The sequence below is a fragment of the Ectopseudomonas oleovorans genome, from assembly GCF_029845265.1.
Lineage (GTDB): Bacteria > Pseudomonadota > Gammaproteobacteria > Pseudomonadales > Pseudomonadaceae > Aquipseudomonas > Aquipseudomonas oleovorans.
The window spans coordinates 55882-113552 of record NZ_JAOCLK010000006.1 but is presented as its reverse complement, the minus strand read 5'-3'; the positions used below and the strand labels follow the sequence as shown (position 1 = coordinate 113552).

Genomic DNA, 57671 nt, shown 5'->3' with positions numbered 1-57671 from the left:
AGGTCACCGGAAGCGCCGACCGAGCCTTTCAGCGGAATGTGCGGGTAGACCTCGGCGTTGACCAGGGCGATCAGCGCGTCGATCACCTGGCGGCGAATGCCGGAGAAGCCGCGCGCCAGGCTGTTGATCTTCAGCAGCATGATCAGGCGCACCATGGCGTCATCCAGCGGCTGACCGATGCCGGCGGCGTGGGACAGCACCAGCGAACGCTGCAGCTTTTCCAGGTCGTCGTTGGCGATGCGGGTCGAGGCCAGCAGGCCGAAACCGGTGTTGATGCCGTAGGCGGTGCGGCCCTCGGCGATGATCTGGTTGACGCAGGCGACGCTGGCGTCGATGGCCTTATGGGCGCTGGCGTCCAGAGTCAGTTGCACAGGCGCCTGGTAGGCAGCGCGCAGGTCGGCCAGGGTCAGTTGGCCGGGTTTCAGGTTCAGGGTGGTCATGAGGTGTTCTTCCAAAGAGCGTGTTCAAAGTCTCGCGAGCTAGAGCCAAACGGTGGCGCAAATGGCTGAGGACGCGGAGTTTACGAGCTGTAAATGAGCAGTCCGAAGTCGTTTGCAACGCCGTTTGGCCGACGCGCAGCAGACTTTGGATATGCTCTCAGCCGATCATCGGCAAATTCAGACCTTGCTCCTTGGCGCAATCGATGGCGATCTGGTAACCGGCATCGGCGTGACGCATCACCCCGGTGCCCGGGTCGTTGGTCAGCACGCGGGCGATACGCGCGGCGGCTTCGTCGGTGCCATCGCAGACGATGACCATACCCGAATGCTGGGAGAACCCCATGCCCACGCCACCGCCGTGGTGCAGCGACACCCAGGTGGCGCCGCTGGCGGTGTTGAGCAGAGCATTGAGCAGCGGCCAGTCGGACACGGCGTCGGAGCCGTCCTGCATCGCCTCGGTCTCGCGGTTGGGGCTGGACACCGAGCCGCTGTCCAGGTGGTCGCGGCCGATGACGATGGGCGCGCTCAGCTCACCCGAACGCACCATCTCGTTGAACGCCAGGCCGAGCTTGGCGCGCTGGCCCAGGCCGACCCAGCAGATACGCGCCGGCAGACCCTGGAAGGCGATGCGCTCGCGGGCCATGTCCAGCCAGCGGTGCAGGTGGGCGTCGTCCGGGATCAGTTCCTTGACCTTGGCGTCGGTCTTGTAGATGTCCTCGGGGTTGCCGGACAGCGCCGCCCAGCGGAACGGGCCGATGCCGCGGCAGAACAATGGGCGGATGTAGGCCGGGACGAAACCGGGGAAGTCGAAGGCATTGCTCACGCCCTCATCAAAGGCCATCTGGCGGATGTTGTTGCCGTAGTCGAAGGTCGGCACGCCCATCTTCTGGAAGTCGAGCATGGCCTGCACATGCAAGGCCATGGACTGCTTGGCAGCCTTGACCACGCCAGCCGGGTCGGTGGCTGCACGATCCTTGTACTCGGCCCAGCTCCAGCCGATCGGCAGGTAGCCATTGAGCGGGTCGTGGGCGCTGGTCTGGTCGGTGACCATGTCCGGGCGCACGCCACGGCGCACCAACTCCGGCAGGATCTCGGCAGCGTTGCCCAGCAGGGCGACGGAGATAGCCTTGCCTTCGGCGGTGTACTTGGCGATGCGCGCCAGGGCGTCGTCCAGATCAGTGGCCTGCTCGTCGACGTAACGGCTGCGCAGGCGGAAATCGATGCTGGTCTGCTGGCATTCGATGTTCAGCGAGCAGGCGCCAGCCAGGGTGGCGGCCAGCGGCTGGGCACCGCCCATGCCACCCAGGCCGGCGGTCAGCACCCAGCGGCCCTTGAGGTTGCCGGCGTAGTGCTGGCGACCGGCTTCAACGAAGGTTTCATAGGTTCCCTGAACGATGCCCTGGCTGCCGATGTAGATCCAGCTGCCGGCGGTCATCTGGCCGTACATGGCCAAGCCCTTGGCGTCCAGCTCGTTGAAGTGCTCCCAGCTCGCCCAATGCGGCACCAGGTTGGAGTTGGCGATCAGCACGCGCGGGGCATTGGCGTGGGTCTTGAACACGCCGACCGGCTTGCCGGATTGCACCAGCAGGGTCTCGTCATCATTCAGGTTGGTCAGGCTCTCGACGATCTTGTCATAGCACTCCCAGTTGCGCGCGGCACGGCCGATGCCGCCGTACACCACCAGCTCCTTGGGGTTCTCGGCCACGTCCGGGTCGAGGTTGTTCATCAGCATGCGCAGCGGCGCTTCGGTCAGCCAGCTCTTGGCGGTGAGCGTGGTGCCGCGCGGGGCGCGGATTTCGGTGTCGCGGAACTTGGTCATGTTGCGGGCTCCTGTGGGAACGGGTCAGTGGTGGGTGGTCAGAGCCAACCCAGAAATTGGGCGAGGTAGGCCAAGGGGATGGCCAACAGCAGGCTGAGCAGGGTGCGCTGCAGCCAGATCAGCAGCAGGTGGCCCAGGCTCAGCGGAATTCGCGTGGCCAGCACGCAGGGAATCGAGGCGGAGAGAAACAGCACGCTGCTGACCGAGACGATGGCGGTGACGAACTTCACCAGCACGTCGGCGTCCTTGAGCAGCATCGCCGGAAGGAACATCTCTGCCAGGCCGGCGGACATGGCGCGCGCCACCTGCATGGGTTCTTCCAGGCCGAACAGCCAGGTCAGCGGGTAGAGCAGCACGCCAAGGGCGTCGAACAGCGGCGTGTACTTGGCAGCGAGCAAGCCAAGCAGGCCGACGGCGAGAATGCTTGGCAGGATGGCGGCGGTCATGCGCAGGCCATCGACGAAGGTTTCGCGCAGCGCCGAGCCCAGCGACGGCGCGTTGCTGGCTTGCTGCATACCGGCGCGCCAGGCGCTGCCCAGGCGGCTTTCACCGGGTTGCAGCTGCGCCTCGGGCGTGGACTCGGACGGCAGGCGCGACAGCGGGTAGATGCGCGCGCTGATCGCGGTGACGGCGAAGGTCACCGCCATGGCGCTCCAGAAATACAGGTTCCACTGGCCCATCAGGCCCAGGGTCTTGGCGATGATCACCATGAACGGCGCCGACACGGTGGAGAACCCGGTGGCGATGATCGCCGCTTCACGCACGCTGTAATGGCCTTGCTGGTACATGCGGTCGGTGATCAACAGGCCCACCGAGTAGCTGCCGACGAAGGACGCCACGGCATCGATGGCCGACTTGCCCGGCGTGCGCCAGATCGGCCGCATCACCGGCTGCATCAGCACGCCGATCAGCTCCAGCAGGCCGAAGCCGATCAGGAACACCAGGGCCAGCGAACCCAGCGGCACGATCAGCGCCAGACTGAGCACCAGCTTCTCGAACAGGAACGGCAGCATGTCCGGCTGGTACAGCGCCTGCGGGCCGAGCTGCAGCAGGTAAGCGGCGCCGATCAGCAGGCCAAACACCTTGAGCACGCTGAATACCGTGTGGGTCAGGCTGCGCCGCCAACTGCCGTCGAGCCAGGGCGCCAGCGCGCCGTAGAGCATGAACAGCAGCGCCACGCCGATCACCAATGGTCGCGCATGCAGTTGCAGGGCGCTGGCAGCGTGGTCGAGGAGGATGGTCGAGCGCCCGGCGATCTCGAACGGCACGAAGAACAGCAGCAGGCCGATCAGGCTGTAACCCAGCAGGCGCGCCAGGGCGCGCGGGCGCGATACGCCGCCGCTCAAGGACAGGGACTCAGACATGACGCGGCTCCTGGCCACGGCGGGCGGTGATGAACATCGGTGTTTCCTCGTAATTGTTGTTGTGCGGGAAGGCGTCGGGCTCAGAGGCTGAGCAGATGAATAAGCCGCGCAGCCACCTTGGCGGTGCGGTTGTCGATGTCGTATTCGGGGTTGAGCTCGGCCAGGTCGGCCAGGCGCAGCTTGCCGCTGGCCTTGAGCCGTTCGAGCAGCGGCTCCAGCAGCTCCAGGCGCACGCCACGGGCGGCTGGCGCGCTGACGCCTGGCGCTTCGCAGGCCGGCAGCACGTCGATGTCGATGGTCAGGTAGAGCGCGTCGCACTCGGCGACGAAGGCGTCCAGCTCAGCACCGATGGCATCGAGTGTCGACTCGCGAATCTGGTGATCCTCACGCACCAGCACGTTCAGCTCGGCGGCGCGGGCGAACAGCGCGCGGGTGTTGCTGGCGCGGCTGACGCCGAGGCAGGCGTAGCGGAACGGCCAGCCGCGTGCGGCACACTGCTCGGCGATCTGCGCGAAGGGCGTGCCGGAGGAATGCACATGGGCCGGGTCGCGCAGGTCGAAATGGGCGTCGAAATTGATGATGCCGATCTTCGGGGCGGCCTGGCCACTGAGATGCTCGGCCAGCCCGGACCAGCTGCCGAAGGCCACTTCATGACCGCCGCCGATCACCAGCGGCAGATGCCCGGCGTCCAGCAGCGCACAGACGTTATGACCGAGGCGGGCCTGCGCCGCTTCCAGATCGCCATCCTCGCAGGTGACGTCACCCGCATCGTAGGCCGGCGCCTGTCGGTGCCAGGCCAGATTGGCCAGGGCCTTGCGCACGCTTTGTGGCGCAGCGGCGGCACCGACGCGACCCTGGTTGCGGCGCACACCTTCGTCGCAGGCAAAACCCAGCAAAGCCAGGCCCGGCTGGCTGTCTTCGGTAAGCGAGCGAATGCGCTGGTGCCAGCGTGCGCTATCGGCTTCCGGGTCGGTTCGACCGCTCCAGGCGGCCATCGAGTGACGATCAGCGGGCATAGGTCACGACTCCATTGAACACGCGCTGGCGCAAACGTCCGGCCTGCACCGCGTAGGCCAGTTCGGCCGGTTGCCGGATATCCCACAGGCACAGATCCGCCGGCGCGCCGACGGCGATGCGGCCGAGGTCGTGCAGGCCGAGGGCGCGGGCGCCGTGGGCGGTCATGCCGGCCAGGGCTTCGCGTGGGGTGAGACGAAACAGGGTGCAGGCCAGGTTGGCCATCAGCGTGGGCATGCAGATCGGCGAGGTGCCGGGGTTGGCATCGCTGGCCACCGCCATCGGTACGCCGTACTGGCGCAATAGCGCGATGGGCGGCAACTGGGTTTCGCGCAGCACGTGGAAGGCACCGGGCAGCAGCACGGCAACGGTGCCGGCCTCGGCCATGGCGCGCACGCCAGCCTCGTCGAGGTATTCGATATGGTCGGCGGACAGCGCACCGTAACGTGCGGCCAGGGCACTGCCGCCGAGGTTGGACAGTTGCTCGGCATGCGCCTTGATCGCCAGGCCATGGGCGCGGGCTGCCTGGAACACGCGTTCGCACTGCGCCGGGGAAAAGCCGATGCCCTCGCAGAATACGTCCACCGCATCGGCCAACCGCTCACGGGCAGCGGCCGGGATCATCTCGTCGCAGACCAGGCTCACGTAGTCGTCAGCGCGGCCGGCGTATTCCGGCGGCAAGGCATGGGCACCGAGCAGCGTGGTCAGCACCCGTACCGGACGCAGTTCGCCGAGACGGCGGGCCACGCGCAGCATCTTCAACTCACTTTCGACGGTCAGACCGTAACCGGACTTGATCTCCAGCGTGGTCACACCATCGGCCAGCAGCGCATCGAGACGCGGCAGGCTGGCGGCGATCAGTTCGTCCTCGCTCGCTGTACGAGTGGCGCGCACGCTGCTGAGAATGCCGCCACCGTTGCGGGCGATGGTTTCGTAGCTGACACCTTCCAGGCGCTGCTCGAACTCTCCAGCGCGGTTGCCGGCATAGACCAGATGGGTGTGGCAGTCGACCAGGCCTGGGGTCATCACGCCGCCGCTCCCCACCTCGACTGCACCTTGAGCCAGCGCCTCGTCGAAGGTGCGCGACGGCCACAGACCGGCAATGCGACCGTCCTCGACCAGCACGTTCATCGCCTCGTCCAGCTGCGCCAGGCCATCGAAGACCTGCACATCGCGCCAGAGCTGTTTCGAGGTGGAATGCATCGGCATGGGATTCTCCCGGCTTGTTTTGTATATACAATATGAGTGGATCGAATCGGCGTCAAGCCGGGAGCAACAGCCTGACCTTATGATCACAAGACCAGACAAGGCATGTGCAGTACGGCTTGATACCCTGAATAGAGCGTTACCGGCCTCTGTCTGGAGACATCTTCGCCGACCTTGCGATCGGAACCGTTTGTCGCCCAGCCACTATGTATATACATTTGGAGAGATCATGCCCTGCACCCTGCTCGACCCCGCAACTGCCCGCGCAATGCCCTGGAAGAACGGTGGCGGCTCCACCGTGGAATTGGCCATCTCGCCAGTGGGTGCCGGCCTGGAGGATTTCGCCTGGCGCATCAGCACTGCGCAGGTGGCGGTGGATGGTGCCTTTTCCAGCTTCCCGGACATCGACCGCAGCCTGGCCGTGCTCGCCGGTAACGGCGTGTGCCTGCACCGCGCCGACGGGCAGCGCGAAATGCTGCTCAGCGGTGGCGCCATAGCGGTGTTCGGCGGCGAAGAGGCGATCAGCGCCCATCTGCTGGACGGCCCGATCACCGACCTCAATCTGATGACCCGACGAGGCCACTGGACGCATCAGGTGCAGTTGCTGAAATGGCAGGGAACCCGAAGGCTGGAGAACGATGCGGCGGTGATGCTGCTGCTGTGGAATGGGGGCCAGACCGCAGTCGACGTGAATGCTGGCGGCGCGATGCACCCGCTAACGGCGGGCAATGGCCTGCTGATCGAGAACGAACCCGGCCAATTACACCTGCACGCACACCGCCCCGCCCTTCTCTACGTGGCCTGGCTGAACCCGTGCGCACACTGAAATAAAAAGCCCCGGCGCGCGGGCCGGGGCTCATTTGTGCGCGGTAGCGTGATCAGAACTGCGCAGCATCCAGCAGATACAGCGATTCGCTACCGGCCTTGACCGACGCACTCAGCGAGTGAATGCGCGGCAGCAAGCGGGCGAAGTAGAAGCGCGCGGTACCCAGCTTGCTGGCGTAGAAATCGTCCTGATCTTCCTTGCCCAACGCTGCCCGAGCCATCAACGCCCACATATAGGCATAGGCGGTGTAGCCGAACACGTGCAGGTACTCCACCGAGGCCGCACCGATTTCGTTGGGGTTGCCCTTGGCACGGTCCAGTACCCAGGCGGTCAGCTCGTCGAGGTTGTGCACGGCAGCTGCCAGCGGCTTGGTGAACTCGGCGAGGTTGGCGTCAGCCGAAGCGACGAAGGCCTTGATCTCGTCGGCCAGGTGCTTGTAGAAGCTGCCGCCGCTGCCAACGATCTTGCGCCCCATCAGGTCCAGCGACTGGATGCCGTTGGTGCCTTCGTAGATCTGGGTGATGCGGCAATCCCGAACAAGCTGCTCCTGGCCCCACTCGCGGATGAAGCCGTGGCCGCCGAAGATCTGCTGGCCATGCACGGTGGTTTCCAGCGCCATGTCGGTGAGGAAGGCCTTGGCCACCGGGGTCAGCAGCGCCACCAGCTCGTCGGCACGCTTGGCGGTGTCCTTGTCCTCGCTGTACTTGGCAGTGTCGAGCTGCATGGCGACGTAGCTGGAGAAGGCGCGACCACCCTCGTTCAGCGCTTTCATGGTCAGCAGCATACGGCGCACGTCCGGGTGCACGATGATCGGGTCGGCGGCTTTGTCCTTGGCCACCGGGCCGGTCGGCGCGCGGCTCTGGATACGCTCGCGGGCGTACTCGATGGCGCTCTGGTAGCTGCGCTCGCCCAGGGCCAGGCCCTGGATGCCAACGCCCAGGCGCTCGTAGTTCATCATGGTGAACATGGCGTTGAGGCCCTTGTTCACTTCGCCAACCAGATAGCCGATGGCGCCGTCGAAGTTCATCACGCAGGTGGCCGAAGCCTTGATGCCCATCTTGTGCTCGATGGAGCCGCAGCCCAGAGCATTGTTCTCGCCCAGCGAGCCGTCGGCATTGACCATGACCTTGGGTACGATGAACAGCGAGATACCTTTCGGGCCAGCCGGCGCGTCGGGCAGCTTGGCCAGCACCAGGTGGATGATGTTCTCGGTCAGGTCGTGCTCGCCACCGGTGATGAAGATCTTGGTGCCGCTGATCTTGTAACTGCCATCGGCCTGGGGTTCGGCCTTGGTGCGGATGATGCCCAGATCGGTGCCGGCATGCGGTTCGGTCAGGCACATGGAGCCGGCCCAGACGCCGGCGTACATGTTCGGCAGGTACTGCGCCTTCAGCTCTTCGCTGGCGTGGTTGAGGATCGACAGGCAGGCGCCGGCGGTCAGCATCGGGTACAGGCCGAAGGACAGGTTGGCCGAGTTGACCATTTCCTCGACCTGGGCGCCGATCACCTTGGGCATGCCCATACCGCCGAACTCCGGCGAACCACCAACACCGACCCAGCCACCCTCGGCGTAGGTCTGGTAGGCCTCGGGGAAGCCGGCCGGGGTTTTCACCGCGCCGTTGTCCCAGGAGCAGCCTTCTTCGTCACCGCTGCGGTTCAGCGGGGCGATGCTGCCCGCCGTGACTTTGCCAGCTTCTTCCAGGATGGCACTGGCGGTCTCGGCATCGACCACCTCGGCCAGGGCCGGCAGCTCGGCCCAGAGCTTGGAGACTTCGAATACTTCATTGAGCACGAAGCGCATGTCGCGCAGGGGGGCTTTGTAATCGGCCATGACACATCCTCGAAAACGGACTTACGTGAGAGGGCCGAGTTTACTTGAACAACTTTATAGACACATAGGGTCTTGTTGTGACCAGCAGTTCACAGGCGGTCACTAACTATCTGATTGACTGAGGGCAAGGAAAACCCCTGCTGACCGCTCGTCTGCCAGCGCAGCTATTCGCGCCCGGCGGTCAGTTTCACAGCTCCGCGACGCTGGCCAGCGCTACGGATGCAATTGCGCCCGGCGGCCTTGGCGCTGTACAGCGCCTTGTCCGCCTCCTTGATGACCTCCTGCAGCGTGCGTTGCTCGACCTGACGCTCGGCGACGCCCATGCTCACGGCCACCGACACCTCGCTGGCGGCCTTGCCGGCCCGGCACTACTTGCCTTCGCGGTCATTACGCGGGCGGCGTTGCGGATCACGCAGTTGCATGCGGTACTGCTCGATGGCCAGATGCACTGCCTCGATGTGCGGCAGGGATTGCTCCACGCTCTTGCCGGGAAACAGCAAGGTGAACTCCTCACCGCCATAACGGTAAGCCTTGCCGCCACCGCACTATGCTGATCATCACCTGCAACGCGTTGGCCAGGATGAACACCAGCGGCAACATCCACAGCAGACCGCACAGCCCCACTAATTGCGCCGCGTGCAGTGGCCTGGGCTTGCAGATAGACCAATTGCGCCAGGTTCATTCAGGCACCATGCAGCGACGGCCAGTGAATCTGTGCCAGCCAGTCGGGGATACCCTGTAGATAACGCCGCGCCAGACCAAAGGCCAGCGCGCTGACTGCCAGCAGCACCAAGGCGCGGGCGAACATGTCCTGCGCCAGGTGCGTGCGCTCCTCCCAGCAGCCGTAGAGGGCATAGAACAGTGGTAGCAACAGATAGATCAGGTGAAAGACCAGCGCCGCATCACCGCGTCTCTGGCCATTGCCTGGGAAGTGATCGACCTGGATATCCAGCAGAAAGTAGCCGACATACAGCGCCAGCAGCAGAAACACCTCGCGCTGATGCCATAGGCCAGACAGAAGGAGCCGCCAAGCAGCAACAGCAGCGTCGGCAATACATTAAACAGGGAGAGGAAGAACTCGCTCAGCACTGGCAGCAGAGCAGCCACTATCCCACCAGCCAGCAAAGGCTGCGACGTGAAGAAGTGACTGAGGCGCAGATTGGCCGGACGGTTCACGCTGGCATCCCGGGCGGAAGACGCAGTCATTCTGCCTGCTTCGATTCCTGAAAACAGCGACAGAATGCGACATTCGCTGCAATGCGAAGTGCGAAAACGACAACGCCGCCCCAAAGGGCGGCGCTGTCGTGCTACCGATGAAGGACTCAGAAGCCCAGAGCGAAATGCTCTTCATCCATCTCCATCAGGTTGCTGGCGCCCGACAGCATGGCTTCGACGTGCGCGCGGGTACGCGGCAGGATGCGCGCGTAGTAGAAGCGGGCAGTCTGCAACTTGGCCTTGTAGAAAGCCTCGTCATCAGTACCGGCAGCCAGCTTCTCGGCAGCCAGGCGCGCCATGTCGGCCCAGAAGTAGGCCAGGCAGGCGTAGCCGGAGTACATCAGGTAGTCCACGGAGGCGGCACCAACTTCCTCGCGATCTTTCATCGCGGCCATGCCGATCTTCATGGTGATGTCGCCCCACTCCTTGTTCAGCTTGGCCAGCGGCTCGACGAATTCCTTGACGGAGTCGTTGCCCTCGTTGGCCTGGCAGAACTTGTGGACGATCTTGGTGAAGTTTTTCAGCGCGCCGCCCTGAGTCATCAGCACCTTGCGGCCCAGCAGGTCGAGCGCCTGAACGCCGGTGGTGCCTTCGTACATCATGGAGATGCGGCAGTCACGCAGGTTCTGCTCCATGCCCCACTCGCTGATGAAGCCGTGGCCACCATAGATCTGCATGCCGTGAGAAGCGGACTCGAAGCCCACTTCGGTCATGAAGGCCTTGGCGATCGGGGTCAGGAAAGCCAGCAGTTCGTCGGCAGCTTTCTTCTCTTCTTCGTCCTGGCTGTGCTGAACGATGTCCACCTGCTTGGCGGTGAAGTAGACCATGGCGCGGTTGCCTTCGGCGAACGCCTTCATGGTCAGCAGCATGCGGCGTACGTCCGGGTGCACGATGATCGGGTCAGCGGCTTTTTCCGGCGCTTTCGGGCCAGTCAGCGAACGCATCTGCAGACGCTCGCGAGCGTACTTGATGCCACCCTGGAAGCCGACTTCGGCGTGGGCCAGGCCTTGCAGCGCGGTACCCAGGCGAGCGGTGTTCATGAAGGTGAACATGCAGTTCAGGCCCTTGTTGGCCGGGCCAATCAGGTAGCCAGTGGCGCCGTCGAAGTTCATCACGCAGGTGGCGTTACCGTGGATGCCCATCTTGTGCTCGATGGAGCCACAGGAAACGGCGTTGCGCTCGCCTACGCCGCCTTCGGCGTTCGGCAGGAACTTCGGCACGATGAACAGCGAGATACCCTTGGTACCGGCCGGCGCATCGGGCAGACGGGCCAGAACGATATGGACGATGTTCTCGGCCATGTCGTGCTCACCCGCGGAGATGAAGATCTTGGTACCGGAGACTTTGTAGCTGCCGTCGGCCTGCGGTTCGGCCTTGGTGCGCAGCATGCCCAGGTCGGTACCGCAATGCGGCTCGGTCAGGCACATGGTGCCGGTCCACTCGCCGGAAACCAGTTTGGTCAGGTAGGTGTGCTTCTGCTCGTCGGTGCCGTGAGCGCTCAGGGTGTTCATCGCGCCGTGGGAGAGGCCCGGGTACATACCCCAGGACCAGTTGGCCGAACCGACCATCTCGCTGACAGCCAGACCGAGCGACTCAGGCAGACCTTGGCCGCCATGCTCGACGTCATGGGCCAGGCTCGGCCAGCCGCCTTCAACGAACTGCTGATAGGCCTCTTTGAAGCCAGTCGGGGTTTTCACACCGGATTCGCTCCAGGTGCAGCCCTCGATGTCACCCACACGGTTCAGCGGAGCCAGAACCTGCTCGCAGAACTTGGCGCCTTCTTCGAGGATGGCGTCGACCATGTCCGGCGTGGCGTCCTGGCAGCCTGGCAGGCTCTGGTAGTGAGCTTCATAGCCCAGCAGCTCGTCACGAACGAAACGAATGTCACGCAAGGGGGCCTTGTAGTCAGGCATAACGGTAAACCTCTGCGGTGGATTCCTAGTAGTTGGGGTGACCGGCTTTGGCGGTCGCTTTCGGGATCACTCCCGGCTGCCTGGCCACGGGGCTGCGGCCGAAGCAATCAAACAGGCGTTTGAAACATACGTTTACGCCACCCCCTTGTCAAGCGCTGCCAATCGTCCGGCTACGCGACCAGATCGATGCGCGATTCAGGCGCTGGCAGTTCGCCCATGCGCCGATACAGATCAAGACCAGGCGCTGGCGGCAATGCCTGCTGCGACTGCTCGGCGGGCTGGTCTTCAGCCTCACGCGCCTCGTCGCGGGCTTTACGCTCCTCGACGACGGTGGTGGCGGCTTCTCGCCGCTGCTCGGCCAGTTCGACCCGCGCCTGCGCCGCCTGCGCCTGGGCCAGGGCGGCGACGCGCAGATCCTGCGGGGAAGGCTCAACGGGGGCGAGCGCCGCGCGCAGGACGATCTCCATCTTGCGCAACGTGGCGGCGGGATCATTGGGAACGAGAGCCGTGTCGATGCTGACTTCGCCGGAAACGGCATAGCGCTGCCCGTCCGGGCCGCGTTTGAAACTGTATGTCGGCGCACCGGCGTACTGGCCACCTACGGCAGCGTGCGCCTGTTCGTGAGTACGCACTTCGCGGTCACGCTGCGCCAGCTCGGTGATTTCCAGTTGCTGCTGGCGCTGCTCCCGAGGGCTGGGTTCGGATTTGTCAGCGCCTGTTGCTGCGCTATCGCGATCAGCCTCTTCGCGTCCGGAGGCTGGTGAGTCGGCCTGCTGTTCCTGCTGCGCCGCTAAGGGTGCCTGGTCGGCACGGGCAATGTCAGGAGAAACTTCGGGCGACAGTGGCCTGGCCGAACTGACGGACGGCGCGAGGAGGAAAGGTGGCAGGCTGCTGCCAATCTGCATGAGCGCCCTCCTGCCCCCTTGCCGGCAGCGAGGGCGGCCGGGGTAGAACTGCTTACGCGCGGGTATCGATCAGCGTACCCAACACCTCATCGGCGGTGTCAACGACGCGCGCATTGGCACGCACTTCGTTTTCAGCGGCACGCAATGTCACCAGGCTTTCGGTCAGGTCGGGACGGCTACGCTCGGCAACCTGCGAGCTGGGGTTGACCTGATTTTGTGGCGGGGTCTGCGTCGCCTGCTGCGCCGGATTGACGGTATTGCTGGCAATATCGGCAGCAGCCTGATCGGCACGGCGTTGGCCGGACTGGATACCGTTCAGACCCGACCGGAATGCGTTGGCAGAGATTTCCATCGGCAACCCCCTGAGGGCTGTAGAACCTAGACAATCCTATTGAAGCAGAAACCGGCTAAAAAACGTACAGGCAAAAGGCTATGGTCCGTTTACTGTTTATTACCAGTCTGCCAGTAACTCGAGATTCAGGTGCGCCGCCACGGCGGCTGCGTTCGCCTGGGCCAGGTGCGGCACACGCCCCAGGCAGGGCGCCGGCAGGCGCTCGCAGAGCGTGGCGAGATTCTCTTCCAGGCGGGCGGTTTTCGGCTCGACGATATTGGCCACCCAGCCGGCCAGTGGCAACCCGTCACGCGCGATGGTTTCAGCACTCAGCAGCGCGTGATTGATACACCCCAGGCGTACGCCCACCACCAGAATCACCGGCAGGCCGAGGGCAATGGCCAGATCCGAGAGGTTTTCCTCACCGGCCAGGGGCACGCGCCAGCCACCGGCGCCTTCCACCAGCGAGAAGTCCGCCCCCTTGGCCAGAATCGTCTGCACCGCCGGCAAGAGGCTGGCGACATCCAGCCTGACACCCGCCTCACGGGCCGCCAGATGTGGCGCAATGGCCGGCGCGAAGGCAAATGGGTTGACCTCTTCATAGCGCAGCGGCAACGAACACTGGGCGAGCAAAGCCAGCGCGTCGTCGTTGCGCAAACCGTCGGCGGTGCGTCTGCAACCGGAAGCGACCGGCTTGGCCGCGGCGGTGCTCAGACCCTGCTGGCGCGCCGCATGGAGTAGGCCAGCGGCAATAGTGGTCTTGCCGATTTCGGTATCCGTTCCGGTGACGAAGTAGGCTTGGGTCATCTGATATTCCCGTAGGAGCGAGCTCTGCTCGCGAAGCGTGTTGGCGAGCGAGGCTGTTTCTATGAAGGTTTCTGCAGCACGCCGTACACCACCTGATAGGTCGCCGGCAGCCCTTGTGCCTGACGAAAACACTCGTAAGCCTCGATCAGCGCACGAATGCGTGAGCGCCCGGTCAATCCGCCCGGTCGCCCCGGGTTGAGGTTGTGTGCGCCGAGTTCCTTCAGCGACGTGGTCAGGCTGCGTAGATCGGGAAAATGCAGCACCTCAGCCTCGCGCTGCAGCGTCAATACCTGCAAGCCACTGGCCGCGCACAGCTGCTGGTAATCCTCGAAGCGGCGAAAACGATTGACGTGGACGAAACCATCGACCGCCAGCCAACTGTCACGCAGCTCCTGCAGGGTTCCGACGCAGAGACTGGTGAACGCCAGCACCCCGCCGGGACGCAATACCCGCTGCGCTTCACTCAGCACCCGCGGGAAATCGCCGCACCATTGCAGCGCCAAACTGGAGAACAACAGGTCGACGCTGGCGTCGTGCAACGGCAGGGCTTCGGCATCGCCGGCGATAAAGTGCGCAGCGCCGCCCTGCGGCCTGGCATGGCGCAGCATACCCTCGGCGATATCCAGCGCCAGCCCTTCGCCCTGCGCATAACGCCCGGCCAGGACACGGGTGAAGTGGCCCGTGCCGCAGCCCAGGTCCAGCCAGCGCTGCACCGGCAATTCGGCCGGCACGCGCGCCAGCAACTGCGTACCAACACTGCGCTGCAGCTCGGCCACCGCGTCATAGCTGGCTGCCGCGCGGGAAAAGGAAGCGGCGACCTGACGCTTGTCCGGCAGCGCATAGGGTGCGCCGTGCGCAGCAGAAGACGGACACGCACACATCTCAGGCATCACAGGCCTCGCGGATAAAATCGAGCATCAGGGCCGCCAACACATCGGCCTGTTCAAGCACGAAGGCATGACCGCAGTCCTCCAGCACATCCACCTCACCTGCTGGCAGCAGCGCCAGCAGCTCAGAGGCAACGGCGGCCGGCACCAGCGCGTCCTGTTCGGCCAGCAGGTGCAGTTGTGGCCCGCTGAACGCCGTCAGCGTCGCGCGGTTGTCCAGGCTGGCCAGCAGGCGCAGCCCGGCCAGCAAGGCCGGCTCGTCGCCGGTCACCAGATGGCCTTGCAGCTGTCGTGACAGGGCGCGCACATCAGCACCACCCTGGGCGCAGAGCATGGCGAAACGCTTGAGCGTGGCGCTGCCGTTGTGCTGACAGCCTTCATGGAAGGCGGCATGGGTCTGCGCCGACATCGCCGTCGGCCAGGCATCACTGGCAACGAAGCAGGCATTGCTTGCCAGGCTGATCAGGCCACGACAACGCGCGCCGCGCCGCGCCGCCAGGGCAGCAGCCAACATGCCACCCAGCGACCAGCCGGCCAGCCAGCAATCCAGCGGCAGGCGTGTATCCAGCTCGTCGAGCCAGTCAGCAACGGCGGCACTGTTCAGACGTGGCAGGGGCGGCACCTGTACGTTCAGCTCAGCCCCCAGGGCCTCGGCCAATGGCTGCAACACGGCGCCATCCAGGCCCCAGCCTGGCAGCAGTATCAACGTCTCACGCATCGGCGCGTACCTGCGGCCAGCACTCGGCAAGCGCTTCGAGCAGCAGCTCAAGCTGTGCATCGCTGTGCGCGGCAGACAGCGTCACACGTAACCGCGCGCTGCCAGCCGGCACGGTGGGCGGACGGATGGCACCAACCAGCAGGCCGCGCGCCTTGAGCAACGCTGACAGCTTGAGCGCACGCGCGCTGTCACCGACCAGAATCGGCTGAATCGGCGTGGGGCTGTCCATCAGGCTCAGGCCGATTTCAGCGGCGCACTGCCGAAAGCGGGCGATCAACCGCTGCAGGTGTTCACGGCGCCAGTGTTCGCTGCGCAGCAGCTCCAGGCTCTTCAACGTGGCGCAGGCCACGGCAGGCGGCTGACTGGTGGTGTAGATGTAGGGCCGGGCGAACTGGGTCAGCGTTTCGATCAACGCCTCGCTGCCGGCGACGAAGGCGCCAGCGGTGCCAAAGGCCTTGCCCAGGGTGCCGACCAGCACCTGCACGTCATCCTGGCCCAGACCGAAGTGCTCGACGATACCGCCGCCCGTGGCGCCCAGCGGGCCAAAACCGTGAGCATCGTCGACCATCACCCAGGCCTGCGCGGCACGCGCCTCGGCGCACAGGGCCGGTAGATCGGCCAGGTCGCCGTCCATGCTGAACACACCATCAGTGACCACCAGGCAGTTGCCAGTGACCTTGCGCAGGCGATTGACCAGGCTCACCGCATCGTTGTGCAGGTAGCGAGAGAAACGCGCTCCCGAGAGCAGCCCGGCATCGAGCAGCGAAGCATGGTTGAGGCGATCCTGCAGCACACTGTCGCCCTGCCCGACCAGCGCGGTGACCACCGCCAGGTTGGCCATGTAACCGGTGGAGAACAACAGTGCACGCGGCCGACCGGTAAAGGCAGCCAATGCTTCTTCCAGCTCGTGATGCGGGGTACAGTGGCCGATCACCAGATGCGAGGCACCACCGCCGACGCCCCATTTTTCCGCGCCCTGCTGCAGCGCAGCGATGACGTCGGGGTGATTGGCCAGACCGAGATAGTCATTGGAGCAAAAGGCCAACAGGTGCTGACCGTCCACCTGCACCAGCGGCCCCTGCGGGCTCTGCAGCAACGGCCGCTGGCGGAACAGGTCGGCGGCCTGGCGCTCGGCCAGGCGGGCGGATAAATCGAAAGGCATATGCATACCCTATAGGAGCCGGCTGTGCCGGCGATTAGCGGCAGTCGCAATCGCCAGCAAGCTGGCTCCTACATAAACAGCGGTTTAGGCCGAAGCGGCGTTGTAGAACAGCTGGGAATCGCGCTGCTCGATCAGCGCCTGCTCGATGGCCGCCTGGTGCACCTCGTCGGCATGCTCCTCACGCTCTTGCGGCTTGATGCCGAGGCGCTTGAACAGGGCCATGTCCTTGTCCGCCTGCGGGTTGGCGGTGGTCAGCAACTTCTCGCCGTAGAAGATCGAGTTGGCGCCGGCCATGAAGGCCAGGGCCTGCATCTGCTCGTTCATCTGCTCGCGACCGGCGGACAGGCGCACGTGGGATTTCGGCATCATGATCCGCGCCACGGCCAGGGTGCGGATGAAGTCGAAGGGGTCGACGTCCTTCTCCTCGGCCAGCGGCGTGCCCTTGACCTTGACCAGCATGTTGATCGGCACCGATTCCGGGTGTTCCGGCAGGTTGGCCAACTGGATCAGCAGCCCGGCGCGATCATCCACCGATTCGCCCATGCCGAGGATGCCGCCGGAGCAGATTTTCATCCCCGCCTCGCGCACGTAGGCCAGGGTTTGCAGGCGCTCGCCGTAGGTGCGGGTGGTGATGATGTTGCCGTAGAACTCCGGCGAGGTATCGAGGTTGTGGTTGTAGTAGTCCAGCCCCGCTTCGGCCAGCGCCTGGGTCTGCTCCTGGTCGAGGCGACCGAGGGTCATGCAGGTCTCCAGGCCGAGCTTCTTCACGCCTTTGACCATTTCCAGCACGTAGGGCATGTCCTTGGCCGATGGGTGCTTCCACGCCGCGCCCATGCAGAAACGGGTGGAGCCGATGGCCTTGGCCTCGGCGGCCGCCTCCAGCACCTTCTGCACTTCCATCAGCTTTTCCTTGTCCAGGCCGGTGTTGTAGTGGCCGGACTGCGGGCAGTACTTGCAGTCTTCCGGGCAGGCGCCGGTCTTGATCGACAGCAGGGTCGAGACCTGCACGCGGTTCGGGTCGAAGTGCTGGCGATGGACGCTCTGCGCCTGGAACAGCAGGTCGTTGAAAGGCTGCTCGAACAGCGCGCGAACCTCGGCGAGGCTCCAGTCGTGGCGGGTGGTGATTTCGGCGGTTGCGCTCATCTGAGAAGTCCTTCGACGCTTGGTGGCATCTGTTGTCAGGCCCACACGGGGCATTCAGGCTTTGGCCATCATAAGTGGCGATTGGATGCTGTCAACCACGACAAAGACACAGGTTTACATATGATCAAATAATAACCAATAGAACTTATGTCATGGCATAAGGCCCAATGCTTACCCCTCCCACAGGATGTTCTGCATGCAGGTTGAAGGTTTTTTTGAAGGACTCGGCGAAGCGCTGGGTCGCGCCATCCGTTTCATCGTCGACATGTTGTCCGGCGCGCTAGGCGCCATGGCCGATGCCATCGACGACTTTCTCCAGGGTATGGCCAGGGCCATTGGCATGGACGTGTCGATCTTCAGCATCATCCTGCTGATCATCGGTCTGCTGTTCTTGTTCGGCGGCGCTCGTTCACTGCTGCGCGGCTCGATCATCGGCGGGGTGATCTGGCTGTTTCTCGGCCTGATCGTCATGGGCTGGCTCATCCGCTGACGCGAACTACACTTCTGGCACCACCGCTCATGGATGAGCCGCGATGCCATTGTTCGACCCAACCCTTCTGCAACGCCTCCCCTGGCTGCGACCGCGCCGCCATTGCCAGCTTTGCGACGAAACCACCGATCACCCCACGCACGTGGTCTGCACGGCCTGCGAGGCCGAGTTGCCGTGGCTCGGTGCGCACTGCCAGATCTGTGCGGTGCCATTGCCGGCCCACGGCATGATCTGCGGCGCCTGCCAGAACAAGCCGCCAAGTTTCAGCCGTGTGGAAGCGCCCTGGCGCTATGCCTTTCCCGTCGACAATCTGATCACCCGCTTCAAGCACCAGGCGCAATGGCCGCACGGTCGTCTGCTCGCCGAACTGCTGGCTGAACACCTTAGCCATGCCTATGACGAAGGCCTGCCACGACCACAGGCGCTGCTGCCGGTGCCGCTGGCCCGCAAGCGCCAGCGACGACGCGGCTTCAATCAGGCACAGATGCTCGCCGACTGGCTGGGCGCCAGCCTCCACCTGCCGGTGCAACAAGACTGGCTCCAGCGCCGCGTCGATACACCCGCACAGCAAGGGCTGGATGCCGCAACGCGCAAGCGCAATCTGCGTCAGGCCTTCAGCCTGGAACTGCAAGCCAAGGTCGCCGGCGCTCATCTGGCGCTGGTCGACGACGTGCTCACCACCGGCGCCACGGCGGGCGTGCTCGCCCACCTGCTGCGTCGCGCGGGCGCACTGCGCGTCGATGTGTATTGCCTGGCACGCACGCCACGACCGGGCGATGGCTGACTTGACGCGCCAGGCGCAGTCACGCACCTTGCCCGACATTCTCCCTGGCCACGCCTGAACCATGTCGCAGCTCGATTCCATTGCCCAATTGCTCAGCCGCCGCCCGAAACGCCTGGCGCTGCTCGAGCAGATCGCCGAACAAGGCTCCATCACCCGCGCCGCCAAGGCCGCCGGACTGAGCTACAAGGCCGCCTGGGACGCCATCGATGAGCTGAACAACCTCTCAGAGCAGCCACTGGTCAGCCGCAATGTCGGCGGCAAAGGTGGCGGTGGCGCACGCCTGACACCCGCTGGCGAGCGCCTGCTGGCACTGCAACAACGCCTGCAGGCGCTGCAGGTGCAACTGCTGCAGGCCGCCGGTGACGACGCCGACCTGGCGCTGCTCGGCCGCCTGATGCTGCGCACCAGCGCGCGTAACCAACTGACCGGCCGTGTCCGCGCGATTCACCCCCACGGGCACAACGATCTGATCGACATCGAACTACCAGGCGGCAGCCACCTGCAGGCGCAGATCACCCATGACAGCACGGAAAACCTGCAATTGAGCGAAGGCAGCAGCGTGGTCGCGCTGATCAAAGCAGGCTGGCTGGAATTGCAACCGCTACAGGCTCCCCGCACAGCACAGCACAACGCACTCGAAGGCCATATCGAACAGATTCTGCCGGCCAACGATGGCCCCAGCGAAGTACGCGTGAGCCTGAGCAACGGCCAGACCCTGTGCGCATCAATCGAACCCGAGCGCCTGGCAGCCCTGAGGCTGACGGTGGGCGATCCGGTGCGTGCGCAGTTCACTGCCAGTCAGGTGCTGCTCGGTACGCAACTGTAGGGCGGGTACAACCCGCCAGCACCGTAGCCCAATGAAATCCGGGAAGTTCGCATAGGCGTGCCCCGGATTTCATCCGGACTACAAGGCTACAGGGCGAATGCAGCCGCCAGTCATTTCAACGGCGGGTTGCACCCGCCCTACGGCAAGCGCATCCGCCAGGTACACTGGGCGCCCACTCACACGGAGCCGCTCATGAGCCATCCTTTTTCCACCCTCACCCCGGATCTGGTGCTCGATGCCGTGGAGAGCCTTGGCTATCTCAGCGACGCCCGCGTATTGGCACTCAACAGCTACGAGAACCGCGTCTATCAAGTCGGTATCGAGAATGAAACGCCGCTGATCGCCAAGTTCTATCGCCCGGACCGCTGGAGCGATGCGGCGATCCGCGAGGAGCATAGTTTCAGCGCCGAGCTGGCCGAACACGAGGTCCCGGTGGTGGCGCCACTGGCGCGCGATGGCGAGACGCTGTTCGAGCACGGTGGCTTCCGCTTCGCCCTGTTCCCGCGCCGGGGTGGCCGGGCGCCGGAGCCGGGCAACCTCGACCAACTGTACCGCCTCGGCCAGTTGCTCGGACGCATGCACGCCATCGGTGCCAGCCGTCCGTTCGCACACCGCGAAAGCCTGACTGTGGACAACTTTGGCCACGCCGCCCTGGCCTCGCTGCTCGACGGCGGCTTCGTGCCGCGCAGCCTGCTGCCTGCCTACGAGTCGGTCGCTCGCGATCTGCTCGCGCGCCTGGATGAATTGTTCAGCCGCGTGCGCTACTCGCCGATTCGCCTGCACGGCGACTGCCACCCGGGCAACCTGCTGCACCGCGATGATGCCTTCCATATGGTCGACCTCGACGACTGCCGCATGGGCCCGGCGGTACAGGATCTGTGGATGATGCTGGCCGGCGAGCGTCATGAACGCCTCGGTCAGTTGGCCGAACTGGTCGACGGTTATCAGGAATTCCATGACTTCGCCGCCCGCGAGCTGCCACTGATCGAGGGCCTGCGTGCCCTGCGCCTGATGCATCACAGCGCCTGGATCGCCCGCCGCTGGGACGACCCGGCATTCCCCCTGGCCTTCCCTTGGTTTGCCGGCGAGCGCTACTGGGGCGACCAGATTCTCGCCCTGCGCGAACAGATGGCAGCTCTGGATGAAGAGCCGCTGCGGCTGTTCTGAGCCGATGAGATCCGGGACCGCAGCTCCCGGATTGCATCCGGCTACGCACTGAAGATTTTGCGGCCGAAGCGAAATGCCGCCCAGCCGCTCCTACAGGTGTTCACCGGCCCCGTAGGAGCGGCTTCAGCCGCGATGCTTTCGGTTCCATCCCAGGGCTCCGGATTGCATAAGGGCTACCAGCGACCGCGCCCCCCGTATGACCAATACAGTTGCACACGCCGCGTAAAGTTTGCCTTACGACTTTGCCGGCGCTTCGGTATACGGAAAAACTGAACGAACAGACAAGCCCTGAAGCAGAGCGCTAGAATTCCGCGGCAACCGTTAGCTGCCTAACCAAGGATTCTCGATGGCTACCGCCAACCCGCAACGCGGGTACGTTCTGGGCCTTACCGCCTACATCATCTGGGGCCTGTTCCCACTCTACTTCAAAGCCCTGCAAAGCGTTCCGGCGATGGAAATCATCGTGCACCGCGTGCTCTGGTCCGCACTGTTCGGCGGCCTGCTGCTGCTCGTGTGGAAGCACCCTGGCTGGTGGCGCGAGCTGCGCGACAATCCCAAACGCCTGGCAGTGCTGGCCGGCTGCGGCCTGCTGATCGCGACCAACTGGCTGGTGTACGTGTGGGCGGTGAACAATGGCCGCATGATCGAGGCCAGCCTGGGCTACTACATCAACCCGTTGATCAACGTGTTGCTCGGCCTGCTGATTCTCGGCGAGCGCCTGCGCCGCCTGCAGTGGCTGGCCGTGGCGCTGGCCGCGCTGGGCGTGCTGCAGCAGCTATGGCAGGTCGGCAGCCTGCCCTGGGTGTCGCTGGTGCTGGCGCTGACCTTCGGCTTCTACGGATTGATTCGCAAGCAGGCGCCCGTGGCAGCCCTGCCCGGGCTGGTGGTGGAAACCTGGCTGCTGGTGCCGGTAGCGTTGGCCTGGCTCGCTCTGCACCCTGCAGCGATGAGCAGCCAGGCAAGTTTCTGGACCAGCAGCGAAGCACTGTGGCTGGCAGCCGCCGGGCCGATCACCCTGGTGCCGCTGGTGTGCTTCAACGCCGCGGCGCGGCATCTGCCCTACACCACGCTGGGCTTCCTGCAATACCTGGCTCCGACCCTGGTACTGCTGCAGGCCATCCTGCTGTTCGATGAGCATTTCTCGCCGAGCACCCTGCTGGCGTTCGCCTGCATCTGGGCCGGGCTTTTTGTATACAGCCTGGATATCTGGCTGAACCTGCGCAAGCGGCGCAGCGCGTAAGCGCTGGTGCGCACGGCGCACCCTATGACCGAGCGCAGGCGGATCTGCGAACCTCGTAGGGTGTCGCGGGGCCGCCCAGGCTATGCGCACTGGCATCGAAAGGGCGTTGAGCAGAAAACGCTCAAGCATCGCCAGGCCGCGCCAGCCTTGGCGCGGCGCCTGTCACCCCCGGCTTATCCACAGATCCATCCCCGGCATTTGTGCACAAACCATTGATCCTGCTGCATTTTTAGCCAGCCAATGAAAAACCCCGGGGCACTAGGCAGTGCGCCGGGGCTCCCCAATTTATCCACAGGCTGATCCACGTATACCGGGGATATCAATCCTCAGCGCGCAGATTCAGCTCCACCATCAGGTCATCGGCCAGGGTTTCCAGGCGTGCCTGCAATTGCTCCAGCGCCAGCGTTTCCGGCACGGCCAGCAGTGCTTCGGCGGTGAACAGCAACTCGCCGCTCATCGGCGCTGGCGCCACCTCGGTCAGCAGGCTCTCCAGGTTGACACCCTGCTCGGCCAGCACACGGGTGATATCACGGACGATACCGGGTCGGTCATTACCCACAAGCTCCAGACGAATCGCAGTGAAACGCCCGCCCGGCTCGCTGCCGCTGGCCGCCAGCTGCACACGAATACCCTGTGCACTGAGCGCTTCGAGCTCCTTGATCAGGCCGCCGTGGGCCTCGGCCGGCACATCCACCCGCACGATTCCGGCGAACTGCCCGGCCATGCGCGCCATACGGCTCTCCAGCCAGTTGCCACCATGATTGGCCACGCAGCCGGCCAGACGCTCGACCAGACCCGGTTGGTCCTCGGCAATCACCGTCAGTACCAGATGGTCCATGTACTACCTCACTCGTTTACAGGATTGGGAAGGTCAGCCGCGTAGCGACAACCAGTAGGTGAAGAACTGCTCGTCACGCACGTAGCCAAGACGCTCGTAAAGACGCCGAGCAGCCAGGTTGGTCTGCGCCGTTTCCAGTTGCAGACCGCAGGCCCCGCTCACCTCGGCATGGGCGCGGGCAGCCTTCATCAGCGCCTCGCCAACGCCTGAGCGGCGCGCGCTTTCATCGACATATAGATCGCTGAGCAACCAGGCCGGTTCCAGTGCCAACGAAGAATGAAAGGGGTAGAGCTGCACGAAGCCCTGCGCGGCGCCCTGCTCGCTCCGGGCGATGAACAACTGCGAATCCCCGCGCTGCAGGCGCAGACCAAGGAAGGCGGCAATCTCCGCCTCGTCGCGCGGCACTCGATAAAAGCGCAGATAGCCAGCAAACAGACGGGTGAGATCGGCAAGGTCGGCAGCAACAGCAGCAGATACCGTCATGGCGGGCTCCAGGATGCTCGAAAAGCAGTATAGGCGAGGAGGCGTAGGCCATATTGGCGCGGTTGTCAGTGCCCATTCAATTAATCGTGTACATTTTTGCATATTTTATGGGACAATAGTGCAATTTTTTGAATACATAAAGTATCGATCGTGACCGCGAATAGCCTTTTGGTCGCAGACTGACGCTACCCAGCTGCATTTCCCCAGGATCTTGATGTAGTATGCCGCGCTTTGGACTACAAGACGGAAAACCCGTCTCCAAAGCGGCTATTGAGTAGAGCTCAGAGAGAGTGAGGCAAGTGATGACTGAACGCGTTCAAGTCGGTGGCCTGCAGGTCGCCAAAGTCCTGTACGACTTCGTGAACAACGAAGCCATTCCCGGTACCGGCATCGCTGCCGACCAGTTCTGGGCCGGTGCCGCTGCGGTCATCAAGGACCTGGCGCCGAAGAACCGTGCCCTGCTGGCCAAGCGCGACGAGCTGCAGGCACAGATCGATGCCTGGCACCAGGCGCGCAAGGGCCAGGCCCATGACGCCGCTGCCTACAAGGCCTTCCTCCAGGAGATCGGCTACCTGCTGCCGGAGCCGGAAGACTTCCAGGCCACCACTGCCAATGTCGACGAAGAGATCGCCCGCCTGGCCGGCCCGCAGCTGGTGGTGCCGGTGATGAACGCGCGCTTCGCCCTGAACGCCTCCAACGCCCGCTGGGGCTCGCTGTACGACGCACTCTACGGCACCGACGTGATCAGCGAAGAAGGTGGCGCCGAGAAGGGCAAGGGCTACAACAAGGTCCGTGGCGACAAGGTCATCGCCTTCGCCCGCGCCTTCCTCGACGAAGCCGCGCCGCTGGCTGCCGGCTCGCACGTCGACTCCACCGGTTATGCCATCGTCGACGGCAAGCTGGTCGTTGCCCTCAAGGGCGGCAGCAACAGCGGCCTGCGTGACGACGCGCAACTGGTCGGTTTCCAGGGCGAGGCCAGCGCACCGATCGCCGTGCTGCTCAAGCACAACGGCCTGCACTTCGAAATCCAGATCGATGCCTCCAGCCCCATCGGCAGCACCGACGCCGCCGGCGTCAAAGACGTGCTGATGGAAGCCGCGCTGACCACCATCATGGACTGCGAAGACTCCGTCGCCGCCGTCGATGCCGACGACAAGGTGGTGGTCTACAAGAACTGGCTGGGCCTGATGAAGGGCGACCTGGCCGAGGAAGTGTCCAAGGGCGGCAGCACCTTCACCCGCACCATGAACCCGGACCGGGTCTACACCAAGCCGGACGGCTCCGAGCTGACCCTGCACGGCCGCTCGCTGCTGTTCGTGCGCAACGTCGGCCACCTGATGACCAACCCGGCCATCCTCGACGCCGAAGGCAACGAGATTCCGGAAGGCATCCAGGACGCACTGTTCACCAGCCTGATCGCGGTGCACAACCTGATCGGCAACACCACGCGCAAGAATACCCGCACCGGCAGCGTGTATATCGTCAAACCGAAGATGCACGGCCCGGAAGAAGTCGCCTTTACCAGCGAAATCTTCGCCCGCGTCGAGGATGTGCTGGGCCTGGCCCGCAACACCCTGAAAGTCGGCATCATGGACGAGGAGCGCCGCACCACCGTCAACCTCAAGGCGTGCATCAAGGCTGCCAGCGAGCGCGTGGTGTTCATCAACACCGGCTTCCTCGACCGCACCGGTGACGAGATCCACACTTCCATGGAGGCCGGCGCCGTGGTGCGCAAGGCCGCCATGAAGAGCGAGACCTGGATCGGCGCCTACGAGAACAACAACGTCGACGTCGGCCTGGCCACCGGCCTGCAGGGCCGTGCGCAGATCGGCAAGGGCATGTGGGCCATGCCGGACCTGATGGCCGCCATGCTCGAGCAGAAGATCGCCCACCCGCTGTCCGGCGCTAACACCGCCTGGGTGCCCTCGCCGACCGCCGCCACCCTGCACGCGCTGCATTACCACAAGGTTGACGTGTTCGCCCGTCAGGCCGAACTGGCCAAGCGCGCCCCGGCGTCGGTTGACGACATCCTGACCATCCCGCTGGCCAAGGACACCAGCTGGAGCGACGAGGAAATCCGCAACGAGCTGGACAACAACTCGCAAGGCATCCTCGGTTACGTGGTGCGCTGGATCGACCAGGGCGTCGGCTGCTCCAAGGTGCCGGACATCAACGATGTCGGCCTGATGGAAGACCGCGCCACCCTGCGCATCTCCAGTCAGTTGCTGGCCAACTGGCTGCGCCACGGCATCGTTACCGAAGCGCAGGTGGTCGAAAGCCTCAAGCGCATGGCACCGGTGGTCGATCGCCAGAACGCCAACGACCCGCTGTATCGCCCGATGGCCCCGGATTTCGACAACAACGTCGCCTTCCAGGCCGCGCTGGAGCTGGTCATCGAGGGCACCAAGCAGCCCAACGGCTACACCGAGCCGGTGCTGCATCGCCGTCGTCGCGAATTCAAGGAAAAGAACGGCCTGTGATTCGCCTGGCACCTCGACCATAAAAAACCGCCCTTCGGGGCGGTTTTTTTATGGGGAGTGTCGCGGCTAAAGCCCCTCCCACAGGGCACTCAACTTTGTGGGAGGGGCTTTAGCCGCGACAGACAACTAGCGCGTGGCCTGCGCTGCCTTGTCCTCCGTCACGCCGGTGGTATTGCTCAGCAGGCTGGCGGTGGCAGTCTGCACGAAGGCCGACAGTTTGCGCTCCAGATCACTGCGCCGCTGCGCATCGTCGATCACTTCGCCGCGCGCATCATGGCCCAGCTGGTAGCGATACAGGCGCGCATCACGGTCACGCGGTTTGACCAGGATGTTGTCACCGGTCACCAAACCCACGGTCTGGTCGCTCCCGGACGGTTTGATCACCGCCACGCCGGCATCGCCCTCTGGCAGCGCCAGCAGGTCGCGGCCCCAGCATTGCTGCTGCACCGGCTGACCGAGGCGGCCCATGATGGTCGGCACCACGTCGATCTGGCTGCCAACGGTGTCGCGGTTATTGCCGAAGGTTTCCTGCACGCCGGGGCCAATCAGCAGCAGCGGGATGCTGAAGCGCGACAGGTCCATCTCGGTGATCTGCTCGTCGTTGCCGAAGCCATGGTCACCCAGCACCACGAACAGGGTGTCCTTGAAGTAGGGCTCCTGGCGCGCCTTGGCGAAGAACTGGCCGAGCGCCCAGTCGGCGTAGCGCATGGCAGTCAGGTGTTCGTCCAGTGAACCGTGGCCGGTGACGCGCTCGACCGGCAGGTCTTCCGGCAGCGCGTAAGGCGTGTGGTTGGACAGCGTCTGCAGCAGTGCATAGAACGGCTTGCCCTGGCTGCCGAGCTTGGTCAGCTCGTCGGCACCGCGGCTGAACATGTCCTGGTCGGACACGCCCCAGGTCGGGTCGATGAAGACCGGGTCGACGAAATCGTCGCGGCCGACGAAGTTGCGCATGCCCTGGTTGGCGAAGAAGCCGGACTGGTTATCCCAGGCGAAGCTGCCGTTGTACACGTACACATCGTCATAACCACGGGCACTGAGCAACTGCGGCAGGCCGGAGAACTGGTGGCCACCTTCGGGCATGCGCATCAGGTATTCGAACGCCGGCAGGTTGGGGAAGCAGGCCATGGTGGCGAACATGCCCTGGTGGGTGTGGGTGCCGTTGGAGAACACGCGCTGGAACAGCAGCCCCTCCTTGGCCAGGGCATCGAAGTTGGGGGTAATGCCGTCCTGGTTGCCCATGGCGCCGATGTAACGGCCGGCCATGCTCTCAATGAGAATGACCACCACGTTGCGCACCTGCGGCAGTTGGCCTTCGGCCGGTGGCGTGTATACGCGGCGCACGGCGGCCAGGTCGGCATCGAGCAACTGATCGCGTGGGGTCAGCAGCAGGTCGCGGGTGATCTGCCGCGCTTCGTCAGCCGGCAGGGTGGCCTTCCAGCTGTTGTCGCGGTGATCGGAGAAGAAGTTCTCGGCGGCATCGACCAGGGTCAGACTGCCGTTGAGGCCCAGGTGATTGGCGAACATCGAATCGGTGGTGTAGGCGTCGCCCCAGCGCAGCGGCGGGCCGGAGCGCAGGGTGCCACGCGCAGCGACCACGCAGACCAGCAGAAACAGCACGAACACGGCGATGCGAGCCGGCCAGCGCGGCGGCGCAGCATGCCCGCGCGCACGCGTGGCGCGCTCGATACAGCGGAACAGCCAGGCCAGCAGCAGCGTGGCCAGGGCCCAGGCCAGCAGCAGGCGCAACACCGGGAAACCGTTCCAGATCATGCTGGTGACGGTGCCCAGGTCCTCCTGCATGTACTGGAACACCAGACTGTTCAGGCGCTGATGGAATTCGCGGTAGAAATTCAGCTCGACCACGGCAAAAAACAGACACAGGCTGGTGACGACGGTCAGCCAGGCTACATGCAGACGCCGCGCGCGCATCGCAGTCACACTCAGCAGCGACAGACTCAGCGGAATGCACAGGTAGACGACCAGACGCAGGTCGAAGCGCGCGCCATTGACGAAGGCCTCGGCGAAGGTGCTGACCGATGTATCGGCGATCAGCGCCTGGTTGTAGGCCAGCAAGCCCAGCCGAGCCAGGGCGAAAAGCAGCAGCATGCACAGCGCGCTGCCGAGGATGAAAGCCAGGTGACTACCAACACTGACCTGCGCCGCCTTGCGGGCAGCTGGTACGGATGACTGCATGGATGTGCCTTGCTCTTTATGGCATAGGAGGGCCGGTGCAGCTTGCCTGAGTGCAGGTCAAAATTTCGTCAAAACTGCGTTGTCTGCACCCTACTTAGGTGCAATGGGCAAGCCGGCCAGCCAGGGCCACACTGACAGCATCCCGAAACTGCGAGGCGCACGCCCATGAGCAAGGCCGACGCGATGGCCGATGCGGGCAAGACAGCGGTGCTGCAGAACATCCACGGCACCATGGAGTTCCTGCAGAAGTTTCCGCCCTTCAACCAGATGGACACCGCCCACCTGGCGTTTCTGGTCGAGCACTGCCAGCTGCGCTTCTATGCCGAGGGCGACTCGATCATCAAACCCAGCGATGGCCCGGTCGAGCACTTCTACATCGTCAAACAGGGCCGCGTGCACGGTGAGCGCCCACACAGCGCCCGGCGCGGTACGGAAACTACCTTCGAGATCACCGCCGGCGAGTGCTTCCCCCTGGCGGCGCTGATCGGCGAACGCGCCACGCGTACCGAGCACCTGGCCGCCGAGGACACCTTCTGCCTGCTGTTGGCCAAACACGCCTTCATCAAGCTGTTCGCCGTTTCCAACCCGCTGCGCGACTTCGCCCTGCGCGGGGTCAGCAGCCTGCTCGATCAGGTCAACCAGCAGGTACAGCTGCGCGCGGTGGAAACCCTCGGCGCGCAATACTCGCTGGACACCCGTCTGGGCGAACTGGCCATGCGCCAACCCATCGGCTGCGCGCCCGACACGCCTGTTCGCGATGCCGTGCGGCTGATGCACGAGCAGCACGTGGGCAGCATCGTGGTGCTTGATCCGGCCGACAAACCGCTGGGCATATTCACCCTGCGCGACCTGCGCCGGGTGGTCGCTGACGGCGTCGACCTGGCCCAGCCGATCAGCAACCTGATGACCCCCAGGCCCTTCCACCTGGCGCCGGACGCCAGCGCCTTTGACGCCGCCATCGCCATGACCGAGCGGCATATCGCTCACGTCTGCCTGGTGGAGCACGAAAAACTCTGCGGGGTGATTTCCGAGCGCGACCTGTTCAGCCTGCAGCGCGTCGACCTGGTGCATCTGGCACGCACCATCCGCCACGCCGGCAAAGTCGAGACCCTGGCCGGGCTGCGCAGCGACATCCGCCTGCTGGTCGACCGCATGCTCGCCCACGGCGCCAGCTCGACGCAGATCACCCATATCGTCACCCTGCTCAACGACCACACCGTATGCCGAGTGATCGAACTGACCCTCGAGGACATGGGCGATCCGGGCATACCCTTCACCTGGCTGTGCTTCGGCAGCGAAGGCCGCCGCGAGCAGACCCTGCACACCGATCAGGACAACGGCATTCTCTTCGAGGCCGAAAGCGCCAGCGAGTCTGCTGCCATCCGCGAGCGCCTGCTGCCGATCGCCCGCGAGATCAACCAGCGCCTGGCGCAGTGCGGCTTCACCCTGTGCAAGGGCAATATCATGGCCGGCAACCCCGAGCTGTGCCTGTCGCGCGAGGAGTGGTCGCGGCGCTTCGCCGGCTTCGTCCTCGAAGCCACGCCGGAAAATCTGCTGGGCTCGACCATCTATTTCGACCTGCGCGCGATCTGGGGCCCGGACGAAGGCTGCGAACAGCTACGCGAGGAGCTGCTCGGACGCATCGCCAACAACAGCCTGTTCCAGCGCATGATGGCGGAGAACGCCCTGCGCCACCGCCCGCCGGTTGGACGCTTCCGCGACTTCGTGGTGGCCCGTTCGGGCGCCGACAAGGACACTCTCGACCTCAAGGTGCAGGGCCTGACGCCCTTCGTCGACGGCGCCCGTTTGCTCGCGTTGGCCAACGGCATCAGTGCGGTCGGCACCCTGGAGCGCCTGCGCGCGCTGATCACCAAGGGCGTGATCGAGGCCCTGGACGGCGCCGCCTATGAAGAGGCCTACCACTTCATTCAGCAGACGCGCATGCAGCAGCATCAACTGCAGGCACGCGACGAGCTGCCCTACTCCAATCGGGTCGACCCCGACCACCTCAACCACCTGGACCGGCGTATTCTGCGCGAGTCGTTCCGCCAGGCGCAGCGCCTGCAGAGCAGCCTGGCCATGAGGTATCAGTTATGAGCAAGTTCACCTGGTTCACCGGCCGCGGTCCGGCCCTGACCCAGCAGCAGTTGCAGCGCCGCGAGGCCTTGAGCGCCCCGGCGCTGTTCGACGAACGTCCGCTGCACCAGCAGCGCTTCGTCGTCCTCGACCTGGAAACCACCGGGCTGAACATGCGCCGTGATCAGGTGCTGGCCATCGGCGCGGTGGTGATCGACAACGGCGCCATCAATTTCGCCGAACAGTTCGAATGCACCCTGCACCGCCCCGACCATCAGGCCAGCGCCAGCACGCTGATCCATGGCATCGCGCCCAGCGCAGTGGCCCGGGGTGTGGAACCGGCTGAGGCGCTGCTGGATTTCATGGAGTTCGTCGGCAGCAGCCCGCTGCTGGCCTTTCATGCCGAATTCGACCAGCGCATGCTGGCTCGCGCACTGCGCCAAAGCCTGGGCTATCGCCTGCAGCACCATTTCTTCGATGTCGCCGAAATCGCCCCGCTGCTGTGCCCGCAAGCGCGCATTCGTCAGGGCGGGCTCGATGACTGGGTCGCCGAATTCGGCCTGCAGGTGCACCAGCGCCACAACGCCAGTGCCGATGCGCTGGTGACCGCTGAACTGGCGCTGATGCTGTTCAGCAAGGCGCGCCGTCAGGGCATCGACAGTCTTTGCGATCTAGAGCGCCAACTGGCCAGCCAACGCCGGCGTCAACACGCCATGTAAACAGACGCCACGTCGGCTCGTAGGGGGGATCGGGGCGCGTAGTCGACGCTCTTTTCATCCACCTCGAGGGCAACAAACCTGGTGAATGGGTGAAGCGTCATCCACCCTACGAAGCTTATCCACAACTTCAAGGTGCGCACAGCGCACCCTACGGACTGGCCAGCCGGCGTCGGCGTCGGCAGGCCATATACAGCACATCGCCCGCAAGCGGGCTCCCACGACGCAATCCCCCGTAGGAGCCGGCTTGCCGGCGATCCATCTTGGCCGCTCTACAGATCGCGCATCAGCAATCCATAATCCAACCCCACTTCCGCCGGCAACGGCAGGTACAGCACGTGACCGTCCCCCGGCGCCACCTGCTGCGCCTGGCCCTGCGCGTTCTGCAGGTGTTCCAACGTGAAACGCAGATTGCCCTGCGGCGTCATCAGCTCCAGGCCGTCACCCACGGCGAAGCGGTTCTTCACCCGCACCTCGACCAGCTCGCCACGGCGCTCGCCGGTGAGCTCGCCAACGAACTGCTGGCGCTCCGCGACCGAGCTGCCGCGCTCGTAATTCTGGTATTCGTCGTGCACATGACGACGCAGAAAGCCTTCGGTGTAACCGCGATGCGCCAATGACTCCAGGCTGCCCAGCAGGCTCGGGTCGAATGGCTTTCCGGCCAGGGCATCGTCGATGGCTCGGCGGTAGACCTGCGCCGTGCGCGCCACGTAGAAATGGCTCTTGGTGCGCCCCTCGATCTTTAGCGAATGCACGCCCATGCGCACCAGGCGCTCGACGTGCTGCACCGCGCGCAAGTCCTTGGAGTTCATGATGTAAGTACCGTGCTCGTCCTCGAAGGCGGCCATTTCCTCGCCCGGCCGGCCGGCCTCTTCGAGCACGAAGGCTTGCGCAGTCGGCGCACCCTGGCCAAGCGTCGGCTCGACCACGCGGACGATCTCACCCAGCTCGTTCTCGGTCGCGGGCGTGGCCTGGTATTGCCAGCGGCAGGCGTTGGTGCAGGTGCCCTGGTTGGGGTCGCGGCGATTGATGTAGCCCGACAACAGGCAACGCCCGGAATAGGCCATGCACAACGCGCCATGGACGAACACCTCCAGCTCCATGTCCGGTACCTGACTGCGGATTTCCTCGATCTCTTCCAGCGCCAGCTCGCGCGAGAGGATCACCCGGCTCAGCCCCTGCTGACGCCAGAACTCGACACTGGCCCAGTTCACCGCGTTGGCCTGCACCGAGAGGTGAATCGGCACCTGCGGATAGTGCTGACGCACCAGCATGATCAGGCCCGGGTCGGACATGATCAGCGCATCGGGCGCCATCTCGATCACCGGCGCCAGATCCTTGAGGAAGGTCCTGAGCTTGGCATTGTGCGGGGCGATGTTGACCACCACATAGAACTGCTTGCCCTGCGCATGTGCCTCGGCGATGCCCAGGGCCAGGTTGGCGTGGTCGAACTCGTTATTGCGCACGCGCAGGCTGTAACGCGGCTGCCCGGCATACACCGCATCGGCGCCGTAGGCGAAGGCATAACGCATGTTCTTCAGGGTGCCGGCTGGCGACAACAGCTCAGGGAAACGGGGCATGACCGCACGCTCGAAAATCAGGGGCTGGCGATTCTATGCAGGTGGCAGGCGTGGATATTGATCTGGGTCTATCGGGCGCGGAGAAGCACCTGGTGGGTTAAATGGATCAGGCGGTCGCGTAGGGTGCGCCGTGCGCACCACTGCCGCGACACAAGAATGGCGGGCTAGCGACACACTTGGCGGTACAGCGCGTCGTCCTTGTCGATGCGCTTGAGCTGGGCAAGCTGAGGCTGTTTCTTCTCGTCCAGCGGCAGCAACTCGCCAGTTGTGCAATTGAGCAGATGAGCGCGGTGCGATACGTGGTCGATGTGCTGCTTCTCGAAACGATAGAGCATGAACTCGGCCACTTGCGCGTCCGCCACCTGCTCGCGCACGACGCTCTTGCTGTCGAGCACGGTGAACGCGGTGACCATCGGCACGAAGTAGCTCCACGGGCGCCAGAACACATGACCCGCCTCGGTCGCAACGACGACCGATTCCGCGGGCTGACGTGCCTGCTGATGCTCGAACCAGGAGTACTCGTAGAACACCTGATAGCCCAGCATCCCCAGACCACCAAACAGTGGCACGATCCACCGCGGCAGCTTGTTGCGCGTCAATTTGCGTAGCAGCAGAGCGATACCGGCAGCGCCGAGCCCCGCGACCACGATGGCAAGCAAAGTCCACAACATATGACTGTTCCCGAAAAAAGACGGGCCTCCACTGGAGGCCCGTCTGTCAGACCCTGGACCATCGGAAGATGGCCTCAGGCCAGGATTATGCTTAGTGGTTCAGAGCGGCACCAGCACCTTTGGGGGTACGCACGCTTTCCACCAGGTCCTGGATTTCCTGCGGTGGGGCAGCAGTGACGCTCGACACCGCGTAAGCCACGGCGAAGTTGATCAGCGCACCAACGGAACCGAAGGAAGCCGGGGAGATACCCATGAACCACTGGTCCGGAGTGTTGGGCAGCATGTTGGTCTCCGGAATGAAGAACCAGCCCAGGTAGGTGAAGATGTACAGCAGGGTGACCACCAGACCGGCAACCATACCGCAGATCGCGCCCTTGTCGTTCATGCGCTTGGAGAAGATCCCCATCATCAGCACCGGGAACAGGGTCGCCGCCGCGATACCGAAGGCCAATGCCACCACCTGCGCGGCGAATCCGGGTGGATTCAAGCCCAGGTAGGTCGCCAGCAGGATCGCTGCAGCCATCGACAGCCGCGCTGCCAACATCTCGTTCTTCTCGCTGATCTTCGGATTGATCAAGGTCTTGATCAGGTCATGACTGATCGCCGAAGAAATCGCCAGCAACAAACCAGCCGCCGTCGATAGCGCCGCTGCAATTGCACCGGCCGCGATAAGACCGATTACCCAGCCAGGCAGGTTGGCAATCTCCGGGTTGGCCAGAACCAGGATGTCGTTGTTCACGGTCAGCTCGTTACCGTTCCAGCCACGCTCCTGAGCGGTCGCGGTGAAGGCCGGTGCAGCATCGTTGTACATCTGGATGCGGCCGTCACCGTTCTTGTCTTCCCACTTGATCAGGCCGGTCTGTTCCCAGGTCTTGACCCACTCAGGACGCTCTTCATAGGACAGAGCCGGGGCGGAAGCGCCTTCCGGATAAATAGTGGTCATCAGGTTCAGGCGCGCCATCGAGGCAACGGCCGGAGCGGTGAGGTACAGCATGGCGATGAAGATCAGGGTCCAGCCAGCGGACCAGCGCGCATCGGCTACCTTCGGTACGGTGAAGAAGCGAATGATCACGTGCGGCAGACCGGCAGTACCGATCATCAGCGACAGGGTGAACAGCACCATGTTCAGCTTGTTGTCGACATCCGCGGTGTAGGCAGCGAAGCCCAGGTCACGCACCACTTCATCGAGTTTCTGCAGCAGCGGCACGCCGGACTCGACGTGGTCACCGAACAGGCCCAGCGGCGGGATCGGGTTACCGGTCAGCTGCAGGGAGATAAAGATGGCCGGGATGGTGTAGGCCACGATCAGTACCACGTACTGAGCGACCTGGGTGTAGGTGATGCCCTTCATGCCACCGAATACGGCGTAGGCGAAGACCACCGCCGCAGCGATCCAGATACCAGTGGAGTTGCTCACTTCGAGGAAGCGCGAGAAGGCAACACCGGCACCGGCCATCTGGCCGATCACGTAGGTCACGGAGATGATCACCAGGCAGATCACCGCAGTCAGGCGTGCGCCTCGACTGTAGAAGCGATCACCGATGAAATCCGGCACGGTGAACTTGCCGAACTTGCGCAGGTACGGTGCCAGCAGCATCGCCAGCAGCACGTAGCCACCGGTCCAGCCCATGAGGAAGGTGGAGTTGGCATAACCACCGGCGGCAATCAGGCCCGCCATGGAAATGAAGGAAGCAGCGGACATCCAGTCAGCGGCCGTCGCCATGCCGTTGGTGATCGGATGCACACCACCGCCAGCGACGTAGAACTCCTTGGTGGAGCCGGCACGCGCCCAGATGGCGATGCCGATATAGAGCACGAAGGACGCCCCTACGAACAACATGTTGATAACGAACTGGCTCATGACCACTTACTCCTCAACGCCAAATTCTTTATCAAGTTTGTTCAGTCTCCACGCGTAGTGAAAAATGAGCCCGATAAAGAAGAGGATTGAGCCTTGCTGGGCGAACCAGAATCCGAGGTCGGAACCGCCAACGGAGATTCCCGCGACCATCGGACGCAGGATCATGGCGAATCCGTAGGAAACCAGCGCCCAGACAATCAGGCTCCAGGTGATGAGCCGCACATTGGCCTTCCAATAGGCCGCGGCATTGCTTTGTTCAGAAGTCATAGACGCCTCCGGTTATTGTTATTCTGATGCATCTTCAAGCTAGCAGCAGGCCAGCACCTACCGACAGCTAGACATTGGTATTAGCAGGCTGCTGAACACCCCCCCCGGCACTGGCCCCCTGCCCCATGCAGTTGTTGCCCGAACCATCAACGGCCTGCCAGAACTGTAGAAGAAAAGTGGCGTTTTCAAAGGTGACCGGCAACATCACCCCGCATGGCGGGTGATCGGCGGCTATGCCTATGTCGACGCCGAAGTGACCGAAAGCACCACGACCACCATACCGGTGGGCTCGCGCCTGGCCAACGTGCCACGGCATAGCTTCAACCTGCTCGACACCTACGAGTTCGACAGCGGCGCACTGGCCGGCCTGGGCCTGGGCGTTGGTCTGAAATATGTCAGCGAGCGTCAGGGCCAGGCCAGCAACAGCACCTTCGACATGGACGGCTACGGCCTGGTCGACCTGCTGGCCTACTACCCGCTGACCGAGAACGTGCGCCTGAACCTCAACCTCAACAACGTCTTCGACAAGCACTACGAGGAACGTCTGGAGCTATCCGGGCGAACCGCGCACCCTGCATGCGGGGATTTCGCTCAGCCTGTAAAAACGGGCGCCAGGTGAACCCGGTTCATCTGGCTTGCCACCTCGTCTCACCATGCAAGCACGCCTTCTGCCGCACCTCGGTATATAACCTCTGACAGGTCCGTTGTTGCGTCTGCCATTGACGAAACAATCCGGCAATCCGCCGCGCCAGCAGATGCCCGGCACGCGCCTCCTCGCGCAGACCGATATGCCCGCCCATGAGCGATACCACAGGCGCATAAAGCCCAGCGCCAGCAGCAGGCCGACCAGGGCGTACTGCATCGGATGCACGGCCAGGCGTTTGAGCACCTCGAAGAGGAAGAAGGTGGCGAAGGTCAGGGCGATGAACAGCAGCGCATATTTGATCGCGCGGTCGGTCTTCAGGTACTGATCCACCGGGTCGACAAAACTCACCCCGAAGTTGCGGCCGAATAGGCCCTGGCAACGCTCGGCGCCCACGCAGTCGCGCAATGCCTCTTCCAGGTTGGTGGCGAAGAAGCTGGTCTGCCACTCGGCGCTGAAGCCCTTGTCAGAGATTTCGCGGCGGCTCGGCAGGTATTCACCGACGAAGCTCGGGTGCGGCCAGTCGGAACTCAGCTTGACCCGGCTGTCGCGCCCGACCGGCACCACCGACAGTTGCTCGGTGCCCTGCAGCTTGAGGTCGAAGGCGAAGTCGAGCGTCTGCCCACTCTGCGCGTCCAGCGCAGGAAGCGGCGCATGCACGCCGGCACCGAAATTGTCGTCACCGCTGCCCGGCGCGAAGCTCTGGGTCTGGCCATTGAGGCGCAGTTGCAGGTCGTTGCTGATGCCACGGATATCGCTGATGCCGACCGAGAGGAAGGGTTTCTCGAAGCGGTAGAAACCGAGGTCGTCGCCCAGCCCCAGGCGCGCCGGCAGGCGGAATTGGCCGCTGACCTGGCTGTCGCTGCGATACAGGCGCGCTTCATAAATGCCGCGGGCACGCAATTCGGTGCCCACCTGACCTTCGAGCACGAAGCGCTCCGGCAGGAAGTACAGGCGACCACGCCGTTGACGCTTTTCGCTATAGCGCTCGCCGGTCTTTTCGTTGGTCTTCCATTCATGGGTGGTCTTGATGTAAGGCAACACCAGGGCCCGGTGATCTGCTGGCTGTAGCTGGAACTGCGGGTAATGCCCTGCATCACCTCATAGCGCAGGCCCTGGCGCTCATCGACCAGGCCATCGATCATCAACAGGGGAATCATCAGCAGCAGAATCAACAGGCCAATGGCGCCCAGCTTGAAACTCAGGGAACTGCTCATGGGTACGGCTCTCCGTAGCGAGTGAAGGTACGGCAGAGTCTGGGCAGCGATGATGGGAGGCGTGTGGGGCGCACGTGGAGATTGTGTGGAGAATGCGGGAGCGCTGTACGCCGATTTGTCATCCAGCAGCTCGGCGGCACTGGCATCTGTATAAAAAACCAGTAAAACTTCGCCCATGCTCAGCCTCGATGCCCCCGAACTCTATTACCTGGCCAACTTTCGCAAGGCCCTCGCCTGGCTCGACGCCCATCACCGTGACCTGATGGACGACGCCGAACGCGCCTTCGTTGCGGATTTCCCTCAGCTGCCCCTACCCGCCCAGGCGCTGCTGGTGCGCCTGGTGATGCGCAAGGGCGTGCACTTTCGCGTGAGTAAACTGCGCTATGCCGAGATCGGCGATATACCGAGCGCTGCCGCACCACTGCTGCAACGGGGCTGGCTGATCGACTGCGCCGCCCTGAACTTCGACGAACTCGGCGCCCTGCTGCTCAAGGACGAACTGGCCGCGCATTTCGCCGCCGACCTGCCGCGCGGGACGTTGAAGAAAAGCGAAGTGCTCGACCATCTGCGCGAATTGCACAGCGAACCCCGCAGCCTGGCGGACTGGTGCCCAAATCTGGACGAGCGCCTGCTGAGCCTGGCCATCGGCCCACTGTGTGACCGCCTGCGCCTGATGTTCTTCGGCAACCTGGCGCAGGACTGGTCGGAATTCGTGCTCGCCGACCTGGGCATCTTCCGTTACGAACAGGTGCCGATCACCCCAGGTTCGCGCGGTTTTCGCAGCCGCCAGGATGTGGACGACTACCTGCACCTGCGCGCCTGCCGCGAGGCCTTCGAGGCCGGCATGGCGGTCACCGAGGTGCTGCAGCAGCTCGGCGATTTCTGCAGCGACAGCGCGCATATCGGCGAACGCCACCAGCGCCTGCTGCTGCAACTGGCGCAGCATCTGGAACGCGCCGGTAAACTGGACTCAGCGCTTGCGCTATATCGCGACACCCGCGCGGTGGGCTCACGGCAACGGCAGATCCGCGTGCTGGAGCGCCTGGGCCAAGATGCCGAAGCATTAGCGCTGGCCGAACAGGTGATCGCGGCGCCGTACAACGCCGAAGAGGCGCAACTGGCCGAACGAGCCCGCACACGTCTGCGCAAACGCCTCGGCCTGCCGCCAACGGCCAAGGCGGCGAAGCTGATCGAGGATCGCCTCGACCTGCGCCTGCCGCGCGCCGCTAGCGTCGAGCTGGCCGTAGCCATGCACCTGGCCGAACCCGATGCACCGGTGCATTACGTGGAGAACACGCTGATCTGCGGGCTGTTCGGCCTGCTCTGCTGGGAGGCGATCTTCGCCCCGCTGCCTGGCGCCTTCTTCCACCCCTTCCACACCGGCCCGGTGGATCTGCACCGCGCCGACTTTCACGCCCGTCGCAGCGAGCTGTTCAGCGCCTGCCTGGCGCGCCTGGAGGACGGCAGCTACATCGAGGCCATGCGCCGCACGCACGCCGAGAAGTTCGGCATTCAGTCGCCCTTCGTGTTCTGGGAACTGCTCGATACCGAGCGACTGGAGCAGGCGCTGGCCTGCCTGCCACCGGCGCACCTGGGCGCCTGGTTCCGCCGCCTGCTGGCCGATATCCGCGAGAACCGCGCCGGCATGCCTGACCTGATCCAGTTCTGGCCGGCCGAGGGCCGCTACCGAATGATCGAGGTGAAAGGCCCGGGCGACCGCCTGCAGGACAACCAGAAACGCTGGCTGGCCTTCTGCGCCGAGCACCGCATGCCGGTCAGCGTGTGCTACGTGGAGTGGAGCGATTGAGCCTGCGTATCGCCGTGCGCGAGCTGTGCGAGTTCACCGCCAAGGAAGGTGACCTCGACCTGCGCTTCACCCCCTCGCCCACCGCGCAGGAAGGCATGGCCGGGCACGCCACGGTGGTGGCCCGGCGCGGCCCGGATTATGTCTCCGAGCTGCCACTGATCGGCCAGTTCGAGGGGCTGACGGTCAGCGGCCGCGCCGATGGCTTCGACCCCGAGTTTCGCCTGCTGGAAGAGATCAAGACCCATCGTGGCGACATCTCGCGCATCCCGGCCAACCACCGCCTGCTGCACTGGGCGCAGGTGAAGATCTACGGCTGGCTGCTATGCCAGGAGCTGGGCTTCGATGAACTGGATCTGGCGGTGGTGTACTTCAACGTCATGACTCAGCAGGAAACAGTGTTCCGCGAGCGCCATAGCGCCGCCTCACTGGGCGAGTTCTTCGCCCTGCACTGCCGCCGTTACATCGAATGGGCGCGGCAGGAGCAGGCGCATCAGCAAGCACGCAATCAGGCATTGGACGCGCTGGAGTTCCCCTACGGCGAATTTCGCCATGGCCAACGGCAACTGGCAGAAGCCGTGTACCGCGCCGCGCGCGACGGCCACTACCTGCTGGCGCAGGCCACCACCGGCATCGGCAAAACCCTCGGCACCCTGTTCCCGCAGCTCAAGGCCATGCCTGGCCAGCAGCTCGACCGCCTGTTCTTCCTCAGCGCCAAGACGCCAGGCCGGCGCCTGGCACTGGATGCCCTGCAACGCCTGCGCGAACCCGACACGCCGCTACGCGTGCTGGAACACGTGGCCCGTGACAAGGCCTGCGAACACCCGAGCAAGGCCTGCCATGGCGACTCCTGCCCGCTGGCCAAGGGCTTCTACGACCGCCTGCCGGCAGCACGCAGCGCGGCGCTGAAGGAACGCTGGCTGGATCAGCAAGCCGTGCGCAATATCGCCATCGCCCATGGCGTGTGCCCCTACTACCTGAGCCAGGAGCTGTGTCGCTGGAGCGACGTGGTGGTGGGCGACTACAACTACTACTTCGACCTCGGCGCCCTGCTACACAGCCTCACCCTGATCAACCAGTGGCGCGTCTGCCTGCTGGTGGACGAAGCGCACAACCTGGTGGAGCGCGGACGCGGCATGTACAGCGCCGAGCTGGATCAGGCGCGCTTCAAGGCCATGTGCCGCGATGCGCCGAAGCGTCTGAAAAGCGTGCTGGAACGGGTCGACCGCCACTGGGATCAACTGCACCGCGAGCAAGAGGTGCCCTATCAGGTCTACCCGCTGGCGCCGGACTTGCTGCTTGCCGCGCTGGGCAAGGCGGTCAGCGCCATCACCGACCTGCTTACCGACCAGCCCGAAGGCAATGGCGGTGAACTGCTCAGCTTTTATATGGACGCCATGCTGTTCTGCCGGCTGGCGGAAAGCTTCGGCCCGCACTCGCTGTTCGATATCAATCGCATCGAGGCGGGTAATGGTCGCAGCTACTCGACCCTGTGCATCCGCAATATCCTGCCGGCGCCCTTTCTCGGCCCACGCTTCGCGGACGCCCACAGCGCCACGCTGTTCTCCGCCACCCTCAGCCCCAGCCACTACTACCTCGACCTGCTCGGCCTGCCGGAAGAGACCCAGTGCCTGGACGTCGCCTCACCATTCAGCGCCGAGCAACTGCACGTGCAGGTGGTGCGTAACCTGTCCACCCGCTACCAGCACCGCGACGCCTCGCTGGCGCCGATCTGCCAGTTGATGGCGCGCCAATACGCCGAACGCCCCGGCAACTACCTGGCCTTCTTCAGCAGCTATCAGTACCTGGAACAGGTGCTACAGGAGCTGCGCCGCGATCACCCGCAGATACCGGTGTGGACGCAATCCCGGCAGATGGACGAAGCGGCGCGCCAGGGCTTTATCGAGCGTTTTCAGATCGGTGGGCGCGGCATCGGCTTCGCCGTGCTCGGTGGCGTATTCGGCGAAGGCGTGGACCTGCCCGGCGAACGCTTGATCGGCGCCTTCGTCGCCACCCTCGGCCTGGCCCAGCTCAACCCGATCAACGAAGAAATCCGCCAGCGCATGGACACCCTGTTCGGCAACGGCTACGACTACACCTACCTGTACCCCGGCCTGCAAAAGGTCGTACAAGCCGCCGGCCGGGTGATCCGCACCCCAGAAGACCAGGGCGTGCTCTACCTGATCGACGACCGCTTCGCCCGCCCCGAAGTCCGCCGCTTGCTGCCGAGCTGGTGGCAAGTTGAACTGCTGCGCTTGCCATACAAAACACCCACACCCGAGCCGCAACCCGACCTGTAGGATCGGGTGGGCGGCATTCCGTTTTAGCCGCGATCATCACCGCCAGAGAACCGTAGCCAGGGCTGAGCGAAGCAATACCCGGGAGGATCGTGAGCGTCAGCACGCCACGACTGAATACGAGTTGCCAGCGGTTATCCGACATGGTGTATAACCTGCCAAACACCCCACCGCCTCGCTGCAGGCCGCGAGATAGAGAAGGATTTCGAAAATGACCAGAAAGGTTATCCACCAAAACCACCCGCAGGTTATGCGCCATTTGGTGTCTATTTATAGTTAGGCTATTTCAAAGCATGAGTATGATTGCTCGCATCACCGTAGCCCTTATCCTAGTTATTGTTATAGGTAGCATATATCTAAACTTCACAACGCCTCATACAGAAGAGCAGTCGTTTGACACCACCTTATGGAGTGAGCTCAAAAAAGAATCCATGTTAAACGACCCTGGCTGCGTTCGGGGCGGGATGGCTCTATCTCTAATACGAAATGAACGGTTAACTGGCCTTAAAAAACATGAGGTAGATAAACTTTTAGGAGAAGCTACAACACCTTCAACTACTAATGAATTTCGCTATAGCCTCGGTCAGTGCCATTGGGACTGGAAACACAGCTCTATGGTAGTGCGCTTCAATGCCAGCGATGTTGTAACAAGTACATTTATCGAAGTTGAATAAATTACTAAAATCAGTACAGAAACTAAATTACCAATCAGTCGGGGCACAGCGTCAGCGCTACACCGCCTAACAACTTATATGGACTCTCCCCACAAGTAGTGAGCAAAGCTTTGCCTTTGCACCTGTCGTCAGCGCGGTTGCATTCGTATATCCGGCCTGTTCTGAGCGCTAAGGAAGACATAGTGGCGTGGACAACGCGAAGCTTGTCCACCATGCCTGGATTGAGCGCAGCGAAAACAGGAACGTCGCGTTGCTACCCATCCTAAACAGCCGAGAAGTTTCGCGGCTGAAGCGGAGTGCCGCCCAGCCGCTCCTACAAAGGCTGACGCTCAGGCTGTTGAGGGAGGCGCTTTAGCGGCGAGTCGCGGCTAAAGCCCCTCCCACAAGGCAACAGCAGCGCTGCCTACGCGGGTAGTGTCAGACGTACTTCCACACCGCCTTCGACATTACCGATCTGCAACTCGCCACCATGCAGCTCGGCCACCTCCTGCACGAAGTTCAGGCCCAGGCCGGTGCTCTTGCGGCCGCCGTTGGGGCGCGGCAGGGAGTAGAAGCGCTCGGTCAGGCGTGCCAGCGCGTAGCCGGGGATGGCTTCGCCCTGGTTGAACAGACGCAGCGTCACGCGCTCGTCCTGGCGCTCGGCGGCGATGCGGATGCGCCCGCCTGGCGGAGTGAAGTCGAGGGCGTTGTCCAGCAGATTGGCCAGTGCCTGGCGCAGCAGGAAGCGCTCGCCGCGCAGCTCGATGCCGGTAGGCAGTGCCTGTTCGATCTGCAGATTGGCGGCGGTGATGCGTGCCTGCTGCGCCTGCAGCAGTTCGTCTACCAGCGCCGCCAGCGGCACGGCAACGCGCTCTTCCAGGCCCTGGCGCTGCTCCACCTGCGCCAGGTGCAGCAACCGCTCGATCAGGTTCTGCAGGCGTGCGCTTTCCTGCTGGATATTGGCCACGAAACGCTGGCGCTGCTCGGCCGGCATGTCGCCGTCGAGCAGTTCGGCGGCGCCGTGGATGGCGGCCAGCGGGCTCTTCAGTTCGTGGGTCAGGGTGTGCACGTAACGCTCGACGTAGGCCTTGCCTTCCAGCTCGGTGCGCATGCGCTCCACCGCCTTGGCCAGTTGCCCCAGTTCGCCGCCGCGCACAGTGGGCATTTCGGCGCGCTGCCCCTCGCTGACGGCCTGGGCGTAGCGAGTGAGCTTGCCCAGCGCCGCGCTGAGCCACCAGGACAGCGCTGCGCCAATCAGCAGGCCAAGGCCGATCAGCCCGGCGCCGAGCCAGCCAAGACGCGTTTGCGAGCGCTCGATATAGGGCTGCAGGGTGCGGTTAGGTTTGGCCACCGAGACCACGCCAATGATCTGCTCGCCATCCCTGATAGGTGCGGCGACATACATCACCGAAGAGTCGGGATCGTCCGGGTCTTCGCGGGTCGAGCGGGCGCCGTACTGGCTGCGCAGGGTCAGCAGCACATCGTTCCAGCGCGAATAATCCTGGCCGACCGCCAGGCCAGTGGAGTCGAGCAGGACGATGCCCTGGGCGTCGGTGACGTAGATGCGGTGGTTGACCTCGGCCTTGGTCAGCCCCCAGATGCTGGCCTGGGCTGGCGCCGGCCATAGGCCTCCAGTGCGTCGTTCAGGCGGCCCTCGCCGAGGGTGCCGGCCTTGACCTCGTCACGCAGGATCTCGGCCAGCAGGTTGGCGGTGTCGACCAGCGCCTCCTCGGTGCTCTGGCGTACACCGGGCGAATCTCGTCCATCACCGTGCTCAGCACGAACCAGCCGGCCAGGCCGACGAAGAGGAAGTAGACGAGGACGATGCGTACGCCAAGTGGCATGACTCAGGCCCCCCGCTTCGAAACTGTAGCCCAGGCCGCGATGCATCTGGATCGCCTCTTCGCGCGGGGCGATGGCGCGCAGTTTGGCGCGCACACTCTTGATATGGCTGTCGATGTTGCGCTCGTAGCCGGCCTCACTGGCCACGCCGAGGGCATCGAGCAATTGCTCGCGCGCATAGACCCGGCGTGGCTGGCCGAGCAGCGTGCGCAGCAGGCGAAATTCGTGGCGGGTCAGGCTCAGGGCCTGGCCATGGTAGTGAATGCGAAAGGCGGCATCATCGATCTGAAAGGTGCTCGGCGCGCTGGCTGCTGGTGCTTCACGCGGCGCCACGCGTTTGAGGATGGCCTTGACCCTGGCGGCGACCTCACGCGGGCTGAAGGGTTTGACCACGTAGTCGTCGGCGCCGATTTCCAGACCCACCACGCGGTCGATCTCCTCGCTGCGCGCGGTGAGGAAGATCACCGGTAGTTCGGAGAAGAGACGCAGGCGCTTGCACACTTCGAAGCCGCTGATATCGGGCAGGCCGACGTCGAGAATGGCCTGGTCGAAGGCGCCATTTTCCAGCAGCGTCAGCGCCTCGCCGCCCAGGCTCGACCAGTGCGTGACGAAGCCTTCAGCCTGCAGGGCATAGACCAGCGTATCGGCAATCGCGGCTTAGTCTTCGTCTACGAGTATCTGCGGCATCGGGCGTCCTGCACCTGTTGGGCAACAGCGGCAGACTGCCGGGGGCCGGATCATGCATCAAGCGGGCGATAGCGTAGGACTGGGGCAGCCCGTCAGGGGTGGTTGGCGGGTTGCACCCGCCCTACGCAACTGGCAAAACGGGAGGAGTCCATATACGGATGGAATCCGGGGGAGTGAACGGACGACTTCCCGGATTGCATTGGGCTACGCGCTCAGGGAATCTCGCCGCGGATGTACTGCTCCAGCTGACGGATCAGGTCGGCCTGTTCGGCAATGGTTTCCTTGACCAGGTCACCGATGGACAGCAGGCCAATCAGTTCGCCCTCGGCCAGCACCGGCAGGTGACGCAGGCGGCGCTCGGTCATCAGTTGCATGCAATATTGCAGATTGTCACGCGGGCTGACGCTGATCACCTCACGGGTCATGATCGTGTTGACCTTGGCATCCAGCATCGAGCGGTCGGCCAGTGCCGCCTTGCGCACGTAATCGCGCTCGCTGACGATGCCGACCATGCGTCCGCCGGAGAGCACCACGAGCGCACCAACGCCCTTTTCCGCCATGATGCGCAGCCCATCGAGCAGGGAGTCGTCCGCGTCGACGCTGTAGAGAAAGGTGTTGGACTTGGTTCTGAGCAGTTCGGCAACCGTTTTCATGCTGGGGGCTCCGCGTTGTTTGCAGTGTTTTTAGCAGAGTTGGCCAGCCAGGTCAGCCCGGTAATGTTCTACAAGCTGTTTATCGGCGACAGCAACCCGGATATTCCGGGTGCCCGCCTGCGTGGATCATGACGACCTCTGCAATCTTTCCCTGGTTTCAGCCGAGGGTGAAGCGCCCGGTATTCTGCGCCAGCCCTTTCGCTGCCTAGGCGCAGTTGCTCGGCAGCGCTGCTCACGGCCTGGGCGCCATCGAGCAGTTGTCCGGCGGCCTGATCGACCTGCTGGATATTGCCACTGACCTCATCGGCGGTGGCCGCCTGCTGCTCGGCAGCCGTGGCGATCTGCGCCAGTCGGTCGCTGACGCGCTGCACCGAGTCGACGATGTTCTGCAGTTCATCACCCATGGCCAGCACGCTGCCGATGTCGCCGTCGGCCTGGCTGCAGGCTTCTTCCATCAGGGTGACCGACTGTCCAACCACGCGCTGCAGGTTGTCCACGGTCTGGGCGATTTCCTGGGTCGAGTCCTGGGTGCGATTGGACAGCGAGCGCACTTCATCAGCGACCACGGCGAAGCCTCGCCCAGCCTCACCCGCACGCCGTCAGGGAAACACTGAAAAAATCGTCATGCCCGCGCAGCGGGTATCCAAAACCTGCAAAGCATCTGGGCTCACGCCATAGCGGGAGTGACGACAGATGGCTTTTGCAGCACAGTCTCAGCGGCCGCGCCCCTCCAGATCCATCCCACTCCACAACTCGTCGAGCCGCTCGAACCCCCACTCTTCGGCCGACTCGCGCCCGACGATACGGTCCTGGTCGGCAATCTTGCTCAGGTCGACGATGCTTTGCGGCAGCGGCAAGCGCGACTTGGTCGAGAAGAACACCTTGACCCTGGGCGCCAGCAGCGCCTTGGGATTCTGCTCCATGACCACCGCCAGACGCCCGCTCTGCAGGCGCACCAGCGCGCCGACCGGGTAGATGCCAACCGTTTTGACGAAGGCCTGGAACACGGCCTCGTCGAAGTGCCCCTTCCACTCGGCCATCTTGCGGATCGACTCGGCCGGGTCCCAGCCCTGCTTGTAGGGACGGTTCGAGGTGATGGCGTCATACACGTCGCAGACCGCGCCCATCTTCGCCATCAGGCTGATCTGGTCACCCTGCAGACGGTGAGGATAGCCACTGCCGTCGACCTTTTCGTGGTGATGCAGGCATACGTCGAGCACCAGCGCGCTGACCTGTTTGCTCGCCAGCAGAATGCTGCCGCCTTCCTCCGGGTGCTTGCGCACCTTGGCGAACTCGGTGTCGGTAAGCTTGCCGGGCTTGTCCAGCAGCTCCTGCGGGACGGCCATCTTGCCGATGTCATGCAGCAGCCCGGCCAGCCCGGCCTCACGCACGGCATCGTCGGGCAAGCCGAGCTTGCGCGCCAGCGCGATCATCAGCGCGCATACGGCAACCGAGTGCATGTAGGTGTATTCGTTGCTGTGCTTGAGCCGCGCCAGGCTGATCAGCGCGTTGGGATGACGCAGAACCGATTCGGAAATCTCCTCGACCAGTGCCGCGGCCTGCTCGAACTGCAGCGCCTGCCCCATGCGCGCATCGTTAAACATCTCCATGACCGCCTGCCGGGAACGCGCGCAGAGTTTGACGGCCTGTTCCAGCTCCTGCTCCATCGACAGGGCTTTGACCTTGGGCGGCTCGATGGCGGCCAGCAGCCGCGCTTCGGCCTCGCATTCGGCCTCTTCTTCGGTCGTGGCCTGCACACCTGGGGCTACATCAGCCCCCTTGCCGACATCGATCCACAGCTCGGTGATCGCACTGCTGTGAATGCGGGCCAGATCCTTTTCCGAGCTGAGCATGAACTTGGACTTCCAGAAGGGGTGATCCATCCATGATCCGCAAAACTCCTGGATGTACATACCGACCCGCAGATCGGCCACCGCAATGCGTTTCAACATCGACATCATCCAGAACGGGTTGGCGAGGGAGTCCGGGAGCTGGGCCTTGTCATTGTCGGATAATTCCCTGATTTTTCACACTGACCCGCATCAGGGCTTTGACAAAAAATGGCCATAGGCCACTGGTGACGATTTTGAGCCACACCCAACAGGTGCTTATGATGCGGCGTCCACGCCTGCCAAGGAGTTGCCATGCGCCCCCTGTTGATCGGTCTACTCAATGTCATTCTGCTGCTGGGTAACACCCTGCTGCTGATCGGCCCACTGCTGCTGATCGCCCTGGCCAAGTTCGTCCTGCCGGGCCAGGCGGCGCGCGATGCCTGCTCGCGCGGGGTGATGTGGGTGGCCGAATTTTGGGCGGAGAACTGCAAACGCATCTTCGCCCTGCTGACGCCGACACACTGGGACATCCGCGGCAACGCCGAGCTGCGCAGAGACCGCTCCTACCTGGTGATCAGCAATCACCAGTCCTGGGTCGACATTCCCGCCCTGGTGCAGGCCTTCAACCGCAGGACGCCCTACTTCAAGTTCTTCCTCAAGCAGCAACTGATCTGGGTGCCCTTTCTCGGCCTGGCCTTCTGGGCGCTCGATTACCCCTTCATGAAGCGTTACTCCAAGGCCTTCCTCGACAAGAACCCGCACATGAAGGGCAAGGATCTGGAGATCACCAAGGCCGCCTGCGAGAAGTTCAAGCGCTTGCCGGTCACCGTGGTCAACTTCCTCGAAGGCACTCGCTTCACACCCGCCAAGCAGGCTCAGCAACAATCACCCTACCGCTACCTGCTCAAGCCCAAAGCCGGCGGCGTGGCGTTCGTACTCGCGACGCTGGGTGAACAGATCGACGCCGTGCTGGACGTGACACTGGTGTATCCCGAGGGCAAAGCGCCGGGCTTTTGGGCACTGCTCAGCGGTCAGGTGGACAAGGTGATCGTCGATATCCAGACGCGCAACCTGGCTGCCGAACTGTGGCAGGGCGACTACCAGAACGACCCGGTATTTCGCCAGTACATGCAGGACTGGGTCACTCAACTCTGGCAGGAGAAGGACGCGCGCATCGCGCAAATCCGTGCCGAGTGGCAGTGATTGCACGTAACAGAAAATGGGAGCCCGCAGGCTAATGCCAGTCAGTTAAGCCGTTGCACTCGATCTTTGCAGGAGCCGGCTTGCCGGCGATCCGCCATAAAAAGCATCGCCAGCAAGCTGGCTCCTACGAAAAGCGCCCCCTCTACTGCAAGTAGGAGGGGGTGGTGACGAACTTATCTGATCAGCATTAGCCTGCGGGCTCCCGAAAGACGACGCCAACAACTGCGCCTTTGTCGTGAAAGGTAGCGGCCTGGGACTAAGCCCAGGTCACGACGTCACGCCGCACTGAAGGTCTTATGCGGGTCGATGACGAATTTCTTCGGCACGCCGGCATCGAACTCGCCGTAGCCACGCGGCGCATCGTCCAGGCTGATGACCTGCACACCGACCACCTCGGCGATGTTGATGCGATCCCACATGATGGCCTGCATCAGCGCGCGGTTGTACTTCATCACCGGGGTCTGGCCGGTGTGGAAGCTGTGCGACTTGGCCCAGCCGAGGCCGAAGCGGATGCTCAGAGCGCCGATCTTCGCCGCCGCGTCCACCGCGCCCGGGTCTTCGGTGACGTAGAGGCCGGGAATACCGATCTTGCCGGCCACGCGGGTGACCTGCATCAGCGAGTTGAGCACGGTGGCCGGGGCCTCGTGCTGCGCGCCGTCATGGCCGTGACCGCGGGCCTCGAAGCCCACGCAGTCGATGGCGCAATCGACTTCCGGCTCGCCGAGCAGCTCGGCGATCTGCTCATGCAGCGGCGTGTCCTTGGACAGGTCGGCGATCTCGAAGCCCACCGCCTTGGCATGGGCCAGGCGCACCGGGTTGACGTCGCCGACTATGACCACGGCGGCGCCGAGCAGACGCGCCGAAGCGGCGGCGGCCAGACCGACCGGGCCGGCACCGGCGACGTAGACGGTGCTGCCCGGGCCAACGCCCGCAGTGACCGCACCGTGGTAACCGGTGGGCAGAATGTCGGACAGGCAGGTCAGGTCACGGATCTTCTCCATGGCCTTGTCGCGGTCCGGCAGCTTGAGCAGATTGAAGTCGGCGTAGGGCACCAGCACGTATTCGGCCTGACCGCCGGTCCAGTCGCCCATGTCGACGTAGCCGTAGGCGCCACCGGCACGCGCTGGGTTGACGGTCAGGCAGACGCCGGTGTGCTGTTCCTTGCAGCTGCGGCAGCGGCCGCAGGCGACGTTGAAGGGCACGGAAACCAGATCGCCGATCTGCAGACGCTCGACATCGCGGCCCTTCTCGATCACCTCACCGGTGATCTCGTGGCCCAGCACCAGGCCGACCTGTGCGGTGGTACGGCCACGCACCATGTGCTGGTCGGAGCCACAGATATTGGTGGAAACGACTTTCAGGATGACCCCGTGCTCGATCTTCTTGCCGCGCGGATCCTGCATTTTCGGGTAGTCGATCTTCTGCACTTCGACCTTGCCCGTACCGAGATAAACCACACCACGATTACCAGACATGCGTAACTCTCCTTTCTTGTTGTGGACACAAGACGCGACCGACGGGCCGCGCGACCTTGCACTGGAGCTTGTTGCATCTGTTGCCGGAAACCGCCGGTAAAGCCTGGCAGGGCGGTTTCCGTAGGGTGGGCCGAGCGGCGATCCGCCTTAGCCCACCAATTACGTTCTTCCGTTGCGCCTGGTGGGCTAAAGCCCACCCTACAAATGGCACCGTTGTTACCGTAGGGTGGGCTTTAGCCCACCAAATAGCGTTTTACGTTGCGACTCCTTCTCTAGGGTGGGCCGGGCGGCCTTCCACTTTAGCCTACCGAAAAAGCCTGTGGGCTGAAGCGGAGCGCCGCCCGACCCACCCTACAGCCAGGTAGCCTCGTGTTCAGGCGTTGAGCACCACAGTGCGGTTGGCATTGAGGAACACACGGCGGTCGATGTGGTAGCCGACGGCGCGGGCCAGGGTCAGACATTCGATATCGCGGCCCTTGGCGATCAGGTCCTCCGGGTAATGCGCGTGATCCACCGCCTCCACGCCCTGGGCGATGATCGGCCCCTCGTCGAGGTCGTTGTTGATGTAGTGCGCCGTGGCACCGACCAACTTGACGCCCTTCTGGTAGGCCTGGTGGTAGGGCTTGGCGCCCTTGAAACCGGGCAGCAGCGAGTGGTGGATATTGATCGCCCAGCCGTCCAGCCGGCGACACAGCTCGGGCGACAGCACCTGCATGTAGCGGGCGAGCACCACCAGCTCCGCGCCGGTGTCCTCGATCACCTGCAGCACCTTGCGCTCTTGCGCCGGCTTGTCGGCCGGATCGAGCGGGAAATGGTGGTAGGGAATGCCGTGCCAGCGCGCCAGCGGTTCCAGATCCGGGTGGTTGGACACCACCGCCACCACGTCCATGGCCAACTGGCCGATGCGCTGGCGATACAGCAAGTCATGCAGGCAGTGGTCGGCCTTGGACACCATCAGCACCACCTTGGCGCGGTAGCCCGGCGGGGTCAGCTCGACCTGCATGTCGAAGGGTGCCAGACGCTCGGCCACACCGGCGCGAAAGGCGGCCTCGTCGAAATCCTGCGGCTGACGGAACTCGACACGGATGAAGAAGCGTGAGGACAGCCGGTCATCGAAGCTGTGATGCTCGGTGACGTAGCAGCGCTGCTCGAACAGAAAGCGGGTTACCGCATCCACGGTGCCGAGCACGCTCGGGCAATGGGCGGTGAGAATCCAGGTGTCGGGGGTGCGGCTCATAATAGACTCCATTGCTGTTCACCCCTCTCCCTTGGGAGAGGGGCCGGGGGTGAGGGCTATCCGACACAATGCGGTCTGCCCTTCCCCTCACCCCAACCCTCTCCCAGAGGGAGAGGGGGTTGTTCGTGGCTGCTTGTGAGACCCACGCCAGACACACGTCATAGCGAACTCCCCTCAGCGTTGGCATCCTGCGCCCCCTACCTCCTGCTCCATGCAGTCGTCTCCGGGAGGAAGAGGGAGCTGTCCGCGTATACCTCAGGTTCAGCTTCAGGCCTCAACCGCCAACCCATACTCGGCACTGGCATCCTGCAGCCACAGCCAGAAGTAGTCGGCGAAGCTGCGGCGGATCACCAGCTCCCAGGTCTCCTCGCCAGTGTGGCGAATCACCAGTTGGGACTTGGCGAACACCGTGCCCACCGCCTTGCCCACCGGGAAGTTGCTCGGGTGCACGTCGTAGCTGGTCGATTTCATCAGCAGTTCACGCACCTTCGGCCCGGATAGCTCCAGCAGGGTCTGTCCGCCGCTGACGTTGACCACCGAGATATGCTGGCCATCCAGCGCTTCGCGCAGCCGGCGCTCGACCTCGAACTCGCTGCCGCCGGGCACGATCAGCAGCCATTCGTCCGGGCCCAGCCACTGCAGCGAGGTGTCGCCGTCGGCGACCAGGGTCAGCGCCACCGGCAGTTCCAGACCCAGGGCCTTGTGCACACCGCCGGAGAAACCGGCGTCCTTGGCATCCCCACGAATCACCAGATGCCCGCGCAGTTTCTTCTCGCGCAGGGTGATGCCGGCGTTCTTGCGGCCCTTGCCGACCAGCTCATGCAGGCCGGCGTGGTGCAGTGGCGACTGCCCGGCGATGTCGGCGGGGCGTTGCTGATAGACGTTGACGTTAGACATTCTGGCGATCCCCTTTCGGGTCATAGAACACGGAGCTGCAGATTTCGGCTTCGATCACGCTGCCATCGGCCAGCGGTGCGAACACACGCTCGCCCATGCGCTTGAGGCCGCCTTTGACCACCGCCATGGCGAAGCTGTAACCCATCGCCGCGCTCATGTAGCTGGAGGTGACGTGGCCGACCATCTGCATCGGGATGGACTGTTTCGGGTCGAACACCAGTTGCGCACCTTCCGGCAGCACCTGATTCGGGTCGACCGGTTTCAGCCCGACCAGCTGCTTGCGGTCTTCGCGCAGGCAGTCGGCGCGGTTCATGCCGCGCTTGCCGATCCAGGAGAACGGCTTGGTACGGCCGACGCACCAGCCCATGTTCAGATCGTCCGGGGTCACCGAGGCGTCGGTGTCCTGGCCAACGATGATGAAGCCCTTCTCCGCACGCAGTACGTGCATGGTCTCGGTGCCGTAGGGAGTCAGGTCGAACTCCTTGCCGGCTTCGATGATCTGCTCCCACACGCCCAGAGCGTAGTCGGCCTGCACGTTGACCTCGTAGCTCAGCTCGCCGGTGAAGGAGATGCGGAACACCCTCGCCGGCACGCCGCCGACCAGGCCTTCCTTCCAGCTCATGAAGGGGAAGGCGTCCTTGTCCAGGTCGATGTCGGTGACCTTGGCCAGCAGCTTGCGGCTGTTGGGGCCGGACAGGGTCATGGTCGCCCAGTGGTCGGTGACCGAGGTGAAGTACACCTTCAGCTCCGGCCATTCGGTCTGGTGGTATATTTCCAGCCATTCCAGCACGCGCGCCGCGCCGCCAGTGGTGGTGGTCATGAGGAAATGGTTGTCGCCGAGACAGGCGGTAACGCCGTCGTCGAAGACCATGCCATCTTCCTTGCACATCAGGCCATAGCGCGCCTTGCCCACATCGAGCTTGGTCCAGGCGTTGGTGTAGACGCGGTTGAGGAACTCGCGCGCATCCGGGCCCTGAATGTCGATCTTGCCCAGGGTGGAAGCATCGAGGATGCCCACGCTGCTGCGCACGGCCAGGCACTCGCGGGCCACGGCTGCGTGCAGGTCCTCGCCATTTTTCGGGAAGTACCAGGGGCGCTTCCACTGGCCGACGTCCTCGAACTCGGCGCCGTTCTTCACATGCCAGGCCTGCATCGCGGTGTAGCGCTTGGCATCGAACAGCTCACCACAGTGGCGACCGGCCACGGCGCCGAAAGTCACCGGCGTGTAATTCGGACGGAACATGGTGGTGCCCATCTGCACGATGCTGATGCCCATCGAACGCGCGGCGATAGCCAGGCCGTTGATGTTGCCCAGCTTGCCCTGGTCGGTGCCGAAGCCCAGTGCGGTGTAACGTTTGACGTGCTCGACCGACTCGAAGCCCTCGCGCGTCGCCAGCTCGATGCCGGCGGCGGTGACGTCGTTCTGCAGGTCGACGAACTGCTTGGGTGCGCGCGCGGTGGATTTGTCGTGCGGCACCTGGAACAGCGCCAGCATCGGCTCCTCGTGCAACGCCTCGACCTGCGGCAGGCTGCCGCTAACCGCCTTGTAACCGGCCTCGGCAGCTGCCTTGGCGCCCGCCTCGAAGCCATTGGCGAGCACGTCACCGAGGGCGAACACGCCATTCACCGCACCCGCGTCGATGCGCTGCTGGATGCCGTTGCCCGGCCCCGGCACGAAACCGAGGATGTCCTCGCGCCATTCGGGGCGACCACCCAGGTGCGACGCCAAGTGCACCACCGGGCTGTAGCCACCGGAGCTGACGATCAGGTCGCAGTCGAGCACTTCGCCAGGGCTGGTGACCTTGTGTGCCTTGGCATCGATCGCGCAGATGCGCGCACCGGTCACGCGCTTGCTGCCACGTGCCTCGACCACTGCGCTGCCGGTGAGGATGCGCACGCCACGCGCACGCGCTTCCTCGACCCAGGCGCCACGCGGGTTGCTGCGGGCATCGGCGACAGCCACCACCTTGCGACCGGCATCGAGCCAGTCGAGCACCACGCGGTAGGCATAATCGTTGTTGGTCGACAGCACCAGTTCCTGCCCTGGCGCCACGCCATAACGACGCACGTAGGTCGACACGGCGCCAGCCAGCATATTGCCCGGTACATCGTTGTTGGCGTACACCAGCGGCCGCTCATGGGCGCCGCTGGCCAACACCACACGCTTGGCACGCACGCGGTGCATGCGCTGACGGGCCTGGCCCATCGGCGCGGTTTCACCGAGGTGGTCGGTGAGGCGCTGGTGGATGGTGAGGAAGTTGTGGTCGTGGTAACCGTTGACCGTGGCGCGAGGCAGCAGGGTCACTTCCGGCATTGCCTGCAACTCGGCGATGACCTGCGCTACCCAGTCGGCGGCGGGCTTGCCGTCGAGGGTTTCGCGGGTATCGAGCAGGCTGCCGCCGAACTCTTCCTGTTCATCGGCAAGAATCACCCGCGCGCCGCTACGGCCAGCAGCCAGCGCGGCGGCGAGACCGGCAGGGCCGGCACCGACGATCAGCACGTCGCAGTGCTGGTTGAGCTGGTCGTAGATATCCGGGTCGACTTCGGTGGGCGAGCGACCTAAGCCTGCGGCCTTGCGGATGTACTTCTCATAGGTCATCCACAGGTTCTGCGGATACATGAAGGTCTTGTAGTAGAAACCGGGCGGCATCATGCCGCCGCCGACCTTGCCGAGGATGCCCATCAGGTCGGTGTTGACGCTCGGCCAGCCGTTGGTGCTGTTGGCCACCAGGCCGCTGTACAGCGCCTGCTGGGTGGCGCGCACGTTAGGGATCTGCGCCGCTTCGGTGGAGCCGATCTGCAGCACGGCGTTGGGCTCTTCCGCGCCCGCAGCGACGATGCCGCGTGGGCGCGAGTACTTGAAGCTGCGGCCGACGATGTCGACGCCGTTGGCCAGCAGCGCGGCGGCCAGGCTGTCGCCGGCGAAACCCTGATAGGTCTGGCCGTTGAAGGTGAAGCTCAGCGCCTGGCTGCGGTCGATGCGACCACCCTTGGCAAGACGATTGACCTGACTCATGCCGTTACTCCTTCTGCCACGGCTTGCTTGTCGGTGGCCCCGGCTGCGGTGACCGAAGGCTTCTCGCCGACCTTGTAGGTCTCGAGGATCTCGTAGGTCACGGTGTGGCGGGTGGCGTTGAAATACTTGCGGCAACCGGCTGCGTGTACCCACAGCTCGTGGTGGATGCCGCGCGGGTTGTCGCGGAAGAACATGTACTCGCCCCACTCGGCATCGCTGCAGGCATCGGGATCGAGCGGGCGGGCGATGTGCGCCTGACCCTTGGCGTGGAATTCCTCTTCGGAGCGCAGTTCGCCACAGTAGGGGCAGAAGATGTGCAGCATGTTGGCCTCCTGAAACACTCCCCGCTCGCAGATGCCAACGGGGTTTATCTTGTCTCCCCTCTCCCACTTGTGGGAGAGGGGTCGGGGGAGAGGGCATTCGGTGTTGGCCGCGCTACCCTCTCCCGGCCCTGCGGGCCACCCTCTCCCGCAAGCGGGAGAGGGTCATCAGCTTTGCGCTACGCGCGCTTTTAGTGAGCCACTGCAGCGGCGCCGTGCTCGTCGATCAGTGCGCCGGTGTGAAAACGGTCGATGGAGAACGGCTTGGCCAGCGGGTGCATCTCACCCTTGGCCAGGCTGGCGGCGAAGACGTGGCCCGAACCCGGCGTGGCCTTGAAGCCACCGGTACCCCAACCGCAGTTGAAGAACAGGTTGTCCACCGGGGTCTTGGAAATGATCGGGCAGGCATCCGGGCTGGTGTCGACGATGCCGCCCCACTGGCGGTTCATGCGTACCCGCGAGAGCACCGGGAACATCTCGACGATGGCCTGCAGGGTGTGCTCGATAGTGTGGTAGGAGCCGCGCTGGCCGTAGCCGTTGTAGCCGTCGATGCCGGCACCGATGACCAGATCGCCCTTGTCCGACTGGCTGATGTAGCCATGCACGGCGTTGGACATGATCACGCTGTCGATGATCGGTTTGATCGGCTCGGACACCAGCGCTTGCAGCGGGTGCGATTCCAGCGGCAGACGGAAGCCGGCGAGCCCCGCCATATGCCCGGAATTACCGGCAGTGACCACACCGACGCGCTTGGCGCCGATGAAACCCTTGTTGGTCTCGACACCGATCACCGCACCGTTCTGTTTGCGGAAACCGATCACCTCGGTGTTCTGGATCAGGTCGACGCCCAGGGCATCGGCGGCACGTGCGTAGCCCCAGGCCACGGCGTCGTGACGGGCGACGCCACCGCGACGCTGTACGGTGGAACCCATCACCGGGTAACGGGTGTTCTTGCTGCAGTCGAGGTAGGGAATCTCCGCCTCGACCTGCTTGGCATCCAGCAGTTCACCATCCACGCCATTGAGGCGGTTGGCGCTGACGCGGCGCTCGGCGTCACGCATGTCCTGCAGGGTGTGGCAGAGGTTGTAGACACCGCGCTGGGAGAACATGACGTTGTAGTTGATGTCCTGCGACAGCCCTTCCCACAACTTCATCGCGTGTTCGTAGAGCTGCGCGGACTCGTCCCACAGGTAGTTGGAACGCACGATGGTGGTGTTGCGCGCGGTGTTGCCGCCGCCGAGCCAGCCCTTCTCCACCACTGCGACGTTCTTCACGCCGAACTCCTTGGCCAGGTAATAGGCTGTGGCCAGGCCGTGGCCGCCACCGCCGACGATGATCACGTCGTACACCGGCTTGGGCGTCGGGTTACGCCACATGCGCTGCCAGTTCTCATGGTGGCTGAACGAGTGCTTGAACAGGCCGAAGCCGGAATAACGTTGCATGAAGATGCTCCTTGAATCTGTTCTCGAACGCCTAACCTGTAGGAGCCAGCTTGCTGGCGATCCAGCCGAGCTCGTTGTAATGGATCGCCAGCAAGCTGGCTCCTACAACAGAGCAGAAGGCTTTAGCGGTATACGGGGTAGTCCGCGCACAGCCCGGCGACCAGCTTGGCCACCTGCGCCTCGACATCGGCATCGCCAAGGTGATCGAGGATGTCGCAGATCCAGCCGGCCAGCGCCTGGCACTGGGCGACCTTGAAGCCACGGGTGGTCACCGCCGGCGTGCCGATACGGATGCCCGAGGTCACGAACGGCGACTGCGGGTCGTTGGGCACGGCGTTCTTGTTCACGGTGATGCCGGCGCGGCCAAGGGCAGCATCGGCCTCCTTGCCGGTCAGCCCCTGCTTGATCAGGCTGAGCAGGAACAGGTGGTTGTCGGTGCCGCCAGACACCACTTCGTAGCCGCGCTCGATGAACACCTGGGCCATGGCCTGGGCGTTGTCGATGACCTGTTGCTGGTAGGCCTTGAACTCCGGCTCCATGGCCTCCTTGAAGCACACCGCCTTGGCGGCGATGACGTGCATCAGCGGGCCGCCCTGGGCACCGGGGAATACGGCGGAGTTGAGCTTCTTCTCGATCTCTTCGTTGGCCTTGGCCAGGATCAGGCCGCCACGCGGGCCACGCAGAGTCTTGTGGGTGGTGGTAGTGACCACATCGGCGAAGGGAATCGGGTTCGGGTACAGACCGGCGGCGACCAGGCCAGCGACGTGGGCCATGTCGACGAACAGCAGCGCACCGACCTTGTCGGCGATGGCGCGAAAGCGCGGGAAATCCAGGGTCTTGGAGTAGGCGGAAAACCCGGCGACGATGATCTTCGGCTTGTGCTCCACGGCCAGGCGCTCGACCTCGTCGTAGTCGATCAGCCCGGTAGCGGTGTCCAGGCCGTACTGCACGGCGTTGTAGAGTTTGCCCGAGGACGACACCTTGGCGCCGTGAGTCAGGTGGCCGCCGTGGGCCAGGCTCATGCCGAGGATAGTGTCGCCGGCATTGAGCAACGCCAGGTACACGGCGCTGTTGGCCGAGGAACCGGAGTGCGGCTGAACGTTGGCGTAATCGGCGCCGAACAGCGCCTTGGCGCGGTCGATGGCCAGTTGCTCGACCTTGTCGACATACTCGCAGCCACCGTAATAACGCTTGCCCGGA

At 64.0% G+C, this 57671-nt stretch carries 44 protein-coding genes and 5 pseudogenes (2 of these 49 only partly in view); 14 read left to right on the top strand and 35 right to left on the bottom strand.

Annotated elements, in window-relative coordinates; translation table 11 throughout:
- From hutH to hutI, 5 genes are all read right to left on the bottom strand, one after another.
- Positions 1-440: the 5' portion of a histidine ammonia-lyase gene (gene hutH / locus N5J71_RS05025; protein ID WP_279916441.1), read on the bottom strand. Its footprint begins 1096 nt before the window's first position; 440 of the gene's 1536 nt are visible here — the first part of the coding sequence; its start codon is at positions 438-440; the stop codon falls past the left edge of the window.
- 157 nt (positions 441-597) lie between these two features.
- Positions 598-2259 carry a urocanate hydratase gene (gene hutU / locus N5J71_RS05020; RefSeq protein ID WP_279916440.1) on the bottom strand — a complete coding sequence of 554 codons (1662 nt, stop codon included), beginning with the start codon at positions 2257-2259 and terminating at the stop codon, positions 598-600.
- 38 nt (positions 2260-2297) lie between these two features.
- On the bottom strand, positions 2298-3623 hold the full coding sequence (locus tag N5J71_RS05015) for a YjiH family protein (protein ID WP_125834843.1): 1326 nt from the start codon (positions 3621-3623) through the stop codon (positions 2298-2300).
- A gap of 80 nt (positions 3624-3703) precedes the next feature.
- Positions 3704-4639: a formimidoylglutamase gene (gene hutG, locus N5J71_RS05010; protein ID WP_279916439.1), complete on the bottom strand. Its 936-nt coding sequence runs from the start codon at positions 4637-4639 to the stop codon at positions 3704-3706.
- The gene (hutI, locus tag N5J71_RS05005) at positions 4629-5846 is read right to left on the bottom strand and encodes an imidazolonepropionase (RefSeq protein WP_074855426.1); all 1218 of its coding nucleotides are present in this window, start codon (positions 5844-5846) and stop codon (positions 4629-4631) included. Before hutI ends, hutG begins: the two co-directional genes overlap by 11 nt.
- 226 nt (positions 5847-6072) lie before the next feature.
- Between hutI and N5J71_RS05000 the strand changes: the two genes are divergently transcribed.
- Complete coding sequence (locus tag N5J71_RS05000) at positions 6073-6669, top strand: HutD/Ves family protein (protein WP_039965266.1); 597 nt, start codon at positions 6073-6075, stop codon at positions 6667-6669.
- Between the two features lie 52 nt (positions 6670-6721).
- On the opposite strand, the gene N5J71_RS04995 is transcribed toward N5J71_RS05000, so the two are convergent.
- The 10 genes and pseudogenes from N5J71_RS04995 to bioB all read right to left on the bottom strand — a co-directional run bounded on the left by N5J71_RS04995 (position 6722) and on the right by bioB (position 17581).
- Complete coding sequence (locus tag N5J71_RS04995; RefSeq protein WP_279916438.1) at positions 6722-8500, bottom strand: acyl-CoA dehydrogenase C-terminal domain-containing protein; 1779 nt, start codon at positions 8498-8500, stop codon at positions 6722-6724.
- A gap of 164 nt (positions 8501-8664) precedes the next feature.
- A pseudogene (locus tag N5J71_RS04990) lies at positions 8665-9676 on the bottom strand (diguanylate cyclase domain-containing protein).
- Between the two features lie 146 nt (positions 9677-9822).
- On the bottom strand, positions 9823-11628 hold the full coding sequence (locus tag N5J71_RS04985; RefSeq protein ID WP_279916437.1) for a phenylacyl-CoA dehydrogenase: 1806 nt from the start codon (positions 11626-11628) through the stop codon (positions 9823-9825).
- A 170-nt stretch (positions 11629-11798) separates the two neighbouring features.
- Positions 11799-12533 (bottom strand): putative metalloprotease CJM1_0395 family protein, encoded by a 735-nt coding sequence (locus N5J71_RS04980; protein WP_279916436.1) that lies wholly within the window; start codon positions 12531-12533, stop codon positions 11799-11801.
- Positions 12534-12585: 52 nt separating this feature from the next.
- Positions 12586-12885 (bottom strand): hypothetical protein, encoded by a 300-nt coding sequence (locus tag N5J71_RS04975; protein ID WP_003463823.1) that lies wholly within the window; start codon positions 12883-12885, stop codon positions 12586-12588.
- A gap of 99 nt (positions 12886-12984) precedes the next feature.
- Positions 12985-13671 carry a dethiobiotin synthase gene (bioD, locus tag N5J71_RS04970; protein ID WP_279916435.1) on the bottom strand — a complete coding sequence of 229 codons (687 nt, stop codon included), beginning with the start codon at positions 13669-13671 and terminating at the stop codon, positions 12985-12987.
- A gap of 59 nt (positions 13672-13730) precedes the next feature.
- Entirely contained in the window at positions 13731-14552 is an 822-nt protein-coding gene (gene bioC, locus N5J71_RS04965; protein WP_279916448.1) for a malonyl-ACP O-methyltransferase BioC, read from the bottom strand.
- Between the two features lies 1 nt (position 14553).
- A complete protein-coding gene (locus N5J71_RS04960) occupies positions 14554-15276 on the bottom strand; it encodes an alpha/beta fold hydrolase (RefSeq protein WP_279916434.1) in 723 nt (240 codons plus the stop codon).
- On the bottom strand, positions 15269-16438 hold the full coding sequence (gene bioF, locus N5J71_RS04955) for an 8-amino-7-oxononanoate synthase (RefSeq protein ID WP_279916433.1): 1170 nt from the start codon (positions 16436-16438) through the stop codon (positions 15269-15271). Before bioF ends, N5J71_RS04960 begins: the two co-directional genes overlap by 8 nt.
- Positions 16439-16522: 84 nt before the next feature.
- Positions 16523-17581 carry a biotin synthase BioB gene (bioB, locus tag N5J71_RS04950; protein WP_279916432.1) on the bottom strand — a complete coding sequence of 353 codons (1059 nt, stop codon included), beginning with the start codon at positions 17579-17581 and terminating at the stop codon, positions 16523-16525.
- 196 nt (positions 17582-17777) lie between these two features.
- On the opposite strand from bioB, the gene N5J71_RS04945 reads away from it, so the two are divergent.
- From N5J71_RS04945 to rarD, 5 genes are all read left to right on the top strand, one after another.
- Positions 17778-18071, top strand: coding sequence for a hypothetical protein (locus N5J71_RS04945; RefSeq protein WP_104727934.1), 294 nt, complete (start codon positions 17778-17780; stop codon positions 18069-18071).
- A gap of 43 nt (positions 18072-18114) precedes the next feature.
- Complete coding sequence (locus tag N5J71_RS04940) at positions 18115-18855, top strand: ComFC family protein (protein ID WP_074855418.1); 741 nt, start codon at positions 18115-18117, stop codon at positions 18853-18855.
- 61 nt (positions 18856-18916) lie between these two features.
- Positions 18917-19681, top strand: a complete 765-nt coding sequence (locus N5J71_RS04935) for a TOBE domain-containing protein (protein ID WP_279916431.1) — start codon at positions 18917-18919, stop codon at positions 19679-19681.
- 192 nt (positions 19682-19873) lie between these two features.
- Positions 19874-20848: a serine/threonine protein kinase gene (locus N5J71_RS04930; protein WP_279870018.1), complete on the top strand. Its 975-nt coding sequence runs from the start codon at positions 19874-19876 to the stop codon at positions 20846-20848.
- A gap of 346 nt (positions 20849-21194) precedes the next feature.
- The gene (gene rarD, locus N5J71_RS04925) at positions 21195-22088 is read left to right on the top strand and encodes an EamA family transporter RarD (RefSeq protein ID WP_104727940.1); all 894 of its coding nucleotides are present in this window, start codon (positions 21195-21197) and stop codon (positions 22086-22088) included.
- A gap of 319 nt (positions 22089-22407) precedes the next feature.
- On the opposite strand, the gene N5J71_RS04920 is transcribed toward rarD, so the two are convergent.
- Complete coding sequence (locus tag N5J71_RS04920; protein WP_074855414.1) at positions 22408-22926, bottom strand: glycine cleavage system transcriptional repressor; 519 nt, start codon at positions 22924-22926, stop codon at positions 22408-22410.
- Between the two features lie 33 nt (positions 22927-22959).
- Positions 22960-23409, bottom strand: a complete 450-nt coding sequence (locus N5J71_RS04915) for a GNAT family N-acetyltransferase (protein WP_084341430.1) — start codon at positions 23407-23409, stop codon at positions 22960-22962.
- A 302-nt stretch (positions 23410-23711) separates the two neighbouring features.
- Between N5J71_RS04915 and N5J71_RS04910 the strand changes: the two genes are divergently transcribed.
- Positions 23712-25889: a malate synthase G gene (locus N5J71_RS04910; RefSeq protein WP_279916429.1), complete on the top strand. Its 2178-nt coding sequence runs from the start codon at positions 23712-23714 to the stop codon at positions 25887-25889.
- Positions 25890-26015: 126 nt separating this feature from the next.
- Here N5J71_RS04910 and N5J71_RS04905 read toward each other — a convergent pair whose 3' ends face one another.
- Positions 26016-28082: an LTA synthase family protein gene (locus N5J71_RS04905; RefSeq protein ID WP_279916428.1), complete on the bottom strand. Its 2067-nt coding sequence runs from the start codon at positions 28080-28082 to the stop codon at positions 26016-26018.
- A gap of 165 nt (positions 28083-28247) precedes the next feature.
- Here N5J71_RS04905 and N5J71_RS04900 point away from each other — a divergent pair, with 165 nt between their 5' ends.
- Entirely contained in the window at positions 28248-30179 is a 1932-nt protein-coding gene (locus N5J71_RS04900; protein ID WP_074855410.1) for a putative nucleotidyltransferase substrate binding domain-containing protein, read from the top strand.
- Positions 30176-30877 (top strand): 3'-5' exonuclease, encoded by a 702-nt coding sequence (locus tag N5J71_RS04895; RefSeq protein WP_074855409.1) that lies wholly within the window; start codon positions 30176-30178, stop codon positions 30875-30877. Before N5J71_RS04900 ends, N5J71_RS04895 begins: the two co-directional genes overlap by 4 nt.
- A 269-nt stretch (positions 30878-31146) precedes the next feature.
- Here N5J71_RS04895 and trhP read toward each other — a convergent pair whose 3' ends face one another.
- The 4 genes from trhP to N5J71_RS04875 all read right to left on the bottom strand — a co-directional run bounded on the left by trhP (position 31147) and on the right by N5J71_RS04875 (position 35253).
- Positions 31147-32454: a prephenate-dependent tRNA uridine(34) hydroxylase TrhP gene (gene trhP / locus N5J71_RS04890; protein WP_074855408.1), complete on the bottom strand. Its 1308-nt coding sequence runs from the start codon at positions 32452-32454 to the stop codon at positions 31147-31149.
- Positions 32455-32618: 164 nt separating this feature from the next.
- On the bottom strand, positions 32619-33125 hold the full coding sequence (locus N5J71_RS04885; protein ID WP_003463855.1) for a hypothetical protein: 507 nt from the start codon (positions 33123-33125) through the stop codon (positions 32619-32621).
- 91 nt (positions 33126-33216) lie between these two features.
- Complete coding sequence (locus N5J71_RS04880) at positions 33217-34986, bottom strand: sodium:solute symporter family protein (protein WP_003463857.1); 1770 nt, start codon at positions 34984-34986, stop codon at positions 33217-33219.
- A gap of 6 nt (positions 34987-34992) precedes the next feature.
- The gene (locus N5J71_RS04875; protein ID WP_003463859.1) at positions 34993-35253 is read right to left on the bottom strand and encodes a DUF4212 domain-containing protein; all 261 of its coding nucleotides are present in this window, start codon (positions 35251-35253) and stop codon (positions 34993-34995) included.
- 220 nt (positions 35254-35473) lie between these two features.
- On the opposite strand from N5J71_RS04875, the gene N5J71_RS04870 reads away from it, so the two are divergent.
- Positions 35474-35872, top strand: coding sequence for a TonB-dependent receptor domain-containing protein (locus N5J71_RS04870; protein WP_003463861.1), 399 nt, complete (start codon positions 35474-35476; stop codon positions 35870-35872).
- Between the two features lie 192 nt (positions 35873-36064).
- Here the strand turns inward: N5J71_RS04870 and creD are convergent.
- Positions 36065-37113: pseudogene (gene creD, locus N5J71_RS04865) on the bottom strand (cell envelope integrity protein CreD); the annotation flags it as partial.
- A 175-nt stretch (positions 37114-37288) separates the two neighbouring features.
- Between creD and N5J71_RS04860 the strand changes: the two are divergent.
- The 3 genes from N5J71_RS04860 (at position 37289) to N5J71_RS04850 (ending at position 41888) form a co-directional block, all read left to right on the top strand.
- The gene (locus tag N5J71_RS04860; RefSeq protein WP_279916427.1) at positions 37289-38920 is read left to right on the top strand and encodes a VRR-NUC domain-containing protein; all 1632 of its coding nucleotides are present in this window, start codon (positions 37289-37291) and stop codon (positions 38918-38920) included.
- Complete coding sequence (locus N5J71_RS04855) at positions 38917-41217, top strand: ATP-dependent DNA helicase (protein ID WP_279916426.1); 2301 nt, start codon at positions 38917-38919, stop codon at positions 41215-41217. The genes N5J71_RS04860 and N5J71_RS04855 overlap by 4 nt, the downstream gene beginning before the upstream one ends.
- 290 nt (positions 41218-41507) lie before the next feature.
- Entirely contained in the window at positions 41508-41888 is a 381-nt protein-coding gene (locus tag N5J71_RS04850; protein WP_125874017.1) for a hypothetical protein, read from the top strand.
- 403 nt (positions 41889-42291) lie between these two features.
- On the opposite strand, the pseudogene creC reads toward N5J71_RS04850, so the two are convergent.
- The 5 genes and pseudogenes from creC to N5J71_RS04825 all read right to left on the bottom strand — a co-directional run bounded on the left by creC (position 42292) and on the right by N5J71_RS04825 (position 47001).
- Positions 42292-43711: pseudogene (gene creC / locus N5J71_RS04845) on the bottom strand (two-component system sensor histidine kinase CreC).
- A 19-nt stretch (positions 43712-43730) separates the two neighbouring features.
- A pseudogene (gene creB, locus N5J71_RS04840) lies at positions 43731-44360 on the bottom strand (two-component system response regulator CreB); the annotation flags it as partial.
- Between the two features lie 248 nt (positions 44361-44608).
- Entirely contained in the window at positions 44609-45049 is a 441-nt protein-coding gene (locus N5J71_RS04835) for a CBS domain-containing protein (RefSeq protein ID WP_003463876.1), read from the bottom strand.
- 157 nt (positions 45050-45206) lie between these two features.
- A pseudogene (locus N5J71_RS04830) lies at positions 45207-45645 on the bottom strand (methyl-accepting chemotaxis protein); the annotation flags it as partial.
- A 117-nt stretch (positions 45646-45762) separates the two neighbouring features.
- Positions 45763-47001 carry an HD-GYP domain-containing protein gene (locus tag N5J71_RS04825; RefSeq protein WP_257597232.1) on the bottom strand — a complete coding sequence of 413 codons (1239 nt, stop codon included), beginning with the start codon at positions 46999-47001 and terminating at the stop codon, positions 45763-45765.
- Between the two features lie 192 nt (positions 47002-47193).
- Between N5J71_RS04825 and N5J71_RS04820 the strand changes: the two genes are divergently transcribed.
- Positions 47194-48084, top strand: a complete 891-nt coding sequence (locus N5J71_RS04820; RefSeq protein WP_125874019.1) for a 1-acylglycerol-3-phosphate O-acyltransferase, YihG family — start codon at positions 47194-47196, stop codon at positions 48082-48084.
- Positions 48085-48359: 275 nt separating this feature from the next.
- On the opposite strand, the gene fdhA is transcribed toward N5J71_RS04820, so the two are convergent.
- The 7 genes from fdhA to glyA all read right to left on the bottom strand — a co-directional run.
- On the bottom strand, positions 48360-49559 hold the full coding sequence (gene fdhA / locus N5J71_RS04815; protein WP_074855403.1) for a formaldehyde dehydrogenase, glutathione-independent: 1200 nt from the start codon (positions 49557-49559) through the stop codon (positions 48360-48362).
- A gap of 373 nt (positions 49560-49932) precedes the next feature.
- A complete protein-coding gene (gene purU / locus N5J71_RS04810; RefSeq protein WP_074855402.1) occupies positions 49933-50796 on the bottom strand; it encodes a formyltetrahydrofolate deformylase in 864 nt (287 codons plus the stop codon).
- Positions 50797-51063: 267 nt separating this feature from the next.
- Positions 51064-51693, bottom strand: coding sequence for a sarcosine oxidase subunit gamma (locus tag N5J71_RS04805; protein ID WP_279916425.1), 630 nt, complete (start codon positions 51691-51693; stop codon positions 51064-51066).
- Entirely contained in the window at positions 51686-54709 is a 3024-nt protein-coding gene (locus tag N5J71_RS04800; RefSeq protein ID WP_279916424.1) for a sarcosine oxidase subunit alpha, read from the bottom strand. Before N5J71_RS04800 ends, N5J71_RS04805 begins: the two co-directional genes overlap by 8 nt.
- Entirely contained in the window at positions 54706-55032 is a 327-nt protein-coding gene (locus N5J71_RS04795) for a sarcosine oxidase subunit delta (protein ID WP_045735672.1), read from the bottom strand. Before N5J71_RS04795 ends, N5J71_RS04800 begins: the two co-directional genes overlap by 4 nt.
- A gap of 188 nt (positions 55033-55220) precedes the next feature.
- Positions 55221-56471: a sarcosine oxidase subunit beta gene (locus tag N5J71_RS04790; protein ID WP_003463898.1), complete on the bottom strand. Its 1251-nt coding sequence runs from the start codon at positions 56469-56471 to the stop codon at positions 55221-55223.
- Positions 56472-56593: 122 nt separating this feature from the next.
- Positions 56594-57671, bottom strand: partial view of a serine hydroxymethyltransferase gene (glyA, locus tag N5J71_RS04785; protein ID WP_003463902.1) — the 3' portion only. The gene runs 176 nt beyond the window's last position; only the last 1078 of its 1254 coding nucleotides appear in the window; its start codon lies off the right edge, out of view; the stop codon is at positions 56594-56596.

Coding starts and splice junctions, on each gene's coding strand:
- hutU (WP_279916440.1), bottom strand. CDS start 2,259: ATGACCAAGTTCCGCGACACCGAAATCCGCGCCCCGCGCGGCACCACG.
- N5J71_RS05015 (WP_125834843.1), bottom strand. CDS start 3,623: ATGTCTGAGTCCCTGTCCTTGAGCGGCGGCGTATCGCGCCCGCGCGCC.
- hutG (WP_279916439.1), bottom strand. CDS start 4,639: ATGCCCGCTGATCGTCACTCGATGGCCGCCTGGAGCGGTCGAACCGAC.
- hutI (WP_074855426.1), bottom strand. CDS start 5,846: ATGCCGATGCATTCCACCTCGAAACAGCTCTGGCGCGATGTGCAGGTC.
- N5J71_RS05000 (WP_039965266.1), top strand. CDS start 6,073: ATGCCCTGCACCCTGCTCGACCCCGCAACTGCCCGCGCAATGCCCTGG.
- N5J71_RS04995 (WP_279916438.1), bottom strand. CDS start 8,500: ATGGCCGATTACAAAGCCCCCCTGCGCGACATGCGCTTCGTGCTCAAT.
- N5J71_RS04985 (WP_279916437.1), bottom strand. CDS start 11,628: ATGCCTGACTACAAGGCCCCCTTGCGTGACATTCGTTTCGTTCGTGAC.
- N5J71_RS04980 (WP_279916436.1), bottom strand. CDS start 12,533: ATGCAGATTGGCAGCAGCCTGCCACCTTTCCTCCTCGCGCCGTCCGTC.
- N5J71_RS04975 (WP_003463823.1), bottom strand. CDS start 12,885: ATGGAAATCTCTGCCAACGCATTCCGGTCGGGTCTGAACGGTATCCAG.
- bioD (WP_279916435.1), bottom strand. CDS start 13,671: ATGACCCAAGCCTACTTCGTCACCGGAACGGATACCGAAATCGGCAAG.
- bioC (WP_279916448.1), bottom strand. CDS start 14,552: ATGTGTGCGTGTCCGTCTTCTGCTGCGCACGGCGCACCCTATGCGCTG.
- N5J71_RS04960 (WP_279916434.1), bottom strand. CDS start 15,276: ATGCGTGAGACGTTGATACTGCTGCCAGGCTGGGGCCTGGATGGCGCC.
- bioF (WP_279916433.1), bottom strand. CDS start 16,438: ATGCCTTTCGATTTATCCGCCCGCCTGGCCGAGCGCCAGGCCGCCGAC.
- bioB (WP_279916432.1), bottom strand. CDS start 17,581: ATGAGCGCAACCGCCGAAATCACCACCCGCCACGACTGGAGCCTCGCC.
- N5J71_RS04945 (WP_104727934.1), top strand. CDS start 17,778: ATGCAGGTTGAAGGTTTTTTTGAAGGACTCGGCGAAGCGCTGGGTCGC.
- N5J71_RS04940 (WP_074855418.1), top strand. CDS start 18,115: ATGCCATTGTTCGACCCAACCCTTCTGCAACGCCTCCCCTGGCTGCGA.
- N5J71_RS04935 (WP_279916431.1), top strand. CDS start 18,917: ATGTCGCAGCTCGATTCCATTGCCCAATTGCTCAGCCGCCGCCCGAAA.
- N5J71_RS04930 (WP_279870018.1), top strand. CDS start 19,874: ATGAGCCATCCTTTTTCCACCCTCACCCCGGATCTGGTGCTCGATGCC.
- rarD (WP_104727940.1), top strand. CDS start 21,195: ATGGCTACCGCCAACCCGCAACGCGGGTACGTTCTGGGCCTTACCGCC.
- N5J71_RS04920 (WP_074855414.1), bottom strand. CDS start 22,926: ATGGACCATCTGGTACTGACGGTGATTGCCGAGGACCAACCGGGTCTG.
- N5J71_RS04915 (WP_084341430.1), bottom strand. CDS start 23,409: ATGACGGTATCTGCTGCTGTTGCTGCCGACCTTGCCGATCTCACCCGT.
- N5J71_RS04910 (WP_279916429.1), top strand. CDS start 23,712: ATGACTGAACGCGTTCAAGTCGGTGGCCTGCAGGTCGCCAAAGTCCTG.
- N5J71_RS04905 (WP_279916428.1), bottom strand. CDS start 28,082: ATGCAGTCATCCGTACCAGCTGCCCGCAAGGCGGCGCAGGTCAGTGTT.
- N5J71_RS04900 (WP_074855410.1), top strand. CDS start 28,248: ATGAGCAAGGCCGACGCGATGGCCGATGCGGGCAAGACAGCGGTGCTG.
- N5J71_RS04895 (WP_074855409.1), top strand. CDS start 30,176: ATGAGCAAGTTCACCTGGTTCACCGGCCGCGGTCCGGCCCTGACCCAG.
- trhP (WP_074855408.1), bottom strand. CDS start 32,454: ATGCCCCGTTTCCCTGAGCTGTTGTCGCCAGCCGGCACCCTGAAGAAC.
- N5J71_RS04885 (WP_003463855.1), bottom strand. CDS start 33,125: ATGTTGTGGACTTTGCTTGCCATCGTGGTCGCGGGGCTCGGCGCTGCC.
- N5J71_RS04880 (WP_003463857.1), bottom strand. CDS start 34,986: ATGAGCCAGTTCGTTATCAACATGTTGTTCGTAGGGGCGTCCTTCGTG.
- N5J71_RS04875 (WP_003463859.1), bottom strand. CDS start 35,253: ATGACTTCTGAACAAAGCAATGCCGCGGCCTATTGGAAGGCCAATGTG.
- N5J71_RS04860 (WP_279916427.1), top strand. CDS start 37,289: ATGCTCAGCCTCGATGCCCCCGAACTCTATTACCTGGCCAACTTTCGC.
- N5J71_RS04850 (WP_125874017.1), top strand. CDS start 41,508: ATGAGTATGATTGCTCGCATCACCGTAGCCCTTATCCTAGTTATTGTT.
- N5J71_RS04835 (WP_003463876.1), bottom strand. CDS start 45,049: ATGAAAACGGTTGCCGAACTGCTCAGAACCAAGTCCAACACCTTTCTC.
- N5J71_RS04825 (WP_257597232.1), bottom strand. CDS start 47,001: ATGTTGAAACGCATTGCGGTGGCCGATCTGCGGGTCGGTATGTACATC.
- N5J71_RS04820 (WP_125874019.1), top strand. CDS start 47,194: ATGCGCCCCCTGTTGATCGGTCTACTCAATGTCATTCTGCTGCTGGGT.
- fdhA (WP_074855403.1), bottom strand. CDS start 49,559: ATGTCTGGTAATCGTGGTGTGGTTTATCTCGGTACGGGCAAGGTCGAA.
- purU (WP_074855402.1), bottom strand. CDS start 50,796: ATGAGCCGCACCCCCGACACCTGGATTCTCACCGCCCATTGCCCGAGC.
- N5J71_RS04805 (WP_279916425.1), bottom strand. CDS start 51,693: ATGTCTAACGTCAACGTCTATCAGCAACGCCCCGCCGACATCGCCGGG.
- N5J71_RS04800 (WP_279916424.1), bottom strand. CDS start 54,709: ATGAGTCAGGTCAATCGTCTTGCCAAGGGTGGTCGCATCGACCGCAGC.
- N5J71_RS04795 (WP_045735672.1), bottom strand. CDS start 55,032: ATGCTGCACATCTTCTGCCCCTACTGTGGCGAACTGCGCTCCGAAGAG.
- N5J71_RS04790 (WP_003463898.1), bottom strand. CDS start 56,471: ATGCAACGTTATTCCGGCTTCGGCCTGTTCAAGCACTCGTTCAGCCAC.